Below are 57,671 nucleotides of genomic sequence, written 5' to 3' on the forward strand. Positions count from 1 at the left end.
CCAACCTGCTCGCGCTCAACGCGGGCGTCGAGGCGGCGCGAGCGGGCGACGCGGGCAAGGGCTTCGCGGTGGTCGCCTCCGAGGTGCGCGCGCTCGCCCAGCGCTCCGCCGACGCCGCCAAGGACGTGAAGAGCAAGATCAATGCCTCGACCGTCCAGGTCGACGCCGGGGTCGAGCTGGTGGCGCAGGCGGGCGAGGCGCTCACCCGCATCACCGGGCGGATCGGCGAGATCAGCACGCTCGTCTCGGACATCGCCTCGGCGGCCGAGCAGCAGGCCACCGGGCTCCAGCAGGTCAACACCGCGGTCAGCGAGATGGACGGCGTGACCCAGCAGAACGCCGCGATGGTCGAGCAAGCCACCGCGGCGGCGCGCAGCCTGTCCGAGGAGACCGAGAACATGGCGCGTCAGGTCAGCCGCTTCAAACTAGGCAACGCTGTGGCGCCGGCGTCGCCGGTCCACCAGCTCCAGGCGCGCGCCGCGCAGGTTGGTGCTCGATTGGCTGCCGGCGCGCGTGCGCGGCGCACCAGCGTGGCAGCCGCGTCGCCGCAGGACGATTGGTCCTCCTTTTGAGAGTTCAATGATGGAGCGCCACGAAGCGCCGAGTTGGCAAGCTGCGTTGCTGCGGCCGCCGCATCGAGGAACGCCCTCTACCTACTTCGCGGTGCGCTCCGCCGTTTGATCGGTGTTAATAATCTGATCGTAGGCCGTTCGAATGATCCTTCTCGCGACCATCGCGCACTGCGTCGCACAGAGCCATGACCATCTGCTGGTGGTACTAGCGGCCTTGGTGTGCGGCGTTGGCGTGTACGCAACCTTCGCCATCGCCCGCCACGCGGCTCGCGCCGAGGGCGTTCCACGTCGGCGCTGGGCGCTGGTGAGTGTTGTGGCGGGTGGCTGCACCGCCTGGGCGACTCACTTCATCGTGCTGTTGGCCTTCGAGCCCGGCATCGACGCCGCCTTCGATCCGTCGGGCACCGTTGTTTCGCTTGCCTGCGCGATCGCAGGCATCGGCGCAGGTATCTTGGTGTCGATGGGTTCGCGACGCAGCTCACGCCAGTTCGTCGCCGGTGTGGTCATCGGCGTGGGCATCGCAGGACTTCACTACATCGGCCAGTCGGCCTACCTGGTGCGCGGCAGCGTCTCATGGAGCCTGCCTCTGGTTCTGGCGTCGATGCTGGTCGGTGTGCCCGTCATGGGCCTAGGTATGATGACGTTGTCTCACCGTCGTCGTCGTTTTCGTCGGGCGGCGCCGCCGCTGCTGCTACTCTCCATCGCCATCTTACACTTCTGCGGCATGTCCGCCATGACGCTGCATGGCGACAGCGCCGTCGTCTTTCCTTCCAACGCCATGTCACCGTCGACCGTCGCTCCGTGGGTTGCGGGCGTCTCCACAGCGCTGCTCACGCTCGCGGTCGTCGGCTGGCGTTTCGACTTGGCCGCGAAGGCGAGATGGCGCCACGACCAAAAGCGCCTTCGCGAGCTCGCCGACGTGGCTTTGGAAGGTCTGCTGATCTGCCGCGGCGACGAGGTCATCACCGCTAACCAGAGTATCGAACGCCTGTCCGACTACAGCGCCGGTACGCTTGCCGGGTTCTCGCTGAGTAAGTTACTCCCAGGCGTGGACTTCGAGAGTATGCCCGAGCGTGAGGAGCGCGAGGCTCAGCTCCTTACCGCAGGCGATGGTATGATCCCAGTTCGCGTGCTGCGCTCGCAGGTCGCGCTCGGGCACAAGGTGCAGACGGTGATCGCCGTACGGGATCAGCGCGAGCGCCTGCGTACCGAGGCACGCATGCGGACGCTCGCGTTCAACGACGCTTTGACCGGAGTGGCCAATCGCACCCGCTTCTTCGATCTTCTCTCCATCCACGCTGCCTCCCGCCGGTCGAACGATCAATCCTTCGCCGTGTTGATGATCGACCTTGATCGTTTCAAGCCGATCAACGACTCGATGGGGCATGCGGCGGGAGACACGATCCTGCGGATGGTAGCGGAGCGACTGCAATCCACCCTGCGAGATGGCGACGTGCTGGCGCGACTCGGCGGTGATGAATTTGCGATCCTCCAGGTCTCCGCGGATCACCTCGACTCGGTCGCCGTCCTGGCTCATCGGTTAGTGCAGACGATCGGCGAACGGCCATTCACCTACCTCGGCCAGGCACTGCACCTCGCCGCAAGCGTCGGCTTCGCTTGGGCACCGCACGACGGCGACGATCCCGCCGAGTTGTTACGCAACGCCGATCTGGCCCTCTACGCCGCGAAGGCAGACGGCCGCGCGACCTCGCGGCGTTACGATCCCCGGCTTGACGAGCAGACCCAGGAGCGTCGGCGCTTGGAGATCGGCCTGCGTCACGCGATCGACGGCGGCGAGCTCGAGCTGCACTATCAGCCTTTGATGAACGCGAAGAGTGGCGAGATCACGGGTGCAGAGGCGTTGGTGCGGTGGAACCATCCGGGACGAGGTTTGATACCGCCGATCGACTTCATCGGCCTGGCCGAGGAAACGGGCCTTATTCTCCCGCTCGGCGACTGGGTACTAAGGACGGCCTGTGCGCAAGCGGCAACCTGGCCGGTGCACATCACCGTTGCGGTCAATCTATCACCAGCACAGTTCCGCGATCCGACATTGTCATCCGTGGTGCTGTCCGCGCTCAGCTCATCCGGCCTAGCGCCGAACCGGCTGGAATTAGAGATCACCGAGGGCGTACTGCTCAACGACGAAGCGCGTACGCTAGCAACACTGGCTTGCCTGAAGGAAGCCGGCGTGCGGATCTCGATGGACGATTTTGGCACCGGTTATTCGTCGCTCAGCTACCTTCGCAAGTTCCCGTTCGACAAAATCAAGATTGATCAATCGTTTGTGCGTCAGATCCCGGAAGATCCGGAGAGTGCCGCTATTATCCGCGCCATCATCACGATGAGCTCCTGCCTCGGCATAGCCACCACCGTGGAGGGCGTTGAGACAGGCGAGCAGCTTGCCTTCTCCGTGGCAGAAGGGTGTGACACGATTCAAGGATATCACATCAGTCGGCCCCTCAACGAAGCAGCGTTCCAGCGCGTGTTGGAAGTGACACAGCCCATCATGCCGACGACGGCAAACCGGTATAACCTTGAACTCAAAGGCGCGCTTCCTGTCGCCTAGAGTAGCACCTTGATCAGCTTTGCATAATCAATCCAGCTTTGAGCCACATCTGCACGCCGTCAGGGCAAGCAACATAAGCGCACCTTTCGAAAAGGCAGAAAAATCTTCATCCGTCACAGAGCTCTTGATGCTTGCCTCGCTTCATGAGGCGCTTGTAAGCGATTGATCGCGCGTGCTCCGATGCTCGTCAAGGCCATCTCCAAGGGCTGACGTGGACTTCCAGAACCGACGCGTTCGTGGCTGTCAACGGGCGACCACCTCGCATCTACCTTACCGCCTGTAGCCTGATCTTAATCAATGATGCGCATTGCTTTACTGATGCAGGCGGATGCAACCATGTTGGGCAGTGGACGTGATCACGCGTCGTTTCACAGCTATCGGCGCCACTTCCTCTACCCGCTATGCGCCCTCATGGCGGTCGCAGGCATCATCATCGTCGCCCTGCTGGTCTGGTTGACCGTCAATGCCGATGCTCAGGAAGCCGCTCGCGAGGCCGAACTCGCCCGCTTAGTCGTTTCCAGCCGGCTCGACTTCATGCTGCGCAATCAGAGCGACTACGCCACCTGGGACGATTCCGTAGCGAACCTCGTGCTTTCCATCGATCCGGAGTGGGCAAGCGACAACATCGGCCCGTACCTTTTTCGCACGCAGGGTTATGAGCATAGCTTCGTCATCGACGGCCATGACCGTACGATCTATGCCAGCGATCGTGGGGTTGCAGCCCGCGTCAGTCCCTTCGCGCTCATGGGACCGACGTTAACGCACGCGCTGGCAGAGCTACGCGAAAAGCCGGTCGGTGAGGACCATCGCCGCAGCGGTCTATTCCGTGTCGGCGACCAGCTCGCCGCGTTCAGCATCGCCGCCATCGTCCCTGATCCGGGCAAAGTCCGGTTGCCACCCGGGCCCGCGTCCTACCTGCTGTTGGTGGACATCCTCACGCCGCAACAGCTCGCCGGCTTGGGTGCCGAACGACGCCTGCCGACCCTACATTTCACGGGAGGCGACGTTGCCAAGCCGAACGTGCCCGGCTCCGTCGTGCTGCGGAGCGCAGATGGACGTCCGCTTGGTCATCTGCGATGGGCCGTGCAGCACCCTGGTACCGCCTTGCGCGATCGGTGTCTGCTACCACTCGGTATATTGTTGTTGGCGATGGTGCTGATCGGAAGCCGCGTCTTGCGCCGCTGCCGTCTCGCTGTCGAACAGACCGACGCGGCGATGCGGCAGTCCGCCGCCGATGCTCAGGAAGCGCGGTTCGCCCTCGAGGATCTGAGAAGGGCCAGAGCCGACGCGGCGATGGCTGACGCGGCGGCACGCGAACAGCTCGAGGTCATCGTCCGAGACGTCAGGCACGAGAACAGCGAGCTGAACCGGCGTCTCGCCGCGACAAGAGATGCCGCGCTGATCGACGCGAGAGAGCAACTCGAGGCGAAGCTGTCGCCGCTGCTGGATGCGATGCAGGGGCAGGCACGAACGTTGACGGCCGCCTCTGAACTGGTCCGCGATCAGGGGCGCGGGCTGGAGCAGCTGGTTGAGGTTGCGACCAAGGCCGCGATCGAGACCGAGCGATGTCTGGGCGAGCTGACGCCAAGGGCAGCAGCCTTCGCAGACGCAGGCCGCGAGATCGAAGCGGAGGCGCGCACCGCGCTGATCGAAGTGCAACGCGCCAGCGACGATGGCGAAGAGGTGCAGACCAGTATCGCCGCGCTTTCCTCGACACTCGACGAGATCGGCTCGATCGTCGGCGGCATCGACCAGATTTCGCGTCAGACGAACCTTCTCGCACTTAACGCGAGCATTGAGGCTGCGCGTTGCGGTGCCGCTGGTGCCGGCTTCGCCGTCGTGGCCGGCGAGGTGAAGGCGCTGGCCGATCACACCGCCGATCTCACCCGACAGGTGACCGACCAGCTCCACAACCTGCTGCGTCGTACCGCGGACACGTCCGGTGCGGCAAGGACCATCGCCTCGGCGCTCGCCCGAACCGAACGCGCCGCAGAGGTCATTACTGCGGTGGTCCGACAACAGGTCCAGGGAGCATCCTCGATCCGGCAGAGTATCGACGCCGTCGCAGACGAGAGCCGCGGCACCACCACCGCGGTGGCGAACGCCCGAGCGGCGATAGCGGCCGGTCTCCACGCCGCCGACCGTATGGACGAGGTGGCGATGGATCTGACCACCGCGCTGAGCTCACTGAACGACGACATCGCCCTCTTCCTTCGCCAGTCGAGGGCCGCATGATTCCGCTCGCCTTGGCCATCCTCCTGCCCGCCCCTGCCGGCGCGGTCGGAGCCGCCGCACCACCCGAACAGACCAGCGGACCGCGGCCCAATGGCGATCCCGACGCCATCCCTGACGGCAAGCGGGTCCCGGCGGACCGACCAACGCTGGCGTTCAATCTCGCTGCCGTCAGCGACTATCGGCTACGCGGCGTCAGCCAGACGAACGGTGGTCCCGCTGTCCAGGCCTCCGTGGAGGCGAGCGCCCCAGCCGGCTTCTACGCTGGCCTGTGGGGCTCGTCTGTCGCCGCCTATGAAGGCGCACACTCGGAGGTCGACGCCTATGGCGGCTATCGTACGGCCCTTCATGGATGGGACGTCGACGCTGGCATCATCTCGTACTTTTACCCCGGCGCCGATGGTGTCAGCAGCGCCGAGATCTACGGCAGCGGCGCTCATGCGGTAGGCGATGCCGAGGTGAAGGCCGGTATCAGCTACACACCACACCAGACCGAGCTTGGCGCGAGGGACGGTTTGTACCTCTTCACTGAAGCGGCGAAGCCGCTGCCGTCACTCCCGATCATCTTGCACGCGCATCTCGGCCGCGAAACCGGAGTCAACACCATCACGGGCTCGCCCAAGATCGATTGGTTACTTGGCGCGGATATCACGGTGAGCGGCGTTACTTGGTCCTTGGCATGGGTCGACGCGCGTTATCACGGGCGCTCGTCGGAGAATGACAGCAAGGGTCGGCTAGTCGCAGCGCTCGCCCTCGATTTTTGAAGACTCCTAGCAAGTTCCATCTCCTGTGGCCTAGACCCAAAATCAGACGTCCGCGGCACCTTCCAAGCTTCCGAACTTCGGCCGCTCGTTCATCCCCGCGTTGCGACCGTTTTTGGCGCTTGAACCTGCGAACTCGAATGTCGCGACTGGACGATGAATTATGAAGCAGGCTGTCCAAGTCCGAGTTCTGTGCCGGACGAGCTGCGAACCGCTTTTGCAGCAGGCTCAGGTGCGGGGTGAGCGGCATCGCTACGTCGAACCGTAGATACCGCTCCGGATTCCTCATAATACAGAACTAGGATTGTAGCGATCGGTGCGGCGGTGAGGATCAGCAGGAATAGACCCATCAGCCAATCGTTGGCCTCTAGCGGCTGGGAGAAGCTACCGCTGGGCTGCATTGACGGGTAAGGTCGCATCTGGCGCCTGCCAGCTTTTCGGTGGTGAAAGGAGCGGTCCTCGGTCGCTCGGCGGACAGACGCCCTGATCTGCGAGCGATCATAGGCAGCGCGTGCTTCACTCTTTCCCAAGACGGCGTACGCCTCGTTGATCTCTTTCGCACGCGCAGAAACATCCACGCCGTGATTAGCATCGGGGTGATATTGACGAAGCAGCGCTTTCCACGCGGCATGAATAGCGTCGCGACTCGCCGTCGAGGGTACCCCAAGGACCGAATAATAGTCGGGTGAGAGAGCCATCCAGTCGTTACCTAGGACGAATACGAGACAAAAGAAAGTCCGACTGCCGCGTGATCTTAAAACCGGCCTTTCTCAATGGTCCAAAGGGCGGCTTTAAGCGCCAACAATCAGCTGGCTACCATTCGCATCGGCAAAATCGCGCTCTTGGTGACACCACGCCGCCACCCGGCGCTGACCGACATCGGGCCGTTCAGCTCGCGCCATAGCCATTCCGTGTTCGACAATCGCTCAAATTAGACTTTCAACTCTCTAAGGATGTCATGCCCTCGCATCCCGACCCACTCCACCCCACCTTATGCGCACGCAGTCGGCGCAGGAGTTGCCCCATGTACATCGCCATGAACCGGTTTCAGGTGATCCCTGGCGAGGAGGAGGCCTTCGAGCAGGTCTGGCTGTCACGCGACTCGTACCTTGCCGGCGTGCCGGGTTTCGTCGAATTCCACATGCTGCGCGGGCCCGCGGCGGACGATCACGTCCTTTATTCCTCCCATACCGTCTGGCGGTCGCGCGGTGACTTCGAGAACTGGACCCGATCCGAGGCTTTCCGTGCCGCCCATCGCGGCGCCGGTGACCACAAGCCGTTATACCTGGCGCCGCCCCGCTTCGAGGGCTTCGACGTCATCCAGACGGTCACGCCATCGTGACGGTCACTCGGCGCCCAACGTTCGCCAGCCGGATCGAACAGGCGATCGACAACGTCGTCGGCGCGGTCGCCTCGCCGATCGTCACCCGCATCGCGGCGTTCAACAAGCGCCGCCTGCCGCCCCGCGATGCGCCACACCCGCTGCTTACCGGCATCCACGAGCCGATGACCGAGGAGCTGACCCTCACCGACCTCGCCGTCGACGGAATCATTCCGCCCGAGCTCGACGGCCGCTACGTTCGCATCGGACCGAACCCCGCCGACGCCGACCCGCGCTCCTACCACTTCTTCACCGGTGACGGCATGCTGCACGGCGTCCGCCTCCAGGGCGGACGAGCCCGGTGGTATCGGAACCGCTGGATCCGCTCGACCGATGTCGCGGCCGCGAGGGACGTGCCGGCGGCTCCGGGACCACGGCACATCTTCGACACCGTCAACACGAGCGTGCTGGACCATGCCGGCAGCGGCTGGGCACTGGTGGAGGCCGGCAGCACGCCGGTCCGCTTCGACGAGCATCTGGAGACGCAGCGCTACGACGACTTCGGCGGCACCCTGCCGGGCTCCTTCACCGCGCATCCGCGACGTGATCCGCCGACAGGCGAGTTGCACGCGCTGTGTTACGAGGCGACCGATCCCAAGCGCATACGGTACAACGTCGTGGATGTCACCGGCCGGGTGCGACGATCGGTGACGATCGCGGTTTCGCATGGGCCGCTGATCCACGACTGCGCCATCACGCAGCGCTACGTCGTCGTCATGGACCTGCCGCTCACCCTGTCGATGCGCACGGTGCTGGCGGGCCACGGCTTTCCTTACCGGTGGAACGAGAAGCACCCGGCCCGAGTCGGGCTGCTGCCCCGTGACGGCGAGGCGGAGGATATACGGTGGTTCCCGCTCGATCCCTGCTTCGTGTTCCACACCGCCAACGCGCATGATCTGCCGGACGGGAGTGTGGCGCTCGACGTGATCGCGTACGACCGCATGTTCGCCGGCGACAATCTGGCGCCGGACGAGCAGCCCCGCGGCCTCGAGCGCTGGACGATCGATCCTCTGACCGGATCGGTGGACCAGCGCGCGATCAACTCAGCGCCGCAGGAACTACCAACGATAGATGAGCGTCGCACCGGCCTCCCCTACCGCTATGTCTATGCGCTCGGCCTGCCCGAACAGATGACGGAGACGCTGGTCGGCGAAGCGGCGCTTATCAAGCACGACCTGGGGAATGAAACGCGACGGCTGCATCAATTCGGGCCGGGCCGCATCGCGGGCGAATTCGTCTTCGTGCCGCGCTCGCCAGATGCCGGCGAGGATGACGGCTGGCTTGTTGGGCTCGTGATCGACGCCGGGGGGCACACCACCGCGCTGGAGATATTGGACGCACGAAACTTCGAGGCGCCGCCCGTGGCATCCGTTCGCATCCCGCATCGCGTGCCGCCTGGCATCCATGGCGCCTGGCTGAGGTAACTCGATCCACGTCGCAGTCGCTTGCGCCCAGACCGGCTCTTATCCGTCAGCGGCCGTTTGGCGAGCGCTCCGTCTTGGCGATGAGCCAACAGACGCTTCTCGATCGAGTGGTGACGCGAGGGTCTGCGTGCCCGCGACCCGCACGGGTGTCTGCGGCGGCCCTACGTCGTAGCGTCGCGTTCGTCGCTGTCGCCGGCTGCGATGTCGTACACTCCACCGGGTTGCGCCGCGACGAACCTGCGGGGTGAAACTCCGGCGGACGAGAGAGCCGTCGCAAGCGCGAGCCGGGGCGCCTCGCGCCCCTCATCCGTCAGTTGGAACGTACACCAGTGGATCCCGAGCGCCCGCTTCGCACGGACATCACGGAAGATGCGGACCGCCTCACCGGGGTCGACGTGCTGCGCCGCCATGAACCAGCGTGGCTCGTAGGCGCCGATCGGGATAAGCGCGACATCGGATGCGGGGAGTCGCGCGCCGATGTCACTGAAGATTTTGCCGTCGCCGTAGCCCGTGTCGCCGGCAAACCAGATCGTGCCTGCAGGTGTCGTGAGGTAGTGGCCCGCCCACAGCGCCATGCGAACGTCCGACGGCCAGCGATTGGCCCAGTGATAGGCAGGCGTGAGCGTCGTGGTCACACCACCGCCGAGCACGATCGTGTCCCACCAATCGCCGGTGGCACAGCGCGCATCAGGGATCGCGGCACGCACGATCGCGTCGTTGCCGAGCGGCATCGCCATCACCGGCGCATGTGCGGCGTGCAAACGCTGGAGCGTGGCCATGTCCATGTGGTCGTAGTGGCAATGGCTGATCAGAACCGCGTCGATCGGCGGGAGGTGCTCGAAGGCGATCCCTGGCTCGGTCACACGCTTCGGCCCCGCCCACGTGAAGGGGCTGGCACGGTCCGACCAGACAGGATCGGTCAGTATGTTGAGCCCTGCCGCCTGGATGAGCAGGGAAGCGTGTCCGACCATGGTGACGCGTATGCCAGAGATGCGGTCGTCCGGAACCGTTTGGGTGACCGGTATGGCTTTCGGCCATCGCTGCGCCGCGCCGCCGAGCTTCCAGCGCAGCATGTCGCGCAACCCGCGGTCGGTCGTCTCCTGCCCCGGGTTGAAGAAGCGCGCGCCGTCGTAATGGTCGCTCGGCGGGCCTGAGTAATAGCGGTTTCTCGTCACGTGCCCTTGAATACCGAGACCCTCTTGTCCGCGGAAGTCGATCCTTCCCACCTACGCGCCGCGCTCGGCGGCAGGAACGAGGTGATCGGCGACCAATCGGTGGAGCGCGTCGATGTGGCCCGTGTCGCGGAACCCGTTCGGGTCCGAGGTCATCACGATGGTCAGCTGTAGATCGGGTATCACATAGACCATCTGCCCGCCGTAACCCCATGCGAAACGCACGGCATGTCCTCGCATGTCGGTGAGGAACCAGCCGTAGCCGTAGGCCTGCCCGCTCCACGGCGAGACGGTGCGCGGCGTCCAGCTCTGCTCGATCCACTTAGCCGACACGATCCGACGCCCATCGATCTCGCCGCCGCGGCGGTACAGCTCGCCGAACCGAGCGAGCGCGCGCGGCGACAAGCGCATCTCGTTGCCGCCGAAGTAGATGCCTTGCGGATCTGCAGGCCACGCTGGGATTGTGATACCGAGCGGCTCGCCGAGCCAGGCGCGAGCGTTCACCAGCGTGCTGCGGCCGGTGGCCCGCGTGAGCGCCGCTGAGAGCAGGTGGGTCGAACCGGTCGAGTACAGCATGTCCGTGCCAGGATCGGCGACGAAGGGACGTGACAGAGCGTAGCGTACCCAGTTGCCGCTCGAGACCCAGCGACCATAATTCTCACCCGACGTCCGCTCGAGCCCCGCCTGCATGGACAACAGGTCGCCGACGGTCACCCGCGCGAGCCGCGGATCAGGGTCGCGCGGTGCGTCGGAGCGCAGCAGCGGCAGCACGGTCTGATCGACGCCAGTGAAGACGCCGCGCTCGATCGCGATCCCGATCAGCGCCGACATCACCGACTTTGACGCTGACTTGATGTTAACCGGCCGGTCCAGCGGCGGCCCATCATGGAAGACGTGCGCCGCCATCGTCTCGCCGTCGCGCAGCACCAGCAGCGAGCGAAGTCGCGGCAGACGGCCGGCTGCATCTACGGCCGCGCGCAAGGCTGCGGCATCGACACCGGTTGTTCGTACGGCGACCGACGGCTGAGGGGATGCGGTCGTGGGCGCGCTGTCGCAGGCCGCGAGGAACAGCAGGCACAGGGAGGCAAACTTCATCATGCCGATGTCGGCTCGCGACGCGGCGATGCAAGCCAAGGCTCAGTTCTATGGATCGCTTCAAGGCGAGCGAATGCCCGCGCGGCGGCTTCTGCGAGATTGAGAGGACGGTGACCATCTAGCCGACTACTGCACGACCGGCCCTGCGGTCGTCAGGCTGGAGCGGCACGCACAGAGATGAGGTGATGCAAGCCAGAGTGGGCCTCAAAGACGCGCACGGCGGTAAGACCTGCCTGGGCCGAGGTTTGGTCGCTCAGGCTATCGCGTCGATCTCTGCCCTTTACTCAGCTTATGCTTTGAGGCTGCGTGCCACCTCGGTAGCCGGCCCACCGCTCCGCGCGATCTGCCGCCCTGGCCGCGCTCTCACCGGCCACCAACTGGCGCACTGCCCGTGCCAAGGCGCTCCGATCGAACGGTTTCTGCAACAGCGGAAAGCGTAGTTTCTCCCGGTCGCCGATCTCCGCATAGCCGCTCACGATGAGCACCTTCAACCCAGGTTGCAGGAGCCGGGCACGCTGTGCCACCAGCGTGCCCGTCATGCCGGGCATCATCTGATCCGTCACGAGAACGTCGACCCTCAGGCCGGCCTCCATCTGGGCCAGCGCGATCGGCCCCGACGCCGCGAGCCGGACCGTGTGACCCAGCTCCTCCAGCAGCGCGGCGGTGTTCTCGAGCACCAGCGGCTCGTCGTCGACGACGAGGATCGTCATGGCCGCGCCCGGTTCGGCGCAGGACGGCTCCTCGCAAGTAAGCGCCGCCATGTCTGACATCCTCGTCGCGGGAAGGTAGAGGTCGACCGTCGTGCCGGCAGTCAGACGGCTCGTGATGACGAGCTGACCGCCCGACTGCGCGGCGAGACCGTGCACCATGGACAGGCCGAGGCCGGTCCCCTTGCCGACCTCCTTGGTGGTGAAAAACGGGTCCGTCGCGCGAGCGAGCGTCGCCTCGTCCATGCCGATCCCGTCGTCGCTGATCGAGAGCCGCACGAATCGTCCCGGCGCGAGGCCAACGACGCTGGTGGGCGGGACGTCTACGGGTGAGGCTCTCACCTCGATGGTCCCGCCGCCGGGAATGGCGTCGCGCGCGTTCACGGCGACGTTGAGGAGCGCGAGCTCGAGCTGGTGAGCGTCCACGAGCACCGCGGGCAGGTCGGGCGGGAAGTGAGTCGAGAGGCGCACTCGCGGACCGAGGGAGCGCTGCAGCAGATCGGTCATGCCGCGGACGAGGTTCGGTATGTCGGTGGCCTCCGGACGCAGGTTCTGGCGCCGGGCGAAGGCGAGGAGACGCTGCGTCAGCGCGGCGCCGCGGTCGGCCGCCTCCAGCGCGTTGGTCACGAGACGAGAGATCCGGGGGTCCTCGGGCATGCGGCGCGAGAGCATGTCGAGGTTGCCGATGATGACGGCGAGGAGATTGTTGAAGTCGTGCGCGACCCCGCCGGTGAGATGACCGATCGCCTCGTTCTTCTGCGCCTGACGGAGCGCGGCCTCGGCGCGCTTGCGATCGGTGACGTTCGTCAGGCCGCCCAGCACGCGCGCGACCGCACCCGCGTCGCTGCGCTCGACCCGCGCGTCCGAGAGCATATCCAGAACGGCTCCGTCCCTGGCGACCATCTCATATTCACGCGTCTCCAGCACGTCCGTCGCCAGCAGCCGGGCCCAGTCCGCCCCGGCGAAGCGGTTCGCCGATTCGGCCGCCATGAAGTCGGTCAACGGGCGCCCCAACACCTCCCCGCGCTCGTAGCCGAGCAGCGTCAGCCACGCGTCGCTGACCTGTCCCAGGCGGCCGTCCGGGTCGAGCGAGTGCAGCGGCAGCGGCGTCCCGCGATATAGCGCGCGAAAGCGCTCCTCGCTCGAGCGCAGCGCCGCGGCCTCGCGCTCGGCGAGCTGCGCGAAGCGACGGTCGAACATGGCGGCGACGAGCGACAGGAACAGGATCACGAAGGTCGCGGCGAAGACCGCCAGCGCCAGGCCGGTCTGGCCGACGCTGGTACGTGGATCGATCGCGCCGCGATGCACCGCGAAGCTCGCCGCCCGCATGCCGGCGAAATGCATACCGGAGACGGCGATCCCCATGACGACCGCCGCGGCGATGCGCTTGACCTGACTGCTGTCGCGCGAGGCGAGCCACAGCGCGGTCGCGGCGGCACCGATCGCGATCAACACCGAGGCGGCGATCCAGAGGCGATCGTAGCGGAGGTCGGCGGCCATGCGCATCGCGGCCATGCCCATGTAATGCATCGTGACCACGCCGAGGCCCATGAGGAGGCCGGCGACCGCCAGACGTCGCCGTGAGGGGTGCGCGCGATCCATCAGCGTGAACGCCAGCCCCGTGACGACGATCGCCACCAGGAGGGACGCGCCGGTGAGCGTCAGGTCGTAGGTGACTTCCAGGCCCGGCACGCTGTGCGCGAGCATGGCGAGGAAATGCATCGACCAGATGCCACCTCCCATCGCGATCGCGGCGGTGATGAGCCACATATGGCGAGCGCGACCGCTCGCCGCACGGACCCGCCCACCAAGGTCGAGCGCCGTGTAGGACGCGAACATCGCGACGAGCACCGACATGGCCACGAGCACGCCGTCGTGAGCGCCCATCCCAACTCACCCCCTCACCCAGCTTTTCCGTTACAAAACAGGTCTGTAGGCCGGAGGCAAGGGCTGAGCTGACGTTCCTGCCCGCGCGGGGTGATCGTCGCGCCGAGCCCTGCGCAGGGTAGGGGGCGGCGGCGACCTGCCGCTCCGCGTCGCCCGAGGCATCGTTCCGCGTCGCGGCCCCGAACGCCTCGTAGTAGGACGACGTGATATGAAAGGTAGCAGAGTCAGCCATCGACCCGCCTCCGCTCGAGGCCCGCGATCAGCTTAGCGCAAGGCAGAGCGGCGACGTCATCTGGCGCTACCGGACGGAATTTCGCCCCGATCGCTTCGCCGCGTACGGCATCGTATCCGCCGCCTGTCGCCAATCGGTGGACGTTCGCATCGCCTCGTCCAGCCCCCGAACAATGCTGATGTCCGTTTGTAGGACTCGACCGGCTAAGCCGTCACGCGGTTCCCGTATAGGTCGGCGAGCGCGGCGGCGGAAGCCAGGCCGGCTGGACCTGCCGCTGTCGCGGCGCGATCGGCGACAGTGCCTGCAACCTGTCAAGATCCAGGTTGCGCACCCCGATGCCGTCGCGACCGATCAGTCCCGCCTCGCGCGACCCCCGAAGCTTCCGATTGACATGCACCGCGGTGAGGCCGGTGAGATCGCCGATGACCTCCTGGCTGAGCGGAAGGTCGAAGCCTTGATCCTCGACCAGCCCGAGCGGCGTGAGCCGCGCGTGGAGATCGAGGAGGAGGCGCGCCAACTGCTGCATCGCCGAGGCGCGCCCTGTCACCGCCAGCGTATCCATCAGCGCCAGCCGTTCTGCCTGGGCGGCGATCGTGAAGAGTGCGGAGAGCCGCGGCTGGCGGGCATAGATGGCGCCGATCCGCTCGAGCGGCATGAAGGCTACGATCGCCGCCGTGATCCGTCAGCGTGTCGGCGGCGTGCGGCAGCACCATGCTCGGCGTACCCAGCATGTCGCCGGGCAGATGAAGCTCCTGGATCAGCCGCGCGCCGTCGGGCAGGATGATCGAGGACGCCACCCAGCCGCGCACGTCGAGATAGAAGCCGGACACGACGTCGCCCTGTGAACGGATGATCTCTCGCGGTGAGTAGGTCAGCTCGGCATCGCCGAGAGCGAGAAGCGCTTCTTCTTCCTGGGCGGTAAGGTCGGCGAGCGCACGGTAACGATGGAGCGGGTACAAGAAGGTGGTACCTTTCATCCAAGCCATTGCTACATCGCGCTTTCACCAGAGCGATCCGGCAAGATCGAGCGTCTCGCGCTGACCGTTCGTGGGGCGCCCGAAGTAGTGGCGTCCTCAGAACTCCGCCCATTCTTCCTGGCTGGTGGCCTTCAGCGCCGCGACCGGCCGCACCGGGCGTGCGCGGCGCTCGGACCAGCTCTGAGGGTGCACGAGCTGGTCGACGTTGCTGTTGCTGGAGCGGGGCGCATCGGCGTGCCCCGCCACGCGGAAGCGCGCCACCTCGCGCGTCAGCTCCTCCGCTTCCGAGGCGAGGCTGCGCGTCGCCGCGGTTGCTTCCTCGACCATGGCGGCGTTCTGCTGGGTCACCCCGTCCATCTCCGCGATCGCGGTGTTGACCTGCTGGAGCCCGACCGCCTGCTGTTCCGCCGACGAGGCGATCGACGAGACGATCGTGCTGATCGAGCCGACGCGGCCGATGATGCCCTGCAGCGCGGTGCCGGTCGCGGTGACCAGCTCGACGCCGAGGTCGACCTGCTCGGCCGAGGCGCTGATCCGCGCCTTCACGTCCTTCGCGGCGTCGGCGGAGCGCTGCGCCAGCGCGCGCACCTCGGAGGCGACGACGGCGAAGCCGCGGCCAGCGTCGCCCGCGCGCGCCGCCTCCACGCCGGCGTTGAGCGCGAGCAGGTTGGTCTGGAAGGCGATGCCGTCGATCACCGAGATGATCTCGGAGATCTCCGCCGAGGCGCGCTCGATCCCGTCCATCGCGGTCATCGCGCGCTGGACCACCTCGCCGGAGCGGTGCGCCTCCGCCTGCGCGTCCGCCACGAGCGCGTTGGCCTGCGTGGCGCCGCTGGCGGTCTGGCGCACCGTCGAGGTGATCTGCTCCATCGCCGCGGCGGTCTCCTCGAGCGCAGCGGCCTGCTGCTCGGTGCGGCGCGACAGGTCGTCCGAGGCCTGGCGAATGTCGTTGGCGCCGCTGTTGATGTCGCCCGCGGTCGCGGTGACCTTGCCCAGCGTCGTCGCCATCTCGGCCATGGCGTCGTTGAAGTCGTGGCGCAGCGTCTCATATTGGCCGACGAACGGCTCCTCGATCCGCTGCGAGAGATCACCCGCGGCGAGCCGGCCCAGACCGAGACCCAGCTCGCGCACGATCGTCTCGGCCGCGACGTTCGAGCGCCGCACCGTCTCGGCGTTGGCGCGGAACACCTCCATCGCGCGCGTCATGCGACCGACGCAGTCGCGATAGTCGGTGCGCAGGATCGGCGACGCCAGGTCGCCCGCGGCAAGGCCCTCCATCCGCACGACCGTCGCGACATAGGGGTCGCTGATCGCCCGGCCGCTCCACCAGGTGAGCAGCACCGGCACCAATGCGAGGCCGCAACCGCACGCCATCACCGTCCAGACGCGATCGGGCGGCGTCATCGCCGCCGTATAGACCGCGGCGACGCTCAGCAGCGCGACGACGACCTGTACGGTGAGGAGCACCTTGAACTTCGTGCGAACCGGCGCATGCTGTGCGAACCACGCGATCATCGCTGAACCTTTATCCTGTTGCGGATGAAGGTACGGGAGGAAGATTAATCGATCACAACCGTATACGAAGGAAGGAGAGCCTCGGCACGGCAGCGGTCGAACCCTCCGTGACTATCGTAGGAGAAGGCATGTTATTGGCGGATTTCAGCCAGTTGCTAATCCAGGTGAGTGATCCAGATGGACGCGCGGCGAGCGCGTGGATCGAGCTTACTTAAGGGCAAGCTAACGAGAGAAGCTGCCGTGCCGACGAAAGGGGACCGCATGTGATTCGGCGTGGCGAGGCGTCGGCGAGCCTGACAGCGCAGCACGAAGTCACAGCTCGAGCGCCACGAAGATCGCGCGGGTGCGCTCCTTGTCTTGCGCCACGGTGGGGTGGATCGCTGAGCGTCAGCGTACCGACTCGCCTCGGCCGAGCCTATGCGCCACCTCACAACGCCCAGGTGAGCTCCAGCCACAGCTTGCGCGTGTCGGTCGCGAACCCGTCGGCGCGATAGCTGGCGTAGCGCGCCGAGACGCCGTAGCGCGCCAGTTTGGCCGAGGCGAGCAGGTCGACCTCGTCGCCGTAGCGGCGGTCGACCCGCTCCGCAGCGAAGCGATGGTACACCGCCTGCACCCCGACCGCCTTGAACGCGCCGAGCTTGGGCCAGCCCCAGCCCAGGCTGCCGTACACGTCGCGCACGCCGTCGGGCGGGGTGGTGGTGAGCTTGTCCGCCCAGCCCTGGAATTTGAAGATTGAGGCCAGCGGCGTCTGGAACGAGGTTAGCGCGGTGCCGTTGCCCGCCCCCAGCACCTCATAGCCCGCGCCGACGTGCAGCGCGTGCACGTCCAATCCACCGTCGACGAGATAGTAATCGGCCCGATAGTCGTTCGGGTTGCGGTGATAGTCGGACTGGGTGGCGTAGCTGAGCTGCCAGGATGCCTTCACCTTGGGAGCGAGCGCGTGCGACCCGACCAGCCGCGCGCCGTAGCTCTGGCTCGACAGGCGATAGCCCTGCACCGCGGCCTCGTCCTGGTCGATCAGATAGGCGAATGCGGTCAGCGTGCCGAGCGGCGTGTCCTGCGCCAGCAGCGCGAAGACGTTGTCCCCGCCGATCGCGGCCGGCTTGGCGCCGCGGCCGTTGATGCCGCTCGGCGTCCGCACGCTCCACGCATAGGTGACGTCGGCGCGCAGATGCTTGGTGAAGCTGAACTGGCCGCGCACCGCGTCGAACGAGCGCGAGTTCTGCCGGATCGCGGCGGCGCCGACGAAGCGCTCGTCCTCCAGGCCGATCTTCTGGCGCCCGCCGATGAGCGTGAGCGGCGCGGTCTTATATTGCAGCTGCGCGCGGTACAGCGCGATATTCTCCGGGTCGCCGACGGCGGGATAGCCCGCGCCGTTGCCGACCGTGTCGTCATAATGGTCGACGATCGCGAGATTGCCCTGCGCCTCGACCAGCGCCGAGATCGCGCCGCTCGTCGCCGCCACACCGCTGCGCACGCGGATCGTCACCGCGTCGGCGGCGCGCGCGATACCGTCCTGCTCGACCCGCTCGTAGCGCAGCCGCACGTCCTCGGTCGGGGTGAGCGTGATCGGGTCGGCGAGCGCGGGCGCCGCGGCGAAGACGACGACGGTGGCCGCGGCGAGGCGGCGGGTCAGCGTTGACAGATGAGCCATGTTCCCCCCGTAAGCGCGACGGCTTGCAATGCAGTTAACGCACGACGTCCGCTTACCGCGAAAAATAGACCCAACAACAGACCATTAGTCGCAAAGTTAGCCAGCGCTTAACTCCGCATCGCTACCACGTCACGGCCGCCAGGAGAGGTTCGTGACCATTCGCAACATCGCCATCCCGCGCAAGCTCGCGCTCGCCTTCGCGCTGCTGATCGCGACCTTCTCGATCGTCAGCCTCCTGGTCTTCGCCAACGTGCGCACGCTCCACCAGGTGGCGGTGACACGCGACGAGGCCAAGCTGGCCTCCGACCATGCCGATGACATGCTCAACGGCGTGGTCGAGGGGCAGAGCGCGGTGCGGGGCTATGTCCTTCTCGGGAAGCCCGCTTTCCTCGACACCTACAAGGAAAACGCGGCCGCGATCACCGCCGCCGCGGCCGAGTTCAACCGCCATGCCGCGCGGCCCGATCAGGCCCAGCGCGTGCGCCGCTTCCTCGCGGCGGTGGAGACGTGGCAGCGTACCAAGGTGGCGCCGACGCTCTCCGCTTTCGCCGAACCGGCGACGCGCGAGCAGGCGCGCGAGCTCGCCGGCTCCAAGCAGCTCGGCGCGATGCGCGACATCATCAAGGACATACAGGCGGCACAGCAGGACTGGGTCGACAAGCAGGACGCCGCGCAGCGCCACGCCGAGACGATGGTGACGCTGGCGCTGGCGCTCGGCGGCGCGGTCGCGGTGGCGCTGGCAGCGGCGATGGGCATGCTGCTGTCGCGCTCGATCGCGCGGCCGGTGGTGGCGATCGCCTCGGTGATGGAGGAGCTCGCCGCGGGGGGGCACGAGGTGACGCTGCCCAGCGCCGACCGCCGCGACGAGATCGGCACGATGGCGCGCGCGGTGGCGGTGTTCCGCGACGCGGCGGTGGAGAAGGCGCGCGCCGAGCAGGAGCGCCAGGCGGTGTTCGCCGAGGTCGGCGGCGGGCTGGCCCGGCTCGCGGACGCCGACCTTGCCGCGCGCTTCAGCGGCTTCCCGCCGGCCTATGCCAAGCTGGAGCAGGACTTCAACGCCGCGATGGACGCGATGGCGCAGGTGATGGGCGCGGTGACCAGCGCGACCAACGGCATCAACGACGGTGCGGCCGACATCCGCGCCGCTTCCGACGATCTCTCGCAGCGCACCGAGCAGCAGGCCGCCAGCCTGGAGGAGACCGCCGCCGCGATGGAGGAGATCACCTCCACCGTGAAGGAGACCGCGGCGAGCGCGGCACAGGCCAACCAGACGGTCGAGGCGGCGCGGGTCGAGGCCGAGCAGTCGGCGCAGGTGGTCGAGCGCGCGGTCGCCGCGATGGGCGGGATCGAGCGCGCCTCGAGCGAGATCGGCGAGATCATCGGCGTGATCGACGCGATCGCGTTCCAGACCAACCTGCTCGCGCTGAACGCCGGGGTCGAGGCGGCGCGCGCGGGCGACGCGGGCAAGGGCTTCGCGGTGGTGGCGAGCGAGGTGCGTGCGCTGGCGCAGCGCTCCGCGGAGGCGGCGCGCGACGTCAAGGGCAAGATTACCGCCGCGACCGGCCAGGTCGACGCCGGGGTGACGCTCGTCAACGCCGCGGGCGACGCGCTGGCGCGGATCAACGCGCGCGTCGGCGAACTCAGCGGGCTGGTGCGCACCATCGCCACCGCCGCCGAGCAGCAGGCCACCGGGCTCCAGCAGGTCAACACCGCGGTGGCCGAGATGGACAATGTCACCCAGCAGAACGCCGCGATGGTGGAGGAAGCCACCGCCGCGGCGCGCAGCCTGTCGGTGGAGGCCGACGCGCTGGCGCAGCAGGTGGCGCGGTTCCGCACCGGCGCGGCGTCGCCCCCGGCGAGCCCGGTCCACCAGTTGCAACAGCGCGCCGCGGCGGGCGTCCGCCGCCGCGCCGCGCCGCGCGCGACCGCGGTGAGCGACGACTGGTCGGGGTTCTGACGACGAACTCCTCCCCGCTCGCGGGGAGGAGTTTCTTCCGTCCTTTTCGAGCGGATCGTCTAGCTGTACCCCATCCGCGCGCGGAACAGCTGCCCGCCCTCGATCACCCACACCAGGACCAGCACCGCGACCCCGATCGCGAGATACCCCAGCGCCAGCGGCAGCGTCGTTCCCGCGTAGGACTGGCCGATCGCGCTTCCCACCAGCACCGCGCCGATGCTGGTGATGAAACCCTGCACCGAGGAGGCGGTGCCCGCGATATGGCCGACCGGCTCCATCGCCATCGCGCCGAAGTTCGAGCCGCACAGGCCGATGCAGGTCATGCTCAGCGCCTGGAACACGATATAGCTCACCAGCGTCTCCCACCCGGCGGTGATCACCAGCAGGTGCAGCACTGACAGCGCGATCAGCGCCAGCACCGCCGACTGCGAGATGAGCCGCGTGCCGAGCCGCTCGACCAGTCGGCTGTTGGCGAAGGAGGCGCAGCCCATCGCGCCCGCGCACAGCGCGAACAGCAACGTGAAGCGGTCGCCCGCGCCGAACTCGTCGACGAAGATCTGCTGCGCCGAGGAGACGAAGGCGATGATCCCGCCGAAGGTCAGCGACGCCGCCACGGCATAGCCGGCGGAATAGCGGTTGGTCAGCGTCAGGCGATAGTTGGCGCGGAGGTTGGCGAGCGAGATGGCGACGCGCCGCTCTACCGCCAGCGTCTCGGGCACGCGCAGCAGCGTCCAGCTCAGCACGAAGGCGGCGAAGCCGCCGAGCGCGTAGAAGATGAAGCGCCACGGCCCGAAGGCGAGCAGCCCCTGCCCCAGCGTCGGCGCCAGGATCGGCACGATGAAGAAGATCATCTGCGCGATCGACATCGTCCGCGCCATCTGCCGCCCCGAGGCGGTGTCGCGCACGATCGCCACCGCCAGCACGCGGGTCGAGGCCGACATCAGCCCCTGCAGCAGTCGCGCGCCAAGCAGCGCCGGGAAGGTGGCGGCGCTGGCGGCAAAGACGCTGGCGGCGACGAAGCCGGCGAGCGTCACGATCAGCACGGGGCGGCGGCCGTAACGATCGGCGAGCGGGCCGTAGAGCAGCTGCCCCAGGCCGAAGCCCATCATGTAGACGGTCACGATCCACTGGCGGTGGTTGGCGGCGCTCACCGCCAGGTCGTGCCCGATGTCGGCGAGCGCGGGCAGCATGAGGTCGACGCCGAGCGCGTTGACCCCCATCAGCGCCGCGATGAAGGCGACGAACTCGCGCGGGTGCATGCCGCGCGGCGCGGGGTGCGGGTGCGGGGCGGAAAGGGGCGTCATGCCTGCCCTATCGTCCTCCCCACGGCGGTGCACAAGCGGCTGACGGAGTTCGATTCTTGCGACGAGAACCTGATCCATCTCCGTGGCATCGTGCTCGGGTGGATGCCGGAGCCCAGGGTTGCAGGAGGGACGCTCGTGGCTCGAGGCTCCGGCGCACGCCGGCAGACCGCTGCGGTCCGCCTAACCCGCGCGTCGCAGGGTGATCCGTGTCATCTCGGACGGGCGCCCCAGCCGCAGCGCGAAACCGGGCCATAGCGCGGTGCCGTTGCTGACGTAGAGCGTCATCGCGCCGACCTGGTAGCGGCGCGACACGAACCCGTCGTTGCCGCGCGCCACCAGCCGGTCGAGCCCGACGATCATCCCGCCGTGCGTGTGCCCGGAGAGCTGAAGCGCCACGCCGCGCGCCGCCGCGGCGCGCGCGTGGCGCGGCTGATGGTCGAGCAGTACCACCGGCGCGCCTGCGGGGGCGCCCGCCAGCGCCGCGCCGAGGTCGGGCGCGGGGTGGCCACTGTGCGCCGCCGAGGCGTCGGTCACGCCGGCGAGCACCAGCCGCTCGCCGCCGCGCTCCACGATCGTGTGCGCGTTCGGCAGCAGCCGCACGCCCAGCCCAGCGAGGTGCCGCATCCACGCGTCATAGTCGAAGAAATATTCGTGGTTGCCCGGGACGGCCCAGACACCGTCCGGGGCGCGCAACGTGGCGAGCGGCGTCACGTCGGCGCGGCGCATCGCCACCGAGCCGTCGATGAAGTCGCCCGTGACGACGATCAGGTCCACGCCCGCGGCGTTGGCGCGCGCCACCATCGCCTCGGCCCAGCGCGCCGGGAACAGCTTGCTGAGGTGCAGGTCGCTGAGCTGGAGCAGCCGGTAACCGTCGAAGCGCGGCGGCAGCCCGGCGATCTCGACCGTGATGTCGCGCACCGGCGGCTGGCGCATCGCCTTGGCGACGCCGATCGCGGCGAGCAGAGCCGCCAGCCCCGCCGCAGCGTAGCGCGCGCCGTCGGGCAGCGTCGCGCCGCGGCGGACCAGTTGCGCCACCAGCAGACCGAGGTCGAGCAGCAGCTGGAGCGCGAACAGCAGCACGATCGCGCCGAACGCCCAGTTGAACAGCACTACCATCGCGCGCGGGAACTCGGGCGCGAACACCGAGCCCGAGGACAGCTTGCTCCAATAATGGAACTGCGACGCGGCGAGCAGCAGCACCGCGACCCCGCCCTTGGCCCAGAGCGGCAGCGCCAGCGGCCAGAGCGTGCGGAGCAGGACGTAGAGGCAGGGCGTCGCGAAGATCAGATGGAAGATCGTGGGTCTCCTCGCCCGCCCCAACCAGCGACACGCGCCGACGTTGCATTCACGCGACCGGCATCGCGGCGCCTCAGCCGGCGCGGCGCTCCAATGCGTGCGCCGCCTCGGCCATCAGCGCGGCGATGATCTCCGCGATCGGCTCCTCCCTGGTGACCATGCCGACCGACTGACCCGCCATCACGCTGCCGTGCTCGACGTCGCCGTCGATCACCGCCCGGCGCAGCGCGCCCGCCCAATAATGTTCGATCTGGAGCTGCGCCTCGGCCATCGCCACGCGCCCCTCGTCGAGCGACGAGGCGACCTCGCGCTGCTTGGCGGTGAACAGCTCGCCGCCCGCATTCTTGAGCGCGCGCACCGGGATCACCGGCAGCCGCGGGTCGATCTGCACGCTCGCCACCGCGTCGCGCGCGCTGGCGCGGATGAACGCCTGCTTGAACCGCGGGTGCGCGATCGACTCGGTGGCGCAGACGAAGCGCGTGCCGAGCTGGACTCCCGCCGCGCCCATGTCGAGATAGCCCGCGATCGCCTCGCCGCGGCCGATCCCGCCCGCGACGAACACCGGCAGCTGGTCGGCGATCTCGGGCAGCATCTCCTGCGCCAGCACGCTGGTCGAGACGGGGCCGATATGCCCGCCCGCCTCCATCCCCTCGATCACCAGCGCGTCCACGCCCGAGCGGATCAGCTTCTTGGCGAGCGCGAGCGTCGGCGCGAAGCAGATCACCTTCGCGCCGTCCGCCTTGATCGCCTCGAGCGAGCCCTTGGGCGGCAGGCCGCCGGCGAGCACGACATGGCCGACGCCGTGGCGCGCGCACACCGCGATCAGCTCCTCCAGCGCAGGGTGCATCGTGATCAGATTGACCCCAAACGGTTTGTCGGTGAGCGACTTGGTGCCGGCGATCTCGGCGTCGAGCAGCTCGGGGGTCATCGCGCCGCAGGCGATCACGCCGAAGCCGCCGGCGTTGGACATCGCCGCGACGAGACGGCGCTCGCTCACCCAGGACATCGCGCCGGCCATGATCGCGACCTCGCTGCCGAGGAAGGCGGCACCGCGCGCCATGCGGCGGGCGAGGCGCGCGGCGCCGCTCGCGGTGTCGGTGGCGGCAGCGGCGGCGGGAGCGAGCGTGTCGGTCATGCCCTGCCCTAATCACCCCGCGCGACGACGGCAATCACCCGCGCCGTGACCGGGCGGAGCGCAGAGGCGTTCGCCCGATTTTCCCACGCCTTCGCGGCACCGGGCGGGAAAGTTGACCTACGAGAGGAGGCAGTGGGCGGGCGAGCGAGGGAGCGGCGATGTCGGACGAGAAATGGCCGCGGCGTCGGCGCGCGGCGCTGCTGCTGCTGCTGGTCGCGGCGAGCTGGGCGCTGCTCGCCGGGTCGATCGCGCTGGCGCTCACCTTGCTTCGCTGAGCGCCGAGAAGGCACTGAACCAAAGCGGGAAAATTTTAAATTTGTGACAGTGCTGCTCGCTTTTAGCAGCCCCGGCGCGCGCGTAATCTGGGTGAATAACAACGGGAGGGGATGATGATGAACGGCATGATGTCGACGCGTCGGCGTTACTCGGTGCTCGCGGTGCTGACCGCCGCCAGCTGGGTCACGATCGCGATGGCGGCCGAGATGGTGGTGCAGTTGGCGCACTGAGCCGCGCCGAGGACGGGTCGGCGCGGTACCCGGGGGCACCGCGCCGATCGACCCTGGATCAGTTGCTGTCACTGTTGTTGCTGTCGCCATTGTCGGCGACGAGCAGCACGATCCCGGTCAGCGCGGCGACGATGCTGATCAGCGTGGTGGTGGGCACCGCGGCGCCGATCGGGCTGGCGTTGGCGCTGCCGCTGGCGGCGCGCGCCGCATGCGCGACCGAGAGCGAGGACGCCGGGTTGGCGGCGGGCGGCGGGCGGCGCGAGCATCGCGGCCACGCCCGCGACGAAGTCGATGAGACGCGACATTCGGTGATCTCCCTGGACGGCGCCACCGCTGCACGCGGCGCGTGATTCTGCCTAGAACAGGCTGTTTTTGCAGTGATTTGACAATCGCGGCGTGGGGGGCATTCAACCCTCCCCTGCAAGGGGAGGGGGGCCGCCGCGCGCAGCGCGGTGGTGGAGGGGGCTCTCCTCGCGGAGGAACGCCTGTTGATAGCGTGCTCGACGCAAGTCGCGCGCGCGGATGGCCCGCTTCACCACCGCTTCGCGGCGGTCCCCCTCCCCGCGCGAGGGGAAGATATGTTTTTACCGGATCGCCGCCGCCAGCACCGCGCGCGTGCCGCGGTGTGCCGCGTCATAGTCGAGCGCGGCGTCGAGGCTCTGCGCCATCGCGCGGATCAGCCGCGAGCCCACGCCGGTGCCCTTCGGCCCGTCGTCGCCGATGCCGATCCCGTCGTCCTCCACCACCAGGCGGAAGCGCAGCTCGCCGTCGCGCGCCAACGCGATCCGCACCTCACCGTCGCCCGCGGGATAAGCGTATTTGCAGGCGTTGCTGACCAGCTCGGTGACGATCACGCCGAGTGACACGGCGCGATCGGTCGGCAGCCGCAGCGGCTCGGCGGCGAGGCTCAGCCGGCGCGGCGCCTCGCTGGTCGACCAGGTCGCGCCCAGCTCCTCGATCAGCTGCGCGAGATACTCGCGCATCTCGACGTGCTCGACGTCGTCGCCGGTGTAGAGCCGGCGGTGAACCTGCGCGATCGCGCTGATGCGGCGCTGCGTGTCCTCCAGTGCGGCACGCGCGCCGGGGTCCTCGAGCGCGCTCGACTGCATCCGCACCATCGCGGAGACGAGCTGGAGCGAGTTGGCGACGCGGTGGTTCACTTCCGCCAACAGCGCTTCCAGCCGCGCGTTGCTGGCGCGCAGGTCGGATTCGGCGCGGGTCTTGAGCGCCTCGATCTCGGCGCGCGCCAGCACCTGGCGGAAGGTGGCGTCGAGCAGGTCGAAGAAGTCGTCGCCGGGCGTCTTCACCACGTAATCCGCCGCGCCAGCGCGCAGCGCCGCCACCGCCACGCGGGTCTCCTCCGATCCGCTGACATAGACCACCGCCGGCGGCGCGGGCAGCGCCTGCAGCCGCTCGAGCGTCTCCAGCCCGTCGATGCCGGGCATGTAGTGGTCGACCGCGACGAGGTCGAACGGCTCGGCCGCGGCCGCCGTCACACCCGCCTCGCCGCCGTCGGCGGTGGTGACCTGATAGCCGCGCCGCTCGAGCGCGCGCGCCACCAACCGGCGGATGCCGGCGTCGTCGTCGATGTAGAGGATGCGGGTGGCCGCGGGGTCGCTCACGGCGGGGCTCAGTTCGCCCCGTCGAGGTCGGGCACCTGGATCACCGACAGGAATAGCCCGAGCTGGCGGATCGCCTGGGCGAAGCTCTCATAGTTGACGGGCTTGGTGATGTAGACGTTGGCGCCGAGATCGTAGCAGCGCTGGATCTCGCGCGCATCGTCGGTGGTGGTCAGCACCACCACGGGCGTCCGCTTGACCGGACCGTCGCTGTTCTTGATCCGCGTCAGGATGTCGGTGCCGCTCATGTCGGGCAGGTTGAGATCGAGCAGGATCAGCGCCGGGCCGCTCAGCGCGGGGCCGACCGGATCGTTGAAGATATAGTCGAGCGCGCTCGTCCCATCGGTGAAGTGGCGGATCTCGTTGAGGATGCCGGCGCGACGGATGTTCTTCTCGATGAGGCGCGCGTGGCCCTCGTCGTCCTCGATCATGACGATGCCGACCGACTGATGCGCGTTCATTCGCTTTTACCCTGTAATTCCAGCGTCGACGGTAGCGATAGCGTGAAAACCGCGCCCTGTCCCAGGTTGGACTCGACGTTGATCGCGCCGCCCAACCGGAACACCAGCGCGCGCACCGTCGCGAGCCCGATCCCCTCACCCGGCTTGTCCTGCGCGCCCGAGCGGCGGAACAGGTCGAACACGCGCGCATGGTCGCGCGGATCGATACCGCGGCCATTGTCGGCGATGGCGTAGATCACGCGCTGGGCCTCGCGCCGCCCGCTCACCGTGATCCGTCCGGGGACGCCGGGGCGGAGATATTTCACCGCATTCTCGATCAGGTTGGAGAAAACCTGGTCGAGCGAGAAGCGGTCGCTGATCACCTCGGGCAGCGCGCCCGCGACCTCCAGCGTGGCGTCGGCATCGGCGAGCCGGTGGGTGAGCGTGTCGCGGATCTGACCGACCAGCTGCGCCAGGTCGATCCGCTCGGGCGCGAGCTGGCGCCGGCCCTGCCGGGAGAGCTGAAGAATCGCGTTGATCAGCCGATCCATCTTCTGCGTCGAGGCCCGGATGAAGCCGATCGCCTCCGGCAGGTCCTCGCGCGCCGACAGTTTCGCGTCCTCGCTGAGCAGCTGCGGCGCCTCGGCCTCGACCTTATCGACCAGAGCGCCGAGCTGGCCGGTCGCCGCTTCCAGTTCGGCGGTGAAGCCCATCACGTTGACCAGAGGCGAGCGCAGGTCGTGGCTGACGATATAGGCGAAGCGCTGGATCTCCTCGTTGGCGCGGGTGAGATCCTCGGTGCGCTCCGCCACCATCTCCTCGAGGCTGTCGGCGAGCGCCTGGGTGGCGTCGCGCGAGCGCGCCAGGTCGCGCGTATAGGCCAGCACGGTGAGCAGCGCGATCACCGCGAGCGCGAGGAGCAGCACCGCGGCGAGCACCAGCACCGCGTAGAAGGCGCGCTCGGTGACGCGCAGTTCACGGTCGCGGATCGCCAGCAGGCGGCGCTCCTCGGCCGCCATGTGGTTCATCAGGAACCGCACCGCGCGCATGCTGGTCGCCTCGGTGTCGGCGCGGAAGCCGGCGAAGGCCCCGCGCTGGTCGCCGCGCTCGACCAGCGCCATCGTCTCGGCGCGGCGCTGCGCCAGCGTGCCCAGCTGGAGCTGGAGGCGGGCGAGATTGTCGCGCTGGCGCGGGTTGTCGGCGGTGAGTCGCGCCAGCGTCGCCAGGCGCTGCGGCAGCTCGGCGGCGGCGCGGTGATAGCCCTCACGATAGGCCGCGGTGGCGGGGGCGAGCAGCGCCCCGCGCCGCGTCGCCTCGACCTCCTCGATCACGCGGCGCACTTCCAGCACCGCCTTCTCGACCTCGTATGTATGGACAACGGCCCGGGTATGAATCTGGTTCTGCCGCGTCACCCAGGCGGCGCCGCCCCCCGCGGCGAGAAGCGCGAGGAAGCCAGGCACCAGCAACGCCGTGAGCCGCGGCGCGATTTTGCCCTCGGGCGGCAGGAGGAATCGAGGTGTGGACACGGCGCCGTCGGTTAGCGTGCGTGCGCGGCTTATGCCAGCCGGGACGCGCGCCGGCTCATCCCTCGCCGGAACTCGCCGAGACCGGGAGGGCGATCATGCAATGCGCGCCGTCGGGCTCGAGCGTCAGCGCGGTGCGCGCGCCGAGCTGATAGGGCAGTGCCTGTTCGATCAGCTCGCGCCCTTGCCCGCCCCCGCTGGTTCCGCCGTCCGCCGCCGGCATCTCCACGCCGCGCTCGCGCCAGTCGATGTGCAGCCACGGCCGCGTGCCTGATCCCGCCGGCTCCAGCCGCCATGTCACGGCCAATCGTCCACCGGGCTGCCCCAGCGCGCCATATTTCACCGCGTTGGTGGCGAGCTCGTGCAGCGCCAGCGCCAGCGCCTGCACCGTCGAGGAGCGCAGTCGCACGCCCGCGGGCCCGTCGAGCGTCGCTTGATCCAGGCCTCCCATCGCCGCCAGTTCGCTGCGCAGCAGGTCGTCGAAGGTGACGCGATCGACGTCGTTGAGCCGCGACAGCAGCGCCTGCACGCGCGCCAGCGCGTCGAGCCGTTCGGTGAAGCGGGCGCGGAAGTCGGCCAGGTCGGTGCTGGTCCGCACCATCGTGTCGGCGATCGAGCGCACCACCCCCATCAGGTTGCGCGTGCGGTGCTGCAGCTCGGCGATCAGCACAGCCTGGCGCTCCTCCCACGCGCGCCGCTCCGTGACGTCGACCATCGCGCCGACCATCCGGGTCGCGCCCTCCGCGTCGTAGAAGAAGCGGCCCCGCGCGTCGTGCCACCGCACCTGGCCGTCGGGGAGCAGGACGCGAAGCTCGCGGCTATATTCGGTTCGCTCGGCGAGCGCGGTGCGCAGTGCTGCCTCCGCGCCGTCGCGATCGTCGGGGTGCAGGCGGTCGCGCCACGCCGCGTAACTCGGCACTACCTCGCCGACGGCATAGCCCTGCATGCGGAATTGCTCATCCGACCAGTGCGCCTTGCCCGAGCGCACGTCCCAGTCCCACAGGCCGAGCCGGCCGACCTCGACCGCGCTGCGCAACCGCTCCTCGCTGCGCCGCACCGCCTCGGCGGCCTCGCGCGCCTCGGTGATATCCTCGCCGATACCGCCGATCAGCGTCACCGCGCCCGCGTCGTCGCGGATCGGGAAAGCGGTATCGCGGATCCACCGCGTCGCACCGTCGACGGGGCGGAGGATACGATAGTCGAAGCTGACGTGCTCGCCGCCGCGCACGCGCGCCATCGCGGCCTCGGCGAGCGCCCGATCCTCGGGGTGGACGAGATCGAGCCAGCTCTGCACCGCGTCGCCCGCGATCGCGCGGTCGCGGCTCAGCCCATAGACGGTCTCGAACGCGGGGGTGAGATAGTCCCAGCGCAGCGTCGCGACGTCGCGGATCCACAGCACGTCGTGCGAGGCATCGCCGAACTGGCGCAGCCGCTCCTCGCTGCGGCGCACCTGGTCCTCCGCGGCGGCGTCGCGCAGCCGCAGCAGCTCCTCCTGCGCGCTCTTCCACGCGCCGATGTCCTTGGTGGTGGTGGCGACGCCGTCGTCGAGCTTGACCACGGTCTGCAGGAACCAGCCGTCGAACTGCTCGTGGACATAGTGGCGCTCGTCCTGGCGCGGCTCGCCGGTCTCGGTGACGTGCTTGAAGGTGGCGAAGATACCTTCCTCGATCACGCCGGGGTTGCGCTCGAGCAGGCTCTCGCCGCGCACCTCGCCGTAGCGACTCTCCGAGGTATGGTTGTTGAGCAGCCAGCGGAAGTCGACGATCTCGCCGCTCTCGTCCCGGACTGCCTCGAACACCTGGATCATGTCGGTCGAAGCGTCCATCGTCGCGCGCAGCAGGTCGCGCCCGCGCGCCAGCTCGGCGGTGCGCTGGCGCACCGCCAGCGCGCTCGCGGCGAACTGCGCGAGACTGGCGAGCAGGCGCGCGTCCTCGCGGTCGAAGCGGCGGTCACCCTCGTGCGCGACGAGCCACAAGGTGCCCGCGGCGCGGCCATCGCGATGGAAGGGGATCAGCAGCAGCTCGCGCGTCGGCGGGTCGAGCGCGGGGCCGGCGAACTGCTCCTCCGGCCGCTCGAACAGCAGCGCCGTGTCGCGCGCGATCGCGACGCCGCACGGACTGGCGTCGAGCGGCATCCCGCCGCCGCGATAGCCCGCCCAGGCGCCCGACAACGCGTCCCAGCGGAAGTCATGCGCCTCGCGCAGGCTGACCCCGGCCGAGCCGGCCACCCCATATGCGACGATCAGGTCGGTCAGCCGCTGGAGCAGCTCGGCGGGACGGTCCGCGAGGTCGTGTGCCAGCGCGGAGAGGATCGCCGCCTCGGTCGCGTGATCGGGCGCGCGCGCCGGGCGCGCCGCGAGTGCGTCCGCCGCCACTGCCCCACTCGCCCCGCTGTTCGAGCCACCGTGCATCGCGTCCCCTCACCGACGCGCCGACGTTACACTGCCACGGGGGGCGACGGCAACGCACGCGACGGTGGCGCGAGCGCGAGCTCGGCCCTACATCTGCCAGCATGCGCAGACACATTCTCGCCGTGCTCGGCCTCCTCGTCCTCGCCGCGGTCGGCGTCGTCGCCTATCTCGCCTGGCCCGACGCGGCGCGGCTCGACGTCGCGGCGGTGAGTGGCGCGCGGCCTACGATCACCTCGCCGCGCGAGCAGATGCTGCCCACGGTCAAGACCGCCGACCCGATCGGCTGGAAGGCGGGCCAGGCGCCGACGCCCGCGGCGGGCCTTCGCGTGGCGGCCTTCGCGACGGGGCTCGATCATCCGCGCTGGCTCTATCGCCTGCCCAACGGCGACGTGCTAGTGGCCGAGACCAACTCGCCGCCGCGCGAGGGGGGCGGCATCCAGGGCTGGGTGATGCGCCACCTGCTCGGCAAGGTCGGCGCGGGCGGCCCCTCGGCCAACCGCATCACGCTGCTGCGGGACGCCGACGGCGACGGTCGCGCCGAGGCCCGCACCGTGTTCATGACCGGGCTCAACTCGCCCACCGGCATGGCGCTGTTCGACGGCCAGCTCTACGTCGCCAACACCGACTCGCTGGTGCGCGTGCCCTACACCGAGGGCGCGACCAGCATCACGGCCAAGCCCGAGCTGGTCGTCAAGCTGCCGGGCGGCGGCAACCACTGGGCGCGCAACGTCATTCCGTCCGAGGACGGGCGCACCCTGTACGTCTCCGTCGGCTCGGCCTCGAACGTCGCCGAGGGCGGGTTCGAGCGCGAGAAGTTCCGCGCCGCGATCCTCCAGGTCTATCCCAAGGAGAAGACCTTCCGCGTCTACGCCACTGGCCTGCGCAACCCCAACGGCATGGCGCTGGTGCCCGGCACCGACCGACTGTGGACCGTGGTGAACGAGCGCGACATGCTCGGCTCGGATCTCGTGCCGGACTATCTCACCGCGGTGGAGCTGGGCGACAACTTGGGCTGGCCCTGGTATTATTGGGGCGGCTATATCGACACGCGGGTCGAGCCGAGGAACCTCGAGCTCCAGCAATATGTGAAGCGTCCCGACTATGCGCTGGGCCCGCACGTCGCCGCGCTCGGGCTGAGCTTCGCGGCCGATGCCAAGCTGGGCGGTCAGTTCACGCGCGGCGCGTTCGTCGGCGAGCATGGCTCGTGGAATCGCAAGCCGCTGTCGGGCTACAAGGTCGTGTTCGTGCCCTTCGACGCGGGGGGATGGCCGGTGAAGGGGGCCAAGCCGGTCGACGTGCTGACCGGCTTCGTCACGCCCGAGGGCGACGCGCATGGACGCCCCGTCGGTGTGATCACCGATCGCGCCGGCGCGCTGCTGGTGGCGGACGACGTCGGCGACGCGATCTGGCGAGTCACCGCCGCACGCTGAGCCGGACCGCGCTTCGCCCGCGCTATAATGCGCGTGGGCGAAGCGCGGAGCGAGCGATGCTGTGGACGATCGTCGTCATCCTGGTGATCCTGTGGCTGCTGGGATTCAGCTTTCACCTGACCCACGGACTGATCCACCTGCTGCTGGTGATCGCGCTGATCATCGGCCTGGTGCAGCTGTTCACCGGGCGCCGTTGACCCACACGCGCACGCCGCCGTAACGAAATGTTGCCGGCAGGCGGAACGGTAGCCGGGGCGATAGTGTTTTATCCTCCCAAACTAGGAGGTTACCCCGATGCTCTGGACGATCGCCGTTATTCTCCTGGTGCTCTGGCTGCTGGGTTTCAGCCTCCACGTCGCCGGCGGGCTCATCCATATCCTACTCGTCGTGGCGATCATCGTCGGGTTGGTCCAGCTGTTCAGCGGCCGCCGGGTGTAGGGAGGGTTCCTCCCTTCTCGCACGCGGAGGCGCGGTGATAACCTTCTCCCCAAGTCGGAGATTGTCGCTACCACGATCGCTGCGGCCTTGCGCCGGCAGGAGCCTAGGGCGACGCCCATCAGCAGGCTTTATCTCGCCTGACCCTGGGCTCCGGCTACCGCCGGAGCGCGGTGACACGGCACCCGGTCTGCGCGATTTATCACCGCTTCTGTCGTAGAGGATGATACGGCCCCACGCGCACCCATAGCGCTGTCGCGTCGTCGCTGCATTTGAACCGCGGATAGCGTCGGCAGGCGGGATCGTCGTACTCGATCGCGCGCAGCTGCTCCGCCAGGGCCGCCAGGCCGCGCGCGCATACCGCGTCCATCAGGCCCGGGGGGTCATAGGCGTGGTAGCTGTCGACCAGCGCGGCGAAGCCGTCGCTCATCAGCAGCAGATGGTCGCCGGGTGCGACCGTCACGCTCGCGTGCTCGGTCGCGGTACCTGAGGCCGCCGCGTCGACGCCGAGAACGCGCCGCCCCGGCCGCTCGCGCGCGGCGCGACGGTCGGCGATCACCGCGGGCGTCCGCACGGCGCCGAGCGCGTCGCCGAGCGCCGCGGCCTCGGCGCTCTCCGCGGCGCGGTCGGGCGCCGGGGTGAGCCAGTCGACGGTGCCGTCCGCACGCTCACGCAGGATCGCGCAGTCGCCCGCCCAGGCCACATCGAGCGAGTCGCCGACGAGCTGAATCGCGGCGAAGGAGGCGCTCGGCACTTCCCACGCGCCCGCGGGCTCACGCCGTCGCTCGGCGCCGTAGCGCTCTGCCACGATCGCATACACCGCGGCGCAGGTGGCGCCCAGGTCTGCGCCCTCCGCGAGCCCGAAAGCGCCATCGGCGGTCGCGGCGAGCCAGGCCGCGCCGCCCCGATCGCCCAGCAGCCCGGGCGGGGCGAGATCGGTGGCGCCGTCGATCACCCAGGCGCGGCGCGCGCTCGCGCCGCCGCGGTCGTCGTTGGGCGTGTCGAGGTCGCCGCACAGGCTGAGCGACTGGAGCAGGTCGAGGTGCATGGCCCCGCCCCTAGCCGCCCCGCGCGGCTCAGTCGACGAAGAGCAGCGCGGGCGCCTCGATCAGCCCTTTCAGCGCCTGCACGAAGCTGGCCGCGTCATGCCCGTCGACCACGCGATGGTCGCAGCTGATCGAGAGATTCATCAGCTTGGCCCGGCGGATCGCATCGCCGCGCCCGGCCTCCTCCGGGGCGACGAAGACGGGGCGCTCGACGATCTTGTTGGGGCCGATGATCGCCACTTCGGGTCGGTTGATCACCGGCGTGGTCGCGATGCCGCCGAGCGGGCCGAGCGAGGTGAGCGTGATCGTGCCGTTGCCGAGCTCGTCGGGGCGCAGCTTGCCCGCGCGCGCCGCGGCGGCGAGTCGCGCGATCTCGGTGGCGAGCTGCCAGACGTTGCGGTCCTGCGCGTCGCGGATCACCGGCACGGTGAGCCCGGCGTCGGTCTGCGCCGCCATGCCGAGATGGACGCGGCCGTGGCGGGTCACCACACCGGCCTCGTCGTCGTAGCGCGCGTTGAGCATCGGGAAGTCGGGTAAGGTGCGGCACAAAGCGACGATCAGCAGCGGCAGCAGGGTCAGCTTGGGCCGCTCGCCGCGCCGCGCGTTGAGCTGCGCGCGCAGCGCCTCCAGCGCGGTGACCTCGATCTCCTCGACATAGGTGAAATGCGGGATGTGACGCTTCGCCGCGACCATGTTCTCGGCGATGCGGCGGCGCATGCCGATGACGCGGACCTGCTCGTCCTCGCGCGCGCGGCTGGCGTGCGGCGCGTGATAGCCCTCGCCGCCGCCGTAGCGGAGAAAGGCGTCGAGGTCGGAATGGCGGACGCGGTCACCCTCGTCCACGCGGACCTGCGCGAGGTCGACGTTCAGGTCGCGCGCGCGGGCGCGGACGGCGGGAGAGGCGAGGACTCGTAACTCCTCCCCGGCACGGAGCATCGGGTCGGATCGTCCCCCGAACGATCCTTGACCATGCGGGGCATGGTCAACCCGATGCTCCGTCCAGGCGAGGAGTTGGCTCTCCTTCCCTGCGGGGCTCTCCGCCTCGAGCGTGTCCTCCTTCACCACCGGATCTTCCGCCTCGAGCGCGTCCTCCACGCCCGGGTTCTCCGCTTCCAGCGTATCCTGCTCCACCGGCGGTGGGACGTCAGCGGCGGCCGCCCCCTCCGCCTCGGTCTCGATCACCACCAGCGGCGCGCCGATCGAGACCTGGTCGCCGACCTCGCCCGCGCGCTCGACCACCACGCCGGCGACGGGGCTCTCCATCTCGACCGTGGCCTTGTCGGTCATCATGTCGGCGAGCTGCTGGTCCTCCTCGACGCGGTCGCCGACCTGGACGTGCCAGGCGACGATCTCGGCCTCGGATATACCCTCGCCGATGTCGGGCAGCTTGAAGGTGAAGCGCGCCATGCGTTTAGTCCTTGAGAATCTTCTTGAGCGCCTGGCCGATCCGCACCGGGCCGGGGAAATAGGCCCATTCCAGGCTGTGCGGGTAGGGCGTGTCGAAGCCGGTGACCCGCTCGACCGGCGCCTCGAGGTGGTAGAAGCAGCGCTCCTGCACCAGCGCGGCCAGCTCGGCGCCGAAGCCGCCGGTGCGCGTCGCCTCGTGCACCACCATGCAGCGCCCGGTCTTCCTCACCGAGCGCTCGATCGCCGCGATGTCGAGCGGGACGAGCGTGCGCAGGTCGATGATCTCGGCGTCCACCCCGGTGTCGGCGGCGACCTGCGCGCAGACGTGCACCATCGTGCCATAGGCGAGCATCGTCACCGCCTCGCCCGCGCGCACCACCTTCGCCTCGCCGAGCGGCACGGTGTAATAGCCCGTCGGCACCTCGCCGCCGGGATGCTTCGACCAATTCTCCGCCGGGCGGTCCCAGTGGCCGTTGAACGGGCCGTTGTAGATCCGCTTGGGCTCGAGGAAGAGCACCGGGTCATTGTCCGCGATCGCGGCGATCAGCAGCCCCTTGGCGTCATAGGGCGTCGAGGGGATCACGGTCTTGATCCCCGAGACGTGCGTGAAGATCCCCTCGGGCGACTGCGAGTGGGTCTGCCCGCCGAAGATGCCGCCGCCATAGGGCGAGCGCACCGTGATCGGCGCGGTGAAGTCGCCCGCCGAGCGGTAGCGCAACCGTGCCGCCTCGGAGACGAGCTGGTCGAGCGCGGGATAGATATAATCGGCGAACTGGATCTCGGGCACGGGGCGTAGCCCATAGGCCCCCATGCCGACCGCGACGCCGATGATCCCGCACTCGGTGATCGGCGTGTCGAACACGCGGGTCTTGCCGTATTTCGCCTGCAGCCCCGCCGTGGCGCGGAAGACGCCGCCGAAATAGCCGACGTCCTCCCCCATCACGATCACGTCGGGATCGCGCGCCATCGTCGCGTCCATCGCCGAATTGATCGCCTGGATCATGTTCATGCGGGTGGTGATGGGGGTGTCGATCACGTCGGTCATGTCAGTATCCCAAATCCTCCCCGGCACGGGAGGGGAACCGCCACGCGACAGCGTGGTGGTGGAGGGGGCTCCCCGCGGGCGACAGCACTGTTGGAGAGCCCCCTCCTCCAGCCTGCGGCTGATCCCCCTCCCCGCGAGCGGGGAGGATCTCGAAGGCCCTCGTCACTTCCGATCCCACGGCCGCCCGCTCGCCGCTTCCTCGTCGATCATCATCTGGCGCTGCTCGCGCAGGTGCCAGGGCATCTCCTCGAACACGCCGTCGAACAGCGAGTCGAGCGGCTGCGCCAGGCCGTGGCCGAGGATGCCGTTGGCCTCCGCCGCCTTCTGCGCGGCGCGGACCTCCTCGGCGACTGCGCGGTCCATCGCCTCCTGCCGCGGTTCGTCCCATTCGCCGAGCGCGACGAGATGGTCCTTGAGCCGGCGGATCGGGTCGCCCAGCGGCCAGGAGGTCGGCTCGCCGGTGGAGCGGTATTGCGAGGGATCGTCGGACGTGGAGTGACCCTCGGCGCGATAGGTGAAATGCTCGATCAGCGTCGGACCGACGTTGGTGCGCGCGCGCTCCGCCGCCCACCGCGTGGCGGCATAGACCGCGAGCGGGTCGTTGCCGTCCACCCGCAGCCCCGCGATGCCATAGCCGATGGCGCGCGCCGCGAAGGTGGTCGCCTCCGCCCCGGCGAAGCCCGAGAAGCTGGAGATCGCCCATTGGTTGTTGACGACGTTGAAGATCACCGGCGCGCGATAGACGGTGGCGAAGGTCAGAGCGGAGTGGAAGTCGCCCTCCGCGGTGGAGCCCTCGCCGCACCAGGTCGCGGCGATGCGCGTGTCGCCCTTGGAAGCGGAGGCCATCGCCCAGCCCACCGCCTGGGGATATTGCGTGGTGAGATTGCCCGAGATCGAGAAGAAGCCGAAGCGCTTCTCCGAGTACATGATCGGCAGCTGCTTGCCCTGCAGCTTGTCGCCGGTGTTCGAGTAGATCTGGTTCATCATGTCGACCAGCGGACAGCCGCGCGCGATCAGCAGCCCCTGCTGGCGATAGGAGGGGAAGCACATGTCCTCGGCGTCGAGCGCGTGCGCCGCGGCCACCGCCACCGCCTCCTCGCCGAGCGACTTCATGTAGAAGCTGGTCTTGCCCTGGCGCTGGGCGCGGAACATGCGCTCGTCGAAGGCGCGCACGGTCGCCATATGGCGCAGCATGCGGCGCAGCGTGTCGGGGCTGAGCCGCGGGTTCCACGGCCCCACCGCCTGATGCTGCTCGTCGAGCACGCGCACCATCGTATAGGCCAGGTCGGTGAAGTCGCGCGGCGGCGCGGCGGTGTCGGGGCGCGGCGCGGCGCCCGCGGGGGGCACCTCCAGGTCGCTGAAATCGGCCGCGTCGCCGGGGCGGAAGCGCGGCTCGGGCACGTGCAGCGTCAGCGGCTTCAGGTTGCGGGCGTCGCCCAAGGTCACTCTCCTGGCCGCCCGGTTGGGTCCGGGAGGCGTCGCCGCGGCTTGTAATTATATTTCAAGCGAAGCGGAAGCCCCCTGATGCGTTCGGGCGCGCTCGAAGCGTGTCGCTAGAGAAGCACGATCGCGCTACGTGGCTGCCGCCCCGGCGGACGCGAGACCTTTGCAGAAGTGGCGCCACGTCCTCATCTTTTCGTCATCCCGGGCTCGACCCGGGATCCATGGTGCCGCGTGAGCCGCCGGCGTTGTGATGGCGGAAGCTTGGATCCCGGCCTAGGCCGGGATGACGAAGGGTGAAGAGCATGACGCGACGTCCGCCAAGGCCCCGCGCTAGCCAGGATGGCAGCGTGTAGCGCGCAGGGCTACTGCGGGAACCATGAGGCCGCGCCGTCGGCCGCATAGCGACTCGACTCAACCCATCAGAACAAAGTAGGAACGACGCTCCACCAGCGAGTCGTCACCTGTGTCCGAGTCGAGTGTCCTCCAGTCCCTGCGCGACACGCTCAGCGCGATCGAGGCAGACGGCCATCGCCGTCGCCCGGTGCTGCCGTTCGGTGTGCCGGCGGTCGACGAGCGGCTCGCCAACGGCGGGCTTCGGCTCGACGCGCTGCACGAGGTCGCCGCCGCCACCCCGGCGATGGGCGACGACGCCTCGGCCACGCTCTTCCTCGCCGGGGTCGCCGCGCGCGCCTGGGGGCCGGTGCTGTGGGTGGTGCGGCGGCGCGACCTGTTCGCGCCCGGCCTCTACCAGTCGGGACTCGCGCCCGATCGCGTGCTCTACGCCGAGGCGAGCGACGACTCCGAGGTGCTCGCGCTGATGGAGGAGGGCCTGCGCCACCGCGCGCTCGGCGCAGTGATCGGCGAGACCCGCCGCGCGGCGATGGCCTCGACCCGCCGGCTCCAGCTCGCCGCCGAGGGCGGGCGGACCATCGCGCTGCTGCTCAAGCGCCACGCGCGCGAGGGCGCGGATCCGCTCGCGGTGCCGTCCGCGGCGGTGACGCGGTGGCGCGTCGGCTCCGCTCCCTCGGCGCCGCTGCCGGTCGCGGGCGTGGGGCGCGCGCGCTGGGATCTCGCGCTGGTACGGCAACGCAACGGCGAACCTTTTCAGACAATCGTGGAGGCATGCGATGAGACGGGTCGCATCGCTCTACCTGCCCGACTGGTCGATCGACCGGCTGCGGCGGGCAGAGCCGGCGCTCGCGCCGCCGCCTGAGCGCGCAGCGCTCGACCCGGGGTCGCCGCGCGCAGCGCTCGATCCCGCCTCGCCTCGTGTCGCGCTCAACCTCGCCGCGCTGAAGGCGGCGGGCGACGCCGAGCAGGGCGGCAAGCAGTGCGACGCGCCGCGCAACACGGGCTGGCGCCCGGGTGCGCGCTGGGCGCGCGACGACGCCGGCTATCTGCCCGGTCCGCTGCGCGGCGTCGACGAGACGACCGGCGGCGCGGGGGCGTGCTGGGCGGGCGAGACCCGCGCCGACGTCGCGCGCCGCGTCGCCGCGATCGCGCCGCACCAGCGCCCCCCCATGCGCGAGATGGGGCGCCGCAGCGAGGCGGCGGAGCATCCGTTCAAGCGGCTGCCCGGCGACGACGGGGGCAAGTCCAGCGGCTGGCCCGAGCCCGCCGAGCGCCGGCGGACGCACGAAGCCAAAGGTGACGATGATCGCCCTTCGCTGTTCTACCAGACCGCCGCGCCCTCCAAGCCGAACCGTGCTCCGGCGAACGCCGGAGCCCAGGGCCGCAAGGATGACGCTCGTCGCTCTGGGCTCCTGCGTGCACAGGAGCACGCCCGCGGCCCACACGAGGCGATGGCGCCGGTGCGCACTGGTGGCGAGGGCGTACGGCCGGGATCGCGCCAGCGCGAGCGGGACGTGAATGTGGTGAAGACGCAGGGCCGCGGTGACGAGGTGCACCTCTCGGCCGTCTCCCCACCGTCCTCCCGGACCTGTTCCGGGATCCAGGGTGCCGCACCCTCAACGGACGGGGCGTGCGTGGAAGGCTGGATCCCGGAACAGGTCCGGGATGACGGAAAGAGGCAGGAGGCTGCGCACCCTAGGCCCGTCCGCCTCGTAGTCCCTGAACCGCCCGCCGCGGGCGCCCCCGCTGCCTCCATAACGGACGCCCCCTCGACATCCGGGCACCGCCGTCCCCCTCACGTCTCCCCCGCGCTGAGCGGCGCGTGGAACGCGATGCCCGCGATCCGCTACCCCGGCGACGGGCCGCACCCGGACAAGGCCGCCGCCAAGGAGCGCCGCCCCGGCTCGAACGACCCCGGCGCCGCGGTGAAGGAGGTCGCCGCCTTCTTCGACACCGGGCGCACCACGGCCGGCACGATCGCGCGCGTCTGCCACGACCCGGCCGCGACCGCCTCCGCCGGGGTCGCAGCCGACACCGCCCCACCGCTCGTCACCGTGCAGAAGGTGGGCAGTCGGGTCGAGATCGCCGCCGCCTCGTCCGCGGCGCGTGCGATCGGGGTCGAGCCCGGCATGGCGCTGACCCAGGTGCGCGCCGCCACCCCCGAGATCGTCGTGCGCGACGCCGACCCCGAGGGCGACCAGCGCGCGCTGCATCGGCTCGCGGTCGCGCTGGCGCGACGCTGGACCCCGGTAGTGGCGATCGAGGACTCGCAGTCGCTGCTGCTCGACCTCACCGGCGTGGCGCATCTCCACGGCGGCGAGTCGCGGCTGGCGCGGCGACTGGTGCGGCTGCTCGCCCGGCTCGGCATCACCGCGCGCGTCGCGATCGCCGATACCGCCGGCGCGGCCTGGGCCTGCGCGCACCACGCCGAGCCCGAGCGCGGCGGCGTGACGATCCTGCCGCCGGGCGCGACGCTGGACGCGCTCGCGCCGCTGCCGGTGGCATCGCTCCGCGTCGACGAGCGCGCGCTCGAGCTGCTGCGTCGGCTCGGCGTCGACACCGTCGGCCAGCTCGCCGCACTGCCGCGCGCGCCGCTGGCACGGCGCTTCGGCACCGCGCTGGCGCAGCGGCTCGACCAGGCGAGCGGGCGCGCGCCCGAGCCGCTCGCGCCGGTGGTGCCGCCGGTGGCGATCACGGTGGAGCAGCGCTTCGCCGAGCCCTTGCTCACCGCCGAGCCGATCGCGCACTGGATCGGGCAGTTGGTCGACCGGCTCGCCGCCGAGCTGGCGCGTGCGGGGCGCGGCGCGCGCCAGCTGCTGCTCGCCGCGACGCGGGTCGACGCCGCGGTGCAGACGCTACGGGTTGGCTTCGCGCGGCCGACGCGCGCGCGCGAGCATCTCCGCCGCTTGCTGCTGCGCCGGGTCGAACGGATCGACCCGGGTTTTGGAATCGAGGCGCTGACGCTCCACGTCCAGCGCGCCGATCCACTCGCGCCCGAATATTGCGACGGTGATCTCGCCGAGGGCGAGCGCCCCGACCTCGCCCCCCTGGTGGACGCCATCGTCAACCGCATCGGCGCGGCGCGGCTGTGGCGCGCGCGCGCGGTGGAGAGCGACGTGCCCGAGCGCTCGGTCGCGGGTGCCGCGCCGCTCGACCCGCCCGAGCGCGCCGCACCGACGCTGCGCCGCGACGACGTGCGCCGGCTCGACACGCGCGACGCGGACCATCCGTGGCACCCGCGCTGGCCGCGCCCGACGCGGCTGCTGCGCCGCCCCGAGCCGCTCGACCATGTTCTGGCCGAGCTGCCCGACCAGCCGCCCAAACGCTTCACCTGGCGCGGCGAGTCGCACGTGGTGGTGCGCGGCGACGGGCCCGAGCGGATCGCGGGCGAGTGGTGGCGCCGCCGCGGCGAGCGCGACGCGGTGCGCGACTATTACCAGGTCGAGGACGAGGCCGGCCGGCGCTACTGGCTGTTCCGCCGCGGCGACGGCGAGCGCGGCGAGACCGGCGACCTCAGCTGGTACATGCACGGCACGTTCGGATGAGCGGGCGGGTGAGCAGGTGGGGGCTGCGGCGCGGCCTTGGCCTGGCGCGGGGCGAGCCGCGGCGCGTCGGCATCGTCGGCCAGATCATCGCCACGGTGCTCCTGCGCACACAGGAGCCTAGGGCAGCAAGCGCCGACGCATGTGCTGGCAATGGGCCGACGCCACGCCGTTTAGCCCTTGGTTCTCGCGTGCGCGGGAACATGGTGGAAGCTACCCGCGGGTGGGCTCACACTCGGCGGGCAACAGACCGCGCGGGTGTGGGTCCCTTCCGGCGCAGGAGCATGATGCTGCGCAGCGACGGCGTCACGCTGCCTCGGCCGCGCGAGGTCGGCAACCTGCTCGCCGCCCCCTCGCCCCGCGTCTCCCCGGCGGAAGCCGGGGTCCAGTTGGGAAGGCCGTGGTGGGACTCACCGGCGATCCCCACCTGGGCCCCGGCTTCCGCCGGGGAGACGGTAGCCGCTGGGGCCGTCGGGCCGTTTTCATCACTTCTGCGGGCAAGGGCGCGTGGCACTGCTACGTCACTCAGCAACGTCACCTCCACCCACTCACCCCCGCGCATCCACGGTGCGGACATGCCCCGCCGCGGCATAGCGCAGGATCTGCTCGTCGGCGGTGACCAGCGCGCAGTCGAGCGCGCGCGCGGTCGCCACCATCAGCCGGTCGCACGGATCGCCGTGGAGCCCGTCGCCGAGCCGCCCCGCCTCAAGCGCGATCGCGCGCGACACGGGCACGTCACGCGCCGCGAGGCTCGCCAGGCTGCGCTCGACCCATGTGTCGAGCGCCAGACCGAGCACCAGCCGGCCGCGATCGACGAGCATCGCGATCTCCCACGCCACCATCGCCGAGACGCGACGGTCGCCATCCCGCGCGATCGACGCGCGGGCGCACGCGCCGAGCCGCGGCGAGTCGTCGACCGCCCAGATCACGACATGCGTGTCGAGCAGGATCACCGCGACGGCGTGTCGGTCCGCGCCGGGAAGCCAAGCGTGTCCCATGCCGCGTCGCGGGCGCCGTCGTCCGGCTCGAGCGGCGCGACGATGTCGCCGTGAACCGCCACGGTGCCCCTCATCGCGCCGAACGGCACGGTATCGTCGGCGCGCAGCTCGCGTGCGGTGAGCGTCAGCGCGCGACGGCCGCGCCGCGTGATCGTCAGCGGCTCGCCGCTGCGCTCCATCTCGCCCAGCAGCGCGAGGCAGCGCGCCTTGAACTCGGTGATGCCGACGACCTTGCTCATCCGCGCCTCCAACTGACCATTTCATATAGTCGGTTCGCCCCGTGACGTACAGCGAGCTCCAGGTCACCACGCATTTCTCGTTCCTGCGCGGCGCCTCGTCGTGCGAGCAGCTCGTCGCCACCGCCGCGGCGATGGGCATGCCCGCGCTGGGCGTGGTCGACCGCAACTCGGTCGCGGGCGTGGTGCGCGCGCTCTACGCCTGCGACGAGGTGCGCCGCGACAGCGGGTTGGAGGTGCGCTCGATCCCGGGCTGCCGGCTCGACCTGGTCGACGGCGCCTCTCTGCTGGTCTGGCCCGAGGACCGCGCCGGCTGGTCGCGGCTGACCGATCTGCTCAGCCGCGGCAAGGCGCGCGCCGACGCGCAGCGCGGCGAGAAGGGGCGCTGCTTCCTCCACTGGGAGGACGTCGCGGCGCACGCCAAGGGGCTGGTCGCCGCGCTGGTCCCGGGCCACGCGCCCGAACCCGAGCAGATGCGCTGGATGGCCGACCTGTTCGGCGACGCGGGCCACGTCTGCCTCACGCATTACCGTCGCCCCGGCGAGCAATTGCGGCTGCACCGGCTGAGCGAGGCGGCGCGCGCGTACGGGCTCACGCCGCTCGCCACCGGCGACGTGCTCTACCACGCGCCCGAGCAGCGCATGCTCCAGGATGTCGTCACCGCGATCCGCGAGAAATGCACGATCGACGCGCTCGGCCTCCGCCGCGAGCGCAGCGCCGACCGCCACCTCAAGCCGCCGGGCGCGATGGCGCGGCTGTTCCGCGACCGTCCCGAGGCGCTCGCCGCGGCGGAAGCGATCGCCGAGCGCTGCACCTTCTCGCTGCGCGAGCTGCAGTACCAATATCCCGACGAGCTGGTGATGAGCGGGCGCAGCGCGCAGGAGGCGCTCGCCCGCCTCTCGCGCGACGCGCTGGCGCGGCTGTTCGACGCCGCGCCCCCGCCGCGCTACGCCGAGCAGCTCGAGCACGAGCTGACCCTGGTCGAGCGGATGGGCTACGCGCCCTATTTCCTCACGGTCAACTCGATCGTCAGCTTCGCGCGCGGGCAGCAGATCCTGTGCCAGGGGCGCGGCAGTGCGGCCAACTCGATCATCTGCTACGTGCTCGGCATCACCTCGATCGACCCGATCAAGCACCAGTTGCTGTTCGAGCGCTTCATCTCGGAGGAGCGCAGCGAGCCGCCCGACATCGACATCGATTTCGAGCACGAGCGGCGCGAGGAAGTGATCCAGTGGATCTACGAGAGCTACGGCCACGACCATGCCGCGCTGACCGCGGTGGTCAGCCGCTTCCGCACCCGCGGCGCGATCCGCGAGGTGGGCAAGGTGCTCGGCCTGCCCGAGGACATGACCGGGGCGCTCGCCAGCCAGGTCTGGGGCTGGTCGAACGAGGGCGTGCCGACCGAGCATGTCGAGGCGCTCCACCTCGACGCCGCCGAGCCGCGGCTGGCGCTCGCGCTCGATCTCGCCAAGCAGCTGATCGGCACGCCGCGCCACCTGTCGCAGCACCCCGGCGGCTTCGTGCTGACGCGCGACCCGCTCCACCAGCTCGTCCCGATCGAGCCCGCCGCGATGGTCGACCGGCGCGTGATCGAGTGGGAGAAGGCCGATATCGAGGAGCTCGGCTTCATGAAGGTCGACATCCTCGGGCTCGGCATGCTGGGCTGCATGCGCCGCGCCTTCGACCTGCTCGCCGCGCACAAGGGCATCGACATGGACCTTGCCAGCGCGCCGCTGCAGGGTGACGATCCGGCGACCTACCGGATGATCCAGCAGGCCGACACGCTCGGCGTGTTCCAGATCGAGAGCCGCGCGCAGATGAGCATGCTGCCGCGGATGAAGCCCCGGACCTTCTACGACATCGCCATCCAGGTCGCGATCGTGCGGCCGGGGCCGATCCAGGGCAACATGGTCCACCCCTATCTCAAGCGCCGCGAGGGCCGCGAGACGGTGGAATATCCCAACGAGGCGCTGCGCGCGGTGCTGGAGAAGACGCTGGGCGTGCCCCTGTTCCAGGAACAGGCGATGCAGGTCGCGATCATCGGCGGCGGCTTCACCCCGGGCGAGGCCGACGAGCTGCGCCGCGCGATGGCGACCTTCAAGCTGACCGGCGGGGTCGGGCGGTTCCGCGAGCGGCTGATCGCGGGGATGCGCGGCAACGGCATCAGCGAGGCCTTCGCCGAGCGGCTGGTGGCGCAGATCGAGGGCTTCGGCAGCTACGGCTTCCCCGAGAGCCACGCCGCCAGCTTCGCCAAGATCGCCTACGCCTCGTCGTGGATGAAATGCCACCATCCCGACGTGTTCTGCGCCGCGCTGCTCAACGCGCAGCCGATGGGCTTCTACGCCCCCGCGCAGATCGTGCGCGACGCGCGCGCGCACGGCGTGGCGGTGCGGCCGCCCTGCGTGCTGGAGAGCGAGTGGGACACCGCGCTGGTGGAGGAAGAGGAGTCGCTGGTGGCGCGTGGGCCGAGTGTGCAGGGTGAAGCGGAGGCTCGCGGCGCGGATGAGGTTACACCCTTCCCACCTCCCGCGCCGTCACCCCGGACTCGGTCCGGGATCCATGGTGCCGCGTACGCAGCGGACGTGGTGGACGCGGAACCATGGGCCCCGGATCGAGTCCGGGGTGACGAAGAGCGAGAGGCACCGCAAGAGTTGAGACGGCCGCCGCCTCGACCAGATCCCGGCCTGCGCCGCAGTGACGGCGATTCAGAGCCTGTCTCATCAGCGCGCGATCGTGCTCCGGCGAACGCCGGAGCCCAGGGCCATGAGCGTGACGCGCGCGGCGCTGGGCTCCTGCGTGCGCAGGAGCCCAGCCGTGCGAACGCGGCGGAGCGCCCGCGATTGACCGCGGGCAACCCAGGACGACAGGGCGACGACGCCCCCGCCCCGCTCGCCCCGCTCCGCCTCGGCCTGCGCGTGATCCACGGCCTCTCGGGCGAGGACGCCGGGCGGATCCTCACCGCGCGCGCGCGCGCGCCGTTCCGCTCGGTGGAGGACCTGTGGCGCCGCTCGGGCGTGCCGCTCGCGACGCTGGAGAAGCTCGCCCGCGCCGACGCCTTTCACGCGCTCGGGCTCGACCGGCGCCAGGCGCTATGGGCGATCCGTGGGCTGGGCGAGACGCCGCTGCCGCTGCTCGCCGGGATCGAGCGACGCGAGGAGCCGGTGACGCTCGAGCGGCTCACGCAGGGGCGCGAGGTGGTGGAGGATTATCGCGCCACGCAGATGTCGCTGCGCGCCCACCCGCTCCAATTCCTGCGCCCACGGCTCGACGACGCGCGGGTGACTCGCTGCGGCGACCTCGCGGGGCGCGACGGCAAGATGGTAGAGGTCGTCGGCATCATCCTGGTGCGCCAGCGCCCCGGCTCGGCCAAGGGCGTGCTGTTCATCACCATCGAGGACGAGACCGGGGTCGCCAACGGCATCCTCTGGCCCGACCGGTTCGAGGCGCAGCGCCGCACCGTGATGTCCTCGGCGATGGTCAGCCTGAAGGGACGCGTGCAGCAGGAAGGCGCGGTGATCCACGTCATCGTCGAGCGCGTCACCGATCTCACCGCGATGCTGAGGTCGGTCGGTGACGTCGACCTGCCGCGGCTGGTGGCGCGCGGCGACGGTGCCACCTACCCCGGCGCACCCGACCGCGGCGACAAGGGCTGGCAACCGCGCCCGCGCTCCGACTATCATTTCCGCGACCGCCGCGACGACGTGATCCCGATCGCCAGCCACGACTTTCATTGAAGTCTTCACCAGAGCGATCGTGCTCCGGCGAACACTGAGGCCCACCGTCCCGAGCGGGACGCGCATGGCTGTTCGCTCCTGCCGCCGCAGCAATCCGGTGAAGCAGACCGGGAGGATCGCACCAAGTCGCGTCCAGACCGCAATAATCTACAATCCCTCGCCTGCATTTACCGTCATTTTGTCATCGGCGGACGTGCGCCGCCCACCTTCCCGGACGACCCGCCATGGCCGATGCGCTGCACCAGATCGTGTACATCAGCCGCGCCCTCGCGCCGCTCTCCGACGACGCGGCAGCGGCGCTCTGCCATGCCGCCGCCGAGCGCAACCGCGCCGCCGGCATCACCGGCCTATTGCTCCACGACGGCACGCGCTTCATCCAGGCGATCGAGGGCGAGGAGGCCGCGCTACGAGCGCTGATGACACGCATCGCCCGCGACCCGCGCCATCACTCGATCGGCTATGTCAGCGACGCCGCGATCGTCGCGCGCGAGTTCGGCGACTGGGGGATGGACTATCGCCGCGTCGAGGACGTGCGCGCCGCGACCGACTTCCTCGCCACGGTCAAGCGCGCGCTCGCGGGGGTCGAGGACCCCGGCCTGCTCGCGGCCTTCATCGGCTTCGCGGTGATCGGGCGCGGAGAGCATCGCCGCGGCTTTGTCCCGCGCTGAAACGGCGGGTCGTGCCGCTTCCCCGCGACCGTCCTTAACCACAGCAATTTCGCTTGAAACTTCCGTTGCTTTGCAACATCGCCCGGCGGCGCGACCCAGGCCCTCGGCCGGCGCGGACGCGATCGCAGCCGGGACCAGGGCAACAGAACGGATGACCATGGGCTCCGATCGCCGAAGCACGCATGCAGGCGCTTAAGCCGTCGAGTCGCCGTGCGCGGCAGCTGCTCGGCGTGCTGCGCCACCCGGTCGAGCAGCTGCGGCTGCGGCGCGCGATGGCGCGCGCACGTCGCGCCGGCGTGGCCCCGGCCAGGGGTGCCGGCGCGCGGCATGGCGCGTTCAAATATGTCGGCGCCTATCTCGCCGCCCCGCTCAGCCGCCGCCAGCGGCTCGCCGCGCTGATCCACCACCATGACTATGTCGCACGCCACGCCGCCGCGCACGGCGACGCGCTGTGGCGGGCACCGTTCACTTTGTGGGAGCGGCACGACGAGGAGGGGCGCCACCACGCGCTGCTACTCACCCCCGCGCGGCTGGCGCCGATGGAGGGCGAGGTGGAGCTCGCCTTCCTGCTCGACGGGCAGCGGCTGTTCACGCTGACCTTCGCGCTGGTGAGCGGCACGCTGATCGGTGCCGCGGACGCGCCGGTGCTGCTCGTCGGCGGGCTGCAGGGCGGCTATCAGGTACGCGAGGAACTGCGCTACGCCGCGCGCGCGAACGGCGAGATCGCCGCGCCGACGCTGCTGCTGCTCGCCGCGGCGACCGTGGCCGAGGCGCTCGGCGCCGCGCTGCTGGCCGGCCCGTCGAACCGCACCCAGGTGGCCGCGGGCTACGTCGTCGACGGCCGGTCGAGCTCGCTCGACTATGACGAGCTCTGGGCCAAGCTCGACGGCAAGCGCACCGACACCGACTTCTTCCTGGTCGACCCGCATCGCGAGGAACCCGAGGAGGCCGAGGTCTCGGGCAAGCATCGCTCGCGCACGCGGCGCCGGCGCAGGCTGCGGGCCGCGCTGCGCGCCGAGATGCTGGCAGCGCTCGCGAGGGCGACGGGACGGACCGATCTGGTCGCGGCAGCAGCGTAGCGGAGCGCGCGCCCGAGGTCGAGCGCCAAGCCTCTTACCGCGGTCGTTCCATATATGTGTCATCCGGCGTCGAGCCGGGATCCATCCTTCCGCGGGTGTCCGAGACGACCATCGTCGTAGCCGCCACCGGTCGTGCACCGTTCCGCTTACCGCGCGCCCTGTGCGTAGCGCTGCTGCAGCGCGCGGGTGACGCCGTTGGTCCAGCCGAAACCGTCCTGCGTCGGGTATTCGCCGCCGCCGCCGGCGCGGCTCTCCTCGACGTCGTACTTCTCGAGCAGCTTGCCCGAGGCGCGATACTCGCGCTCGACGGTGGCGAGGAAGCGCGTGCCGATCTGCCGCGCCAGCGGTTCGGCGCCGTAGCGGCGTAGCCCCTCTACCGCGACCCATTGCAGCGGTGCCCATCCGTTGGGCCGGTCCCACTGCTGCCCGGTCGCCGCGGTGGTGGTGCGCAGCCCGTTGGCGGCGAGCAGGTCGCGCTCGATCGTCTTGGCCACGCGCGCGCCGCGCGACCGCGACGCCACCTCGGTGAACAGCGGGTAGGCGGTCGCCGCGGTGACGCCGTCGCGCAGCCGTGCGGCGGCGAGATCATAGTCACCGTAACGACCGTCACGCTCGCTCCACAGCCAGCGCTCGATCGCCCGGCGGCGGGTCGCCGCGGCGCGCTCGAACGGCGCCGCGCAGGGCCGCGCGAGCGTTCGACAGCGGGCGGCGATCGCGCGCTCCATGCCGTAGAGCAGGCTGTTGAGATCGGCGGGGACGATCTTCGTCGTGTCGATCGTCGCCAGCGTCCGCCCGTCGGCGAACCAGCGCGAGCTATAGTCCCAGCCGCTCTCCGCGCCGGCGCGCAGGTCGTTGTACACGCGCGCGTCGCCCCGGCCGGTCGCGACGTCCTCGCGGTAGCTCTCGTCCCGTGGGGTCGACTTGCCGTCGCCGTAATGCTGCAGCCGAGCGCCGTCCGGCATCGTCGCCGAGCGCTGCTCGATCCAGAAACGATGCTCGGCGAGCAGCGCATCGAGCCAGCGCGCCTGGGTGGCGCGGTCGACGTCGCGCATCAGCCCCATCATCAGGTAGAGGAACGGCGGCTGCGAGCGGCTGACATAATAGGTCCGCGTGCCGTTGGGGACATGGCCATAGCGCTCGACCAGCGAGACGAAATTCTCGACCATGTCGCGGGTGAGCGCGTGCTCGCCGTCCGCCTCTAGGCCGAGCATCGTGAAATAGCTGTCCCAATAGTACATCTCGCGGAAGCGCCCGCCGGGCACGACGTAGCGCCGCGGCAGCGCGAGTGCGGACGATCCCGGCGGCGGGGCCAGCGGCGGGCGGGTGAGTTGCGGCCACAGCGCGCGGATATGCTCGGCGAGCGGCGGCCGCGCCGCGCTGGGCGGCGCGGTGCGGCCCGGCTCGGGCACGTCGAAGTTGGCGAGCACGAAGGCGCTCAGCGCGGCGTCGTCCAGCGCGCCGGCGCGGGCGTAATCGGCCATGATCGCGGCGGCGCTGCGCTTCGGCGTGGCGTCGGCGAAGGTCTTGCCGTCGGGGAAGAGCCGGCGGCGCTGCACCTGGTCGAACAAAGCGCCGAACAGCTCGGCGGGCGAGGCGGGATAGGCGGGATAGGCGCGCGCCGTCGTGGCGGTAGCGGCGGGAGCGGCCTGGGCCGTCGCTGCGGCCGGCAGCAGCGCGAGCACCACCGCGGCGACGACTCCCGTGCTCCCGCGCACGCGGGAGCACGGGTGACGCGTGCGACGCGATCCGCGGCTCTGCTCGGCCCTGGGTTCCCGCGTTCGCGGGAACACGGCGTCATCGGAGCGAACGTCGCTTCCCCCGGCCCGGTAGCGCTCGCTCACTCCACCACCTGCTCGATCGCGCCGAAGATCGTGTGGTGGCGATCGTCCTCGGCCCAGATCCGCACCGTGTCGCCGCGCCGGAGGAAGGGCGTGGTCGCGGCGCCACCGCGCAGCGTCTCCACCGCGCGCTGCTCGGCGATGCAGGAGAAGCCGAGCCCGCCCTCGCCGATCGGGCGGCCGGGGCCGCCGTCCGAGTCGCGGTTGGAGACGGTGCCCGAGCCGATGATCGTGCCCGCGCCGAGCCGGCGCGTCCGCGCGGCGTGTGCGATCAGCGCGCCGAAGTCGAAGGTCATGTCCGCGCCCGCCTCCGCGCGCCCGAACGGCTGGCCGTCGCGCTCGACCATCAGCCTGCGGTGGAGCTTGCCGCCCTGCCACCACTCGCCGAGCGACTCGGGCGTGACGAACACCGGCGAGAAGGACGAGGCGGGCTTGGACTGGAAGAAGCCGAAGCCCTTCGCCACCTCGTCGGCGATCAGTCCGCGCAGCGACACGTCGTTCGTCAGCCCTACCAGCCGGATCAACCCCAGCGCGGCGTCACGCGTGGTGCCCTGCGGCACGTCGCCGGTCACGACCACCACCTCGGCCTCGAAGTCGGCGTCCCAATCCTCCTCGGCGAGCGCGATCGGATCGCGCGCGCCGAGGAACGAGTCGGAGCCGCCCTGGTAGAGCAGCGGATCATGCCAGTAGCTCTCGGGCAGTTCGGCGCCGCGCGCCTGCCGGACCAGCGCGACATGGTTCACATAGGCCGAGCCGTCGGCCCATTGATAGGCGCGCGGCAGCGGCGCGGCGGCGTCATGCTCGTGGAAGCGCACGCGCGGGATCGCCTCGTTGCGCAGGTCGATGGCGAGCAGCTCGAGCGTAGGGGCGACTCGCTCCCAATCGTCGAGCGCGGCCTGGAGCGTGGGGCAGAGGTGCGCCGCGTCGGCGTACCAGGCGAGGTCATCCGAGACCACGACGAGGCGTCCATCGCGCCCCTCTTTCAGGCTGGCGAGTTTCATGCGCTGCTCCTCTCCGAGCCAGGCGTATCGCGGATGCGCGCGGCGCGCCACCCTCGCGCCTGGACCGATCACCCGGCCAGCAGCGCGCGCACCTTGCCCGCCAGCGCCTCCATCGCGAAGGGCTTGGTGAGCAGCCCCATGTTGGGCGCGAGCTGGCCGCCGCCGATCACCGCATTCTCGGCATAGCCGGTGATGAACAGCACCTTCAGCGCGGGCATCAGCGCCAACGCGGCGTCGGCGACCTGACGGCCGTTCATCTGCCCGGGCAGGCCGACGTCGGTCACCAGCAGGTCGGGTCGAGCGCCCGCGCCGAGCAGCCGCAACGCCGCCGCGCCGTCCCCGGCCTCCAGCGTGGCATAGCCCAGCCCGCCGAGCACCTCGACCACCAGCATGCGGATCGTCGGCTCGTCGTCGACCACCAGCACCACCGGCGTCCCCTGCGCCGCCGACGCCGTGCGCGCCGGATCGAGCGGCAGCGCGGCGTCTTCCTCGCCGCCCGCCGTGCCGTAGTGACGCGGCAGGTAGATGCACAACGTCGTCCCCTGCCCGACCTCACTGTAGATCCGCGCCTGTCCGCCCGACTGGCGCGCGAAGCCGTAGATCATCGACAGGCCCAGGCCGGTGCCCTCGCCCAGCGGCTTGGTCGTGTAGAAGGGGTCGAAGGCGCGCGCCTGCACCTCGGGCGTCATGCCCGTGCCAGTGTCGCTGACGCACAGCGACAGATACTGCCCGGGCGGCAGGTCGCGCTCGCGCGCGGCGCGCTCGTCGAGCCAGCGGTTGGCGGTCTCGATCGTGATCCGGCCGCCCTCGGGCATCGCGTCGCGCGCGTTGATGCACAGGTTGAGCAGCGCGTTCTCGAGCTGGTTGGGGTCGACCAGCGCGTCCCACAGCCCGCCCGCACCGACCACCTCGAGCGCGATGGCGGGGCCGACGGTGCGGCGGACCAGGTCCTCCATGTCGCTGACCAGGCGGTTGACGTCGGTCGGGCGCGGGTCGAGCGTCTGGCGCCGCGAGAAGGCGAGCAGCCGATGCGTCAGCGCCGCCGCGCGCCGTGTCGCGCCCTGCGCCGCGGTGACGTAGCGGTCGAGCTCGGTGATCCGTCCCTGCGCTACGCGCACCTGGATCATCTCCAGCGCGCCCGAGATGCCGGTCAGCAGATTGTTGAAGTCGTGCGCGAGGCCGCCGGTGAGCTGGCCCACCGCCTCCATCTTCTGCGCCTGGCGCAGCTGCTCCTCGGCCCGCATCAGCTCGGCGGTACGCGACTGCACCTCCTGCTCCAGGTGCGCGGTGAGGTCGGCCAGCTCGCGCTCGGCGCGGCGACGCTCGACCGCGTCGCGCGTCCGCTCAGCCACCTCGCGGACGAAGGCCTGTTCCTCCTCGCTCCATTCGCGCGGGTGCGCGTGGTTGAGGTACAGCAACGCGACGAAGCCGCCCTGCTCGGTCACCGGCATGTTGATGAAGGACATCGCCCCGAGGTCGCGCAGCGCCTCGGCGGTCTCGCGCGTGCGTGGGTCGTCGCGCACGTCGGCGATCGCCACCGTCACGCCGCGCTTGAGGTCCTCGATATACGAGCCATAGTCGCGGAAGTGGAGCACCGCGGGCAGCGGCGCGGTCCCGGGCGAGCAGAAGGCGCGCTCGGTGGTGATCGTCTCTTCACCCGCATCGACGACACCATAGCCCGCGCGGCTGACGTCGAGTGCGCGGCCCAGCACCTTGGCAGCGGCGAGCGCGAGGTCGCCCGCGTCGCCGGGCTCGCGCAGCCGGTCGCCGAGCTCGACCAGCGCGGCGAGGCGCAGCTCGGCCCGCTTGCGCTGGTCGATGTCGAAGCTGACGCCGGGGAAATGCAGCGCCACGCCGTCTTCGTCGCGGTCGACCCGACCCTGCGCGGCGACCCAGCGCGTCCCCCCGTCGGCGTCGACGAGGCGATACTCGGCGTCGAACGGCGCGCCGGCGGCGATGCTTCGGTCGATCGCCTCGCGCACGCGCGGCAGGTCGTCCGGATGTATCCCGCCGAAGAAGTCGCCGATCGGCGCGCCGTCGCGCGCGAGCTCGGGCGCGACGCCGTAGAGCGCGGCGAAACCGGCGTCGGAGGTCACGCGATCGGCGCGGACGTCCCAGTCCCAGCGCCCGATGCTGGGCGCCTCCGCGGGCGCGTGTCGGCGCGATGGAGCGGGCGCGCGCGAGGGCGGCGGCGGAGAAGGGTCGGTCATGTCAGAGAGGCTGTCGCAGTAAGGTCACGGTCTCCAAACACCATCATGGGCCAGCGGTTCAACGCCGCGACCTTGACTTTTTGCTGCACCTGCGCTATTTGCGCCGCATCGAGACGTATGCAGCGTGATCGGGCCCCTTGGGGTTCAGGCTCCGCCTCGGTTGTTGTTTCAGGGCTTCCCAAGTCACGCGGGGCGTCATTCTCCCCCCGCCACCCGTGCGTCCTCGCGACGCGCGGTGGGCCTGTTTCGCAGGATTCTCCCATGTCATTCTCCCATCTCGGCCTGGCCGAGCCGCTCGTCCGCGCGCTCGAGGCCAAAGGCTATAGCGAGCCCACCCCGATCCAGCGCGACAGCATCCCGCTGCTGCTCGAGGGCAAGGACCTGCTCGGCATCGCGCAGACCGGCACCGGCAAGACCGCGGCGTTCGTGCTGCCGTCGATCCAGCGCCTGTCCGAGGCGAACAAGCGCGTGCTGCCGACGCACTGCCGCATGCTGGTGCTGGCGCCGACGCGCGAGCTGGCCAGTCAGATCGCCGAGTCGGCGCGCGGCTACGGGCAATTCTCCAAGATGTCGGTCGCGACCGTGTTCGGCGGCACCAGCATCGCCAAGAACCGCAACGACGTCGCGCGCGGCGTCGACATCCTGGTCGCCACCCCGGGTCGCCTGATCGACGTGATCGAGCAGGGCTTCCTCAACCTGTCGATGCTCGAGATCCTCGTGCTCGACGAGGCCGACCAGATGCTCGACCTCGGCTTCATCCACGCGCTCAAGAAGATCGTGCGCATGCTGCCGCGCAAGCGCCAGTCGCTGTTCTTCTCGGCGACGATGCCGCCGTCGATCCGCCAGCTCGCCGACCAGTTCCTCACCGATCCGGCGACGGTGTCGGTGGTGCCGCAGTCGACCACCGCGGAGCGCGTCGACCAGTCGGTGATCTTCTGCAACCAGACCGAGAAGCAGGCGCTGCTCACCATCCTGCTGCGCGAGACCAAGATCGACCGCGCGCTAGTGTTCACGCGCACCAAGCATGGCGCGGATCGCGTCGTGAAGCTGCTCGCGGGCAACGGCATCGCCGCCAACGCGATCCACGGCAACAAGTCGCAGCCGCAGCGCGAGCGCGCGCTGGCGGCATTCAAGGCGGGTGAGGTGCCGATCCTGGTCGCCACCGACATCGCCGCGCGCGGCATCGACGTCTCGGGGGTGAGCCACGTGTTCAACTTCGAGCTGCCGAACGTGCCCGAGCAGTACGTCCACCGCATCGGCCGCACCGCGCGCGCGGGACGCAGCGGCGAGGCGATCGCCTTCTGCGCGGACGACGAGCGGCCCTACCTCAAGGACATCGAGAAGCTGACGCGCCAGAAGGTGACGCAGCATGAGCTGCCGGAGGACTTCCTGCGCCGCGCCGAGCAGCTCAAGAGCGAGCGAGTCAAGGCGATCGGCGCCGACCCCGCGCCGCGCGAGGACCGTCCGCGCGGCGCTCGCCCGCCGGCGCGCCCCAAGGCGACGCACGCGCCGCGCCCGACCGCTGGCTCGCCGCAGGGCCGCAACTACGCCAACGCAAGCGCCGGCCCGGCGGGTGGCAACGGTGGCGGTAACCGTCGCCGTCGCGGCGGCCGCGGTCGTGGTGCCGCCGGTGGCGCGGGAGCGTCCGCCGGCCGCTGAGCCGGTGAGAGTGCGATCGACGTTCTGAGAGGTGGGTCGATCCTCCCCAGCGAGGGGAGAATCGACGAGCGCCGCATCCCGCTCCCGCTACTTCGCCGCCTTGCGCAGCGCGAGCCGCACCAGCGCGTCGAGCCCGGCGCCCGCGCCCAGCTCCTCCTCTGCCGCCGCGACCGCGGCGGAGGCCTCGGCGGGACGGAAGCCGAGGTTGAGCAGCGCCGACACCGCGTCGGCGCTCGCCCCCGCCGGCACCACCTGCGCCGCCGCCGCCGACCCGAGCGCGACTCCGCCGACCTTGTCCTTGAGCTCGCGCACGATCCGCTCGGCCAGTTTCGGGCCAACGCCGTTGGCGCGCGCCACCGTCGCCTTGTCCTGCGCCATCACCGCGCGGCTGAGATCACTGGGCTCGAGCGCGGAGAGGATCGCCAGCGCGACCCGCGCGCCCACCCCCTGCACGCCGGTGAGCAGCCGGAACCAGTCGCGCTCGGCGGCGCCGGCGAAACCGACCAGCCGCAGGAAGTCCTCGCCGACCAGCAGCTCGGTGTGAACGAGGCAGGCCTCGCCCGCGGGCGGCAGCGCGGCCAGCGTGCGCGCCGAGGCGCCGACGAGATAGCCGACGCCGGCGACCTCGATCACCGCGTGGTCGATCCCGGTCGACGCGACCAGCCCTTTGAGATGCGCGATCATGCGCGCGGCGTTAGGCGATGCCGCGCCGGCCGTCGATGGGGTGGGTCAGCGAGTTCGCAGAGCGTCGTCATCCCGGACTCGATCCGGGATGACGTGGTGACGAACGTCTCGCCCTGCCCCAGAACCGCGCGGCGATGGTCGCGCACGCTCGGTGCGGCGTTCTCCTCTAGCCGATCATCCCGGACTTGTTCCGGGATCCACGCGTCCGCGAGAGCAACGCCTCTCGCCTATGCGGCACGGTGGATCCCGGAACAGGTCCGGGATGACGGGGTGGGAGAGAGGATGGCTCCCCTCTCAGAACCCCGCGCTGATCGTGGCGAACACCTGGCGCGGCGCGACCGGGAAGAAATTGTAGGTCCCGCTCGCCGCGCCGATGCTGATCGTGCTGGCGCCGCGCTGATCGGTGAGGTTGGTGACGTTGAGGCTCACCCCCAGCTTCTTCGCCAGCCCCTCGCCCGACACCGGCATGTCGAAGCCGATCCGCCCCGACAGCGTAAAATAGCCCTTCACGCTGAGGTCGTTGGTGTAGGTGGCGTAGCGCTTGCCGATATAGTCGCCGATCAGCTGCAGCTCGACGCCCTCGGTGCCGATCGTCGCCACCGTCTTGTTGAGCCACTCGGGCGAGCCCGGCACCTTCTTGCCCGCGGTCGGCACCACGGTCTGCGCGGCGCCGGTGGTGTAATCATTGTCGTAGCGCGAGTTGTTGTACGACAGCGCATTGTAGAGCGAGAAGATGGAGCCGAAGCGGAGCGTGCCGGCGACGTCGACGCCGTCGGTCGTCACGCTGCCGACGTTGGCGAGGATGGTCGCGCCGCTCGCCACCGCGCTGATCGTCTGGGTCGGGCTGACGCCCAGCAGACGGTTCGAGAAGTCGACGTGGTAATAGCTGATCTGGCCCTCGAAGCCCGTGATCGGGCCGAGATCGAGCGCGCGGCGGGTGCGCACGCCGCCCTCGTAGGTCCAGCTCGTCTCTGGCTTGGTCTGGTCCTTGAACGCCTCGAACAACGTCTGGCTGCCCAGCGCGAAGGGCGACAGGCCCGCCGCCGCGCTGGTCTGGAACTGACGCGTGTTCTTCTGCGCGTTGACGAAGATCTGCTCGCTCGCGGTGACGTCCCACAAGGCGCCGATCTGAGGCAGGAACCATGTGTCAGTATTGAGCCGACCGACCGGCAGCTCGCGCGAGCCGGTGAACGAACCCGGGATCGGCTGGATCGGCACCGCCTGGCGCGCCTTCTGGAAGGTGCTCTTGACGCCGGCCTGGACCAGCAGCGTCGGCACGATCTGCCACGCGTCCTGGATATGCGCCTGGATCTCCTCGACGCGCACCTCGCTGCCATATTGCGTGATCAGCGGGTCGGCGTAGCTGTTGGGGCGACGGTAGACCGAGCTGGGGTCGTTGATGTCGAAGGCGTACCAGCGGCGGTAGCTCGACGAGCTCTGCCGCTCGTACCAGCCGCCCAGTTCGATCTGGTGGTCGCCGAGCTCGACCTTGAGCGTCGACAGGCCGCCGTAGCGATCGATGCGATATTCGGTGGTGCGCGTCGCCAGCCCCGAGTTGCCGAAGATCGTCGACAGCCGCGCGAGGTTGGTCGTCGAGGTCGGGCTGCTGCCGGCGGCGCCCGGGTAATAATAAGAGAACAGCAGCGGCAGGCCGGCGGCGGTGATCGGTCCGGCGATGATGCCGACGCCGTCATTATGGTGGAAATACACCTGGTTCGACCAGGTCACCCGATCGGTCGCGCGCCAGTCGTATTTGGCATAGCCGAGATAGTCGGTGCGCAGCGCGCCGCCGTAATAATTGCTGTAGTTGCTACCCGCCGCGGTGTAGCTCGGCGCGCCGTTGTACGCATATTGGTTGTTGAAATACTTGAGCGTGTTGGTCAGGTCTGAGTAGAGGAACGGGCGGATATAGGGCTGGTAGGTCTGCGTCGCGGAGACGACGGTGGCGTCTTCGTTGGGCTCGGTCTTGTCGGAATAAGCGAAATAGGCGGTCAGCTTGCCGCGGCTGTCCTCGTGCACCAGCTTGGCGTTGCCCTGCCAGCCGTTCTGATAGCCGTTGAAGTCCCACGCCCGCGCGCGCTGGCGCGCGCCCGAGACGTAGAGGCGCGTGTTCTGCCCGATGTCGCCGCTGTCGAGGCGGAGATAGGAGCGCGTCGCCTGGTAGCTGCCAACGGTCTGCGCCGCGGTGAGGCCGAAGTCGGCGCGCGGATCGCTCGAGAAAGTGTCGATCGTACCGCCGAGATTGCTGGTCGAGGCGGTGCCGAGGTCGCCCGCGCCCGAGGCGAGCGTGACGCGGCCGACATTCTCCGAGATGATCGCGCGTTGCGGGCTCAGCCCGTTGTAATTGCCGTATTGCTGATCGCCGAGCGGGACGCCGTCGAGCGTGTAGCCGAGCTGCTGCGCGTTGAAGCCGTGGATGAAGAGCGAGATGTTCTGCTCGTTGTTGCCCCACGGATCGGCGGTGAGATAGGTCACGCCGGGCAGCGTCTGCAGCGCC

Annotated in this window: 43 protein-coding genes and 1 pseudogene (1 of these 44 running past the window's edge); 18 read left to right on the forward strand and 26 right to left on the reverse strand. The window is 69.9% G+C overall.

Translation table 11 applies throughout. The annotated features are described in order from the left end of the window. From K7957_RS06220 to K7957_RS06235, 4 genes are all read left to right on the forward strand, one after another. Positions 1-572: methyl-accepting chemotaxis protein (locus K7957_RS06220; protein ID WP_246616813.1), on the forward strand; the 572-nt coding region annotated here is incomplete at its 5' end. A 142-nt stretch (positions 573-714) separates the two neighbouring features. Continuing rightward, a complete protein-coding gene (locus K7957_RS06225) occupies positions 715-3,141 on the forward strand; it encodes a bifunctional diguanylate cyclase/phosphodiesterase (protein ID WP_223011153.1) in 2,427 nt (808 codons plus the stop codon). Between the two features lie 297 nt (positions 3,142-3,438). Further along, positions 3,439-5,376 (forward strand): methyl-accepting chemotaxis protein, encoded by a 1,938-nt coding sequence (locus tag K7957_RS06230; RefSeq protein WP_223011154.1) that lies wholly within the window; start codon positions 3,439-3,441, stop codon positions 5,374-5,376. After that, positions 5,373-6,137, forward strand: a complete 765-nt coding sequence (locus K7957_RS06235) for a TorF family putative porin (RefSeq protein WP_223011155.1) — start codon at positions 5,373-5,375, stop codon at positions 6,135-6,137. Before K7957_RS06230 ends, K7957_RS06235 begins: the two co-directional genes overlap by 4 nt. A 158-nt stretch (positions 6,138-6,295) precedes the next feature. Here K7957_RS06235 and K7957_RS20755 read toward each other — a convergent pair whose 3' ends face one another. Continuing rightward, positions 6,296-6,832, reverse strand: a complete 537-nt coding sequence (locus K7957_RS20755) for a J domain-containing protein (protein ID WP_223011156.1) — start codon at positions 6,830-6,832, stop codon at positions 6,296-6,298. Positions 6,833-7,158: 326 nt separating this feature from the next. On the opposite strand from K7957_RS20755, the gene hmuQ reads away from it, so the two are divergent. Both hmuQ and K7957_RS06250 read left to right on the forward strand, forming a co-directional pair. Then, positions 7,159-7,476, forward strand: coding sequence for a heme-degrading protein HmuQ (hmuQ, locus tag K7957_RS06245; RefSeq protein WP_223011157.1), 318 nt, complete (start codon positions 7,159-7,161; stop codon positions 7,474-7,476). Further along, the gene (locus tag K7957_RS06250) at positions 7,473-8,939 is read left to right on the forward strand and encodes an 8'-apo-carotenoid 13,14-cleaving dioxygenase (RefSeq protein ID WP_343228325.1); all 1,467 of its coding nucleotides are present in this window, start codon (positions 7,473-7,475) and stop codon (positions 8,937-8,939) included. The genes hmuQ and K7957_RS06250 overlap by 4 nt, the downstream gene beginning before the upstream one ends. A gap of 161 nt (positions 8,940-9,100) precedes the next feature. Here the strand turns inward: K7957_RS06250 and K7957_RS06255 are convergent, their stop codons facing one another. The 4 genes from K7957_RS06255 to K7957_RS20310 form a co-directional block, all read right to left on the reverse strand. Next, complete coding sequence (locus K7957_RS06255) at positions 9,101-10,165, reverse strand: MBL fold metallo-hydrolase (RefSeq protein ID WP_343228326.1); 1,065 nt, start codon at positions 10,163-10,165, stop codon at positions 9,101-9,103. Beyond that, a complete protein-coding gene (locus tag K7957_RS06260; protein ID WP_246616814.1) occupies positions 10,166-11,245 on the reverse strand; it encodes a serine hydrolase domain-containing protein in 1,080 nt (359 codons plus the stop codon). Positions 11,246-11,490: 245 nt separating this feature from the next. Further along, positions 11,491-13,800, reverse strand: coding sequence for an MHYT domain-containing protein (locus tag K7957_RS06265; protein WP_223011158.1), 2,310 nt, complete (start codon positions 13,798-13,800; stop codon positions 11,491-11,493). 443 nt (positions 13,801-14,243) lie between these two features. Continuing rightward, positions 14,244-14,687 carry a Crp/Fnr family transcriptional regulator gene (locus K7957_RS20310; RefSeq protein WP_246616815.1) on the reverse strand — a complete coding sequence of 148 codons (444 nt, stop codon included), beginning with the start codon at positions 14,685-14,687 and terminating at the stop codon, positions 14,244-14,246. Here K7957_RS20310 and K7957_RS20315 point away from each other — a divergent pair. Next, the gene (locus tag K7957_RS20315; RefSeq protein ID WP_246616816.1) at positions 14,662-14,877 is read left to right on the forward strand and encodes a hypothetical protein; all 216 of its coding nucleotides are present in this window, start codon (positions 14,662-14,664) and stop codon (positions 14,875-14,877) included. The genes K7957_RS20310 and K7957_RS20315 overlap by 26 nt on opposite strands. On the opposite strand, the pseudogene K7957_RS20320 reads toward K7957_RS20315, so the two are convergent. The 3 genes and pseudogenes from K7957_RS20320 to K7957_RS06280 all read right to left on the reverse strand — a co-directional run. After that, a pseudogene (locus K7957_RS20320) lies at positions 14,785-15,018 on the reverse strand (Crp/Fnr family transcriptional regulator); the annotation flags it as partial. The gene K7957_RS20315 and the pseudogene K7957_RS20320 sit on opposite strands and share 93 nt — an antisense overlap. A gap of 87 nt (positions 15,019-15,105) precedes the next feature. Beyond that, positions 15,106-16,524 (reverse strand): methyl-accepting chemotaxis protein, encoded by a 1,419-nt coding sequence (locus tag K7957_RS06275; RefSeq protein ID WP_223011159.1) that lies wholly within the window; start codon positions 16,522-16,524, stop codon positions 15,106-15,108. Between the two features lie 427 nt (positions 16,525-16,951). Beyond that, positions 16,952-18,178, reverse strand: coding sequence for a hypothetical protein (locus K7957_RS06280; protein WP_223011160.1), 1,227 nt, complete (start codon positions 18,176-18,178; stop codon positions 16,952-16,954). 151 nt (positions 18,179-18,329) lie between these two features. Between K7957_RS06280 and K7957_RS06285 the strand changes: the two genes are divergently transcribed. Then, a complete protein-coding gene (locus K7957_RS06285; protein WP_343228327.1) occupies positions 18,330-20,135 on the forward strand; it encodes a methyl-accepting chemotaxis protein in 1,806 nt (601 codons plus the stop codon). Positions 20,136-20,194: 59 nt separating this feature from the next. Here K7957_RS06285 and K7957_RS06290 read toward each other — a convergent pair whose 3' ends face one another. The 3 genes from K7957_RS06290 to K7957_RS06300 form a co-directional block, all read right to left on the reverse strand. Then, the gene (locus K7957_RS06290; protein WP_223011746.1) at positions 20,195-21,394 is read right to left on the reverse strand and encodes a multidrug effflux MFS transporter; all 1,200 of its coding nucleotides are present in this window, start codon (positions 21,392-21,394) and stop codon (positions 20,195-20,197) included. Positions 21,395-21,619: 225 nt separating this feature from the next. After that, positions 21,620-22,759 carry a metallophosphoesterase gene (locus tag K7957_RS06295; protein ID WP_246616817.1) on the reverse strand — a complete coding sequence of 380 codons (1,140 nt, stop codon included), beginning with the start codon at positions 22,757-22,759 and terminating at the stop codon, positions 21,620-21,622. 49 nt (positions 22,760-22,808) lie between these two features. Next, positions 22,809-23,795, reverse strand: coding sequence for an NAD(P)H-dependent flavin oxidoreductase (locus tag K7957_RS06300; RefSeq protein WP_223011748.1), 987 nt, complete (start codon positions 23,793-23,795; stop codon positions 22,809-22,811). Positions 23,796-24,525: 730 nt separating this feature from the next. Here K7957_RS06300 and K7957_RS06305 point away from each other — a divergent pair. Then, a complete protein-coding gene (locus K7957_RS06305; protein WP_223011161.1) occupies positions 24,526-24,726 on the forward strand; it encodes a hypothetical protein in 201 nt (66 codons plus the stop codon). Positions 24,727-24,960: 234 nt separating this feature from the next. On the opposite strand, the gene K7957_RS06310 is transcribed toward K7957_RS06305, so the two are convergent. The 4 genes from K7957_RS06310 to K7957_RS06325 are packed head-to-tail and all read right to left on the reverse strand — an operon-like array spanning position 24,961 to position 30,368. Next, the gene (locus K7957_RS06310; protein WP_223011162.1) at positions 24,961-25,998 is read right to left on the reverse strand and encodes a sensor histidine kinase; all 1,038 of its coding nucleotides are present in this window, start codon (positions 25,996-25,998) and stop codon (positions 24,961-24,963) included. 8 nt (positions 25,999-26,006) lie between these two features. Beyond that, positions 26,007-26,456 (reverse strand): response regulator, encoded by a 450-nt coding sequence (locus K7957_RS06315; RefSeq protein ID WP_223011163.1) that lies wholly within the window; start codon positions 26,454-26,456, stop codon positions 26,007-26,009. Next, positions 26,453-27,961: a sensor histidine kinase gene (locus K7957_RS06320; protein WP_223011164.1), complete on the reverse strand. Its 1,509-nt coding sequence runs from the start codon at positions 27,959-27,961 to the stop codon at positions 26,453-26,455. The genes K7957_RS06315 and K7957_RS06320 overlap by 4 nt, the downstream gene beginning before the upstream one ends. 55 nt (positions 27,962-28,016) lie before the next feature. Next, a complete protein-coding gene (locus K7957_RS06325; RefSeq protein ID WP_223011165.1) occupies positions 28,017-30,368 on the reverse strand; it encodes a PAS domain-containing protein in 2,352 nt (783 codons plus the stop codon). Between the two features lie 101 nt (positions 30,369-30,469). On the opposite strand from K7957_RS06325, the gene K7957_RS06330 reads away from it, so the two are divergent. From K7957_RS06330 to K7957_RS06340, 3 genes are all read left to right on the forward strand, one after another. After that, on the forward strand, positions 30,470-31,798 hold the full coding sequence (locus K7957_RS06330) for a PQQ-dependent sugar dehydrogenase (RefSeq protein ID WP_223011166.1): 1,329 nt from the start codon (positions 30,470-30,472) through the stop codon (positions 31,796-31,798). Between the two features lie 56 nt (positions 31,799-31,854). Continuing rightward, positions 31,855-31,995 (forward strand): lmo0937 family membrane protein, encoded by a 141-nt coding sequence (locus tag K7957_RS06335; RefSeq protein WP_223011167.1) that lies wholly within the window; start codon positions 31,855-31,857, stop codon positions 31,993-31,995. A gap of 97 nt (positions 31,996-32,092) precedes the next feature. Beyond that, entirely contained in the window at positions 32,093-32,236 is a 144-nt protein-coding gene (locus K7957_RS06340) for a lmo0937 family membrane protein (RefSeq protein WP_183921672.1), read from the forward strand. A gap of 199 nt (positions 32,237-32,435) precedes the next feature. Here K7957_RS06340 and K7957_RS06345 read toward each other — a convergent pair whose 3' ends face one another. The 4 genes from K7957_RS06345 to K7957_RS06360 all read right to left on the reverse strand — a co-directional run bounded on the left by K7957_RS06345 (position 32,436) and on the right by K7957_RS06360 (position 37,171). Next, complete coding sequence (locus tag K7957_RS06345) at positions 32,436-33,281, reverse strand: protein phosphatase 2C domain-containing protein (RefSeq protein WP_223011168.1); 846 nt, start codon at positions 33,279-33,281, stop codon at positions 32,436-32,438. 28 nt (positions 33,282-33,309) lie between these two features. Further along, complete coding sequence (locus K7957_RS06350; protein ID WP_223011169.1) at positions 33,310-34,686, reverse strand: dihydrolipoamide acetyltransferase family protein; 1,377 nt, start codon at positions 34,684-34,686, stop codon at positions 33,310-33,312. Positions 34,687-34,690: 4 nt separating this feature from the next. Further along, a complete protein-coding gene (locus K7957_RS06355; RefSeq protein ID WP_223011749.1) occupies positions 34,691-35,695 on the reverse strand; it encodes an alpha-ketoacid dehydrogenase subunit beta in 1,005 nt (334 codons plus the stop codon). Positions 35,696-35,893: 198 nt separating this feature from the next. Continuing rightward, positions 35,894-37,171, reverse strand: coding sequence for a 3-methyl-2-oxobutanoate dehydrogenase (2-methylpropanoyl-transferring) subunit alpha (locus tag K7957_RS06360; RefSeq protein ID WP_246616818.1), 1,278 nt, complete (start codon positions 37,169-37,171; stop codon positions 35,894-35,896). 466 nt (positions 37,172-37,637) lie between these two features. Between K7957_RS06360 and K7957_RS06365 the strand changes: the two genes are divergently transcribed. Together K7957_RS06365 and K7957_RS20325 are read left to right on the forward strand one after the other, a co-directional pair. After that, on the forward strand, positions 37,638-38,387 hold the full coding sequence (locus tag K7957_RS06365; protein WP_223011171.1) for an ImuA family protein: 750 nt from the start codon (positions 37,638-37,640) through the stop codon (positions 38,385-38,387). Continuing rightward, a complete protein-coding gene (locus tag K7957_RS20325) occupies positions 38,302-41,070 on the forward strand; it encodes a Y-family DNA polymerase (RefSeq protein WP_246616819.1) in 2,769 nt (922 codons plus the stop codon). Before K7957_RS06365 ends, K7957_RS20325 begins: the two co-directional genes overlap by 86 nt. 545 nt (positions 41,071-41,615) lie before the next feature. On the opposite strand, the gene K7957_RS06375 is transcribed toward K7957_RS20325, so the two are convergent. Together K7957_RS06375 and K7957_RS06380 are read right to left on the reverse strand one after the other, a co-directional pair. Next, complete coding sequence (locus K7957_RS06375; RefSeq protein WP_223011172.1) at positions 41,616-42,065, reverse strand: type II toxin-antitoxin system VapC family toxin; 450 nt, start codon at positions 42,063-42,065, stop codon at positions 41,616-41,618. Further along, the gene (locus K7957_RS06380; protein ID WP_223011173.1) at positions 42,017-42,304 is read right to left on the reverse strand and encodes a type II toxin-antitoxin system Phd/YefM family antitoxin; all 288 of its coding nucleotides are present in this window, start codon (positions 42,302-42,304) and stop codon (positions 42,017-42,019) included. The genes K7957_RS06375 and K7957_RS06380 overlap by 49 nt, the downstream gene beginning before the upstream one ends. Before the next feature lie 41 nt (positions 42,305-42,345). Between K7957_RS06380 and K7957_RS20330 the strand changes: the two genes are divergently transcribed. The 3 genes from K7957_RS20330 (at position 42,346) to K7957_RS06395 (ending at position 47,782) form a co-directional block, all read left to right on the forward strand. Further along, positions 42,346-46,035, forward strand: coding sequence for an error-prone DNA polymerase (locus K7957_RS20330; RefSeq protein WP_343228328.1), 3,690 nt, complete (start codon positions 42,346-42,348; stop codon positions 46,033-46,035). 224 nt (positions 46,036-46,259) lie between these two features. Then, positions 46,260-46,703 carry a BLUF domain-containing protein gene (locus K7957_RS06390; protein ID WP_223011174.1) on the forward strand — a complete coding sequence of 148 codons (444 nt, stop codon included), beginning with the start codon at positions 46,260-46,262 and terminating at the stop codon, positions 46,701-46,703. A 182-nt stretch (positions 46,704-46,885) separates the two neighbouring features. Next, positions 46,886-47,782 carry a DUF535 family protein gene (locus K7957_RS06395; RefSeq protein WP_223011175.1) on the forward strand — a complete coding sequence of 299 codons (897 nt, stop codon included), beginning with the start codon at positions 46,886-46,888 and terminating at the stop codon, positions 47,780-47,782. Between the two features lie 146 nt (positions 47,783-47,928). Here K7957_RS06395 and K7957_RS06400 read toward each other — a convergent pair whose 3' ends face one another. From K7957_RS06400 to K7957_RS06410, 3 genes are all read right to left on the reverse strand, one after another. Next, entirely contained in the window at positions 47,929-49,497 is a 1,569-nt protein-coding gene (locus tag K7957_RS06400; protein ID WP_223011176.1) for a trehalase family glycosidase, read from the reverse strand. Positions 49,498-49,619: 122 nt separating this feature from the next. Continuing rightward, positions 49,620-50,621: a fumarylacetoacetate hydrolase family protein gene (locus K7957_RS06405; protein ID WP_223011177.1), complete on the reverse strand. Its 1,002-nt coding sequence runs from the start codon at positions 50,619-50,621 to the stop codon at positions 49,620-49,622. Between the two features lie 68 nt (positions 50,622-50,689). Beyond that, positions 50,690-52,831 (reverse strand): ATP-binding protein, encoded by a 2,142-nt coding sequence (locus tag K7957_RS06410; RefSeq protein ID WP_223011178.1) that lies wholly within the window; start codon positions 52,829-52,831, stop codon positions 50,690-50,692. Positions 52,832-53,092: 261 nt separating this feature from the next. Here K7957_RS06410 and K7957_RS06415 point away from each other — a divergent pair, with 261 nt between their 5' ends. After that, positions 53,093-54,490 carry a DEAD/DEAH box helicase gene (locus K7957_RS06415; protein WP_223011179.1) on the forward strand — a complete coding sequence of 466 codons (1,398 nt, stop codon included), beginning with the start codon at positions 53,093-53,095 and terminating at the stop codon, positions 54,488-54,490. Between the two features lie 87 nt (positions 54,491-54,577). On the opposite strand, the gene ruvA is transcribed toward K7957_RS06415, so the two are convergent. Both ruvA and K7957_RS06425 read right to left on the reverse strand, forming a co-directional pair. Further along, entirely contained in the window at positions 54,578-55,174 is a 597-nt protein-coding gene (gene ruvA / locus K7957_RS06420; RefSeq protein WP_223011180.1) for a Holliday junction branch migration protein RuvA, read from the reverse strand. Positions 55,175-55,468: 294 nt separating this feature from the next. Then, on the reverse strand, positions 55,469-57,671 hold the 3' portion of the coding sequence (locus K7957_RS06425) for a TonB-dependent receptor (protein ID WP_246616820.1). 275 nt of this gene lie beyond the right edge of the window; 2,203 of the gene's 2,478 nt are visible here — the last part of the coding sequence; its start codon lies off the right edge, out of view — the gene reads right to left on this strand; the stop codon is at positions 55,469-55,471.

It is taken from the genome of Sphingomonas yunnanensis, assembly GCF_019898765.1.
Classification (GTDB): Bacteria; Pseudomonadota; Alphaproteobacteria; order Sphingomonadales; family Sphingomonadaceae; genus Sphingomonas; species Sphingomonas yunnanensis.

What these genes read in the sequence shown, in the direction of transcription:
- K7957_RS06225 (WP_223011153.1), top strand. Translation starts at nt 715, where the DNA reads ATGATCCTTCTCGCGACCATCGCGCACTGCGTCGCACAGAGCCATGAC.
- K7957_RS06230 (WP_223011154.1), top strand. Translation starts at nt 3,439, where the DNA reads ATGATGCGCATTGCTTTACTGATGCAGGCGGATGCAACCATGTTGGGC.
- K7957_RS06235 (WP_223011155.1), top strand. Translation starts at nt 5,373, where the DNA reads ATGATTCCGCTCGCCTTGGCCATCCTCCTGCCCGCCCCTGCCGGCGCG.
- K7957_RS20755 (WP_223011156.1), bottom strand. Translation starts at nt 6,832, where the DNA reads ATGGCTCTCTCACCCGACTATTATTCGGTCCTTGGGGTACCCTCGACG.
- hmuQ (WP_223011157.1), top strand. Translation starts at nt 7,159, where the DNA reads ATGTACATCGCCATGAACCGGTTTCAGGTGATCCCTGGCGAGGAGGAG.
- K7957_RS06265 (WP_223011158.1), bottom strand. Translation starts at nt 13,800, where the DNA reads ATGGGCGCTCACGACGGCGTGCTCGTGGCCATGTCGGTGCTCGTCGCG.
- K7957_RS20315 (WP_246616816.1), top strand. Translation starts at nt 14,662, where the DNA reads ATGGCGCCGATCCGCTCGAGCGGCATGAAGGCTACGATCGCCGCCGTG.
- K7957_RS20310 (WP_246616815.1), bottom strand. Translation starts at nt 14,687, where the DNA reads ATGCCGCTCGAGCGGATCGGCGCCATCTATGCCCGCCAGCCGCGGCTC.
- K7957_RS06275 (WP_223011159.1), bottom strand. Translation starts at nt 16,524, where the DNA reads ATGATCGCGTGGTTCGCACAGCATGCGCCGGTTCGCACGAAGTTCAAG.
- K7957_RS06280 (WP_223011160.1), bottom strand. Translation starts at nt 18,178, where the DNA reads ATGGCTCATCTGTCAACGCTGACCCGCCGCCTCGCCGCGGCCACCGTC.
- K7957_RS06290 (WP_223011746.1), bottom strand. Translation starts at nt 21,394, where the DNA reads ATGCACCCGCGCGAGTTCGTCGCCTTCATCGCGGCGCTGATGGGGGTC.
- K7957_RS06300 (WP_223011748.1), bottom strand. Translation starts at nt 23,795, where the DNA reads ATGGCGCGCGGTGCCGCCTTCCTCGGCAGCGAGGTCGCGATCATGGCC.
- K7957_RS06315 (WP_223011163.1), bottom strand. Translation starts at nt 26,456, where the DNA reads ATGAACGCGCATCAGTCGGTCGGCATCGTCATGATCGAGGACGACGAG.
- K7957_RS06325 (WP_223011165.1), bottom strand. Translation starts at nt 30,368, where the DNA reads ATGCACGGTGGCTCGAACAGCGGGGCGAGTGGGGCAGTGGCGGCGGAC.
- K7957_RS06330 (WP_223011166.1), top strand. Translation starts at nt 30,470, where the DNA reads ATGCGCAGACACATTCTCGCCGTGCTCGGCCTCCTCGTCCTCGCCGCG.
- K7957_RS06335 (WP_223011167.1), top strand. Translation starts at nt 31,855, where the DNA reads ATGCTGTGGACGATCGTCGTCATCCTGGTGATCCTGTGGCTGCTGGGA.
- K7957_RS06340 (WP_183921672.1), top strand. Translation starts at nt 32,093, where the DNA reads ATGCTCTGGACGATCGCCGTTATTCTCCTGGTGCTCTGGCTGCTGGGT.
- K7957_RS06345 (WP_223011168.1), bottom strand. Translation starts at nt 33,281, where the DNA reads ATGCACCTCGACCTGCTCCAGTCGCTCAGCCTGTGCGGCGACCTCGAC.
- K7957_RS06350 (WP_223011169.1), bottom strand. Translation starts at nt 34,686, where the DNA reads ATGGCGCGCTTCACCTTCAAGCTGCCCGACATCGGCGAGGGTATATCC.
- K7957_RS06355 (WP_223011749.1), bottom strand. Translation starts at nt 35,695, where the DNA reads ATGAACATGATCCAGGCGATCAATTCGGCGATGGACGCGACGATGGCG.
- K7957_RS20325 (WP_246616819.1), top strand. Translation starts at nt 38,302, where the DNA reads ATGAGACGGGTCGCATCGCTCTACCTGCCCGACTGGTCGATCGACCGG.
- K7957_RS06375 (WP_223011172.1), bottom strand. Translation starts at nt 42,065, where the DNA reads ATGGGACACGCTTGGCTTCCCGGCGCGGACCGACACGCCGTCGCGGTG.
- K7957_RS06380 (WP_223011173.1), bottom strand. Translation starts at nt 42,304, where the DNA reads ATGAGCAAGGTCGTCGGCATCACCGAGTTCAAGGCGCGCTGCCTCGCG.
- K7957_RS06390 (WP_223011174.1), top strand. Translation starts at nt 46,260, where the DNA reads ATGGCCGATGCGCTGCACCAGATCGTGTACATCAGCCGCGCCCTCGCG.
- K7957_RS06395 (WP_223011175.1), top strand. Translation starts at nt 46,886, where the DNA reads ATGCAGGCGCTTAAGCCGTCGAGTCGCCGTGCGCGGCAGCTGCTCGGC.
- K7957_RS06405 (WP_223011177.1), bottom strand. Translation starts at nt 50,621, where the DNA reads ATGAAACTCGCCAGCCTGAAAGAGGGGCGCGATGGACGCCTCGTCGTG.
- K7957_RS06410 (WP_223011178.1), bottom strand. Translation starts at nt 52,831, where the DNA reads ATGACCGACCCTTCTCCGCCGCCGCCCTCGCGCGCGCCCGCTCCATCG.
- K7957_RS06415 (WP_223011179.1), top strand. Translation starts at nt 53,093, where the DNA reads ATGTCATTCTCCCATCTCGGCCTGGCCGAGCCGCTCGTCCGCGCGCTC.
- ruvA (WP_223011180.1), bottom strand. Translation starts at nt 55,174, where the DNA reads ATGATCGCGCATCTCAAAGGGCTGGTCGCGTCGACCGGGATCGACCAC.